The sequence below is a fragment of the Flavobacterium sp. C3NV genome (assembly GCF_046825355.2).
Taxonomy (GTDB): domain Bacteria; phylum Bacteroidota; class Bacteroidia; order Flavobacteriales; family Flavobacteriaceae; genus Flavobacterium.
The window spans coordinates 115,344-173,014 of record NZ_JBKQBJ020000002.1 but is presented as its reverse complement, the minus strand read 5'-3'; the positions used below and the strand labels follow the sequence as shown (position 1 = coordinate 173,014).

Here is a 57,671-nt window from a genome sequence, read left to right as displayed (position 1 = left end):
TCGCCAAATACACACAACCCGGAAAAGCGAAGGCACATCCGGCACCTTGAAACAATCGCCCCGTTACGCCGCTAAACTGACTAGAAATCATAAACAGTAAACATCCAATTCCTAAAATAAGTGCTCCGGCAAAGAGCGAATATTTGGCTCCAAACCGATCCAGGGCAATTCCTGCGATTAAACTGCAAGTCGAATAAGTGTAATAATAAGTTCCTATAATAGTAACCAATCGAATCTCATTTACGGAAAAACTCTGTGCAAGTTCCGGAAGCATTACAGCCGGGGATGAGCGTATAACATAATCTAAAAAATAGAAAAGCAAACCAAATACCCATGCAATAATGTAATATTTAGTATATGATTTATTTGTATTGATGTCCATAAAAATGTATTTCTTTTATTTTGAAGGAACACGAATTGCACGAATTTGCACAAATTTTTGATGAGTACTTTAAGTTTGCGAAATTAATTTCACAAATAGAATTGGTGCAAATTCGTGTAAGTAGTGTTTATATTTTGAGTCTAAAAATCAGTTTTAGATGCCTTCTTTTAAATGCTTATAATTAGATTTAATAGTATCTAAAACTTCATCCATTTTACCGCCCAGCATTAGTCTTGTCATCGATTTTGCCATACCCACAACTTGTTCCCATTCTACTTTTGGCGGCATTGCCAATGCATTTGGGTTCGTGAAGATGTTTAGTAAAACAGGACCATTATGTCTCAACGCATTTTCGATTGCAGTTTCAACTTCTTCGGGTTTGTGCACATTTACACCCTGAAAACCCATTGCCTGAGCAATTAGTCCAAAGTCCGGATTGACCATATCGGTTTCATTATCTGGTAAACCAGTCACTTCCATTTCGAGTTTTACCATTCCTAAAGCACGATTATTAAAAACAATAATTTTTATGGGAATTTCATATTGTTTAATGGTTGCCAAATCACCCAATAGCATTGAGATACCACCATCACCACACATGGCAATTACTTGTCTTTCAGGATGTGCGAGAGCTGCTCCTATAGCCATTGGCATTGCATTGGCCATAGATCCGTGATTGAAAGAACCCAGCATTTTTCTTTCTCCTGTTCCCTTTATGAAACGAGCTCCCCAAACGCAGGTCATCCCGGTATCGACTGTGAAAATGGCATCTTTAGTGGCCAGTTTATCAATGATATGCGCCACATATTCCGGCTGAATAGTATCTTCTCCGCCATTATCATTAATATAAGTGTTCATGTTTTCTTTTACGCTGGCATATAATTTAAGCTGTGCCTGTAAAAAACTATCATCGGTTTTGGTTTCTAATAATGGTAATAAAGCTTCTATAGTATCGGCGACATCACCGCATAATCCCATGTACAGATTGGCTCTTCGGCCTAAACGTTCCGTGCTGGTATCGATTTGAATAATTTTATTATCACCAGGCATGAATTTATCGTAAGGAAAATCAGTTCCTAACAATAAAACCAAATGCGATTCGTGCATGCTATGATAAGCAGAAGGCTGACCAAGTAAACCTGTCATTCCTATTTCGTTAGGATTATTGGGCTGAATACTCATTTTTCCTCGGAAAGAATATCCTACGGGAGCTTTGATATGCTGCGATAATTGCACCACCTGATCGTGAGCTTTTTCGGCACCAATTCCGCAGAATAAAGTGATTTTGGAACTCTCATTGATCGCTTTTGCTAAATGCTGTAATTCAGTATCAGAAGGTCTGATAACCGGATTACAATGAAAAAACTGAGTTGAAATATTGCTTTCAACCGCTTTTAATTCTGATACATCACCCGGTAAACCAATTACGGCAACACCTTTTTTGCCCAAAGCATGTTGTATGGCAGTTTGTATGATTCGGGGAGCTTGCTCAGCCGTCATAATCATCTGATTATAATAACTGCAATCGTCGAAAAGTTTAATGGTATTAGTTTCCTGGAAATAATCCATTCCCATTTCGCTTGTATTTATGGTGGAAGCAATGGCTAATAAAGGAACGTGCGAACGATGCGCATCATACAAACCATTTATTAAGTGTACATGTCCCGGGCCGCAACTTCCGGCACAAACCGCAAAACCGTCTAATTCGGCCTCGGCAGCAGCTGCATAAGCGCCCACTTCTTCATGGCGAACATGAATCCATTTTATTTTTCCGTTTCTGCGTATCGCATCATTAAAATGATTTAAACTATCACCGGTAACCGCATAAACGCGTTTTACTCCGGCTTCTACCAACATGTCAACTAATTGTTCTGCAACTATTTTACTCATGGATTATATTTTTAAAATTAATATTCAGATAGTACAAACATTGGTTATGGTTTACTTTCTTAATGATTATATTTTAAGATACACTTGGTTATGATGTAAAAACGGTTTTTGGTATGGGTTTATAAATTTAGGGATTTTTTTTGAGTTAGTAAGGTTCTAAGCTGCTAAGGTTCTAAGTTTTTTTTGAAGGTTCTGAGGTTCTAAGCTGCTATTCCAAGGCTTCGGGCAATGCCATTAAGTTAATATATTTTAGATTGTGTTCCATCGGAACACCTCATTGGTAGAAAAAAGAATGCATTGTGAGAAACATCGTCCCATTGGGACGTTTGATGAATTGTATAGGTAATCTGTATAAATTATTATTTATAAAATCAAACGTTCCTACGGAACGTGAAAAAACGCCGTATTTATTGAACTACCAATGAAATGTTCCGATGGAACAAAAAAAAGTGATGAGATATTATCCTTAACAAATTGTTCCAGTGGATTTTTCTTTAACTTGATGAGATTGGACTTTGGGACTAAGTTTTTCTTTTGGGGAAATACAAAAAAGGTTCAAAGGAACAAGTTTTGATCTTGTTTACCTTTGAGCCTTCGTTTTTAAGAATCGAAGATTCTAGTTTTTTAAAACTTAGAATCTTAGCAACTCAGAATCTAAGAACCTTTAGAAAGGATCCGCAGTTACTCTAAACTTCATATTTGCTTTTACGGTTACATCTTTGGTAAGAGTTTCTTTTAAGGTAACCTGAGTTCTTATTTTATATTTATCGGCTTTAATGTATTGATCTAGTCTGGCATCGGTACAAATTAAATCTAGTGTATTGCTTGTCGAGTTGATATTGTCCAGATAGGCCAATTCGATTTCGTCAGCATCATTTGTGGATATGTAGAGATGAATTGATTTTAAAAATGTAAAAGTTTTATCTGAAGGATCAGAAATCGTTAATGTAAGAGACCTTATTTTTACATCTTTTACCAAACTCGCTTTGGTTTTGTTGTTGCTAAATTCAGCCGAAGAATTTGTAGTAACATCAGGGGTAATAATTTCTGATGGCAGATTGATGGGTAAATTGCTTTTTATCTTAATAGAAGCTTCATTAGAAATAGTAAAAGTCAATAAGTCGTCTACCGCATCGCAAGAGGTTACAAAGACAGCTAAAAAAAGAAAAAGGGCAATAAGTCTTGATTTCATGTTTATGGTTTTTCGTTTAAATACGATGTTTCTTGAATGTTGGTTTTTTTTTAAGATACTAAGTTTCTAAGGTGCTAAGTAACTAAGTTTTTTTGACGATCCAACACCTTAGAAACTTAGTAACTCAGAAACTTAGAATCTATATAGAAAAAAAATCAAAATTCCATTTTTCAAATTCGAATATAAAAAGTATTTTTGCGCATGCAACACAACGTACTTATTTTAGATTTCGGATCGCAATATACACAGCTTATTGCGCGTAGAGTTCGCGAATTAAATATATTCTGCGAAATTTTCCCTTACAATCACTTTCCTAGTGATTTATCACCTTATAAAGCCGTAATTTTAGGAGGAAGCCCTTTTTCTGTTCGTGCAGAAGATGCTCCACATCCTGATTTATCTCAAATTCGAGGCAAACTACCTATGTTGGCAGTTTGTTACGGAGCACAATATTTAGCCCATTTTAGTGGAGGTGAAGTAGCCGCTTCGAACACCAGAGAATATGGTAGAGCGAATTTATCTTATATTAAAGAAGGGGAAACTTTCTTTAACGGAGTTTCAGAAAACAGTCAGGTTTGGATGAGTCATAGTGATAGTATCAAGGCTTTACCAACAAATGCTGTAAAATTGGCAAGCACGCATGATGTAGAATATGCTGCTTACAAAATTGACGGCGAAACAACTTATGCAATTCAGTATCACCCTGAAGTTTTCCATTCTACAGATGGATCAAAAATGTTGAAAAACTTTTTAGTAGACATTGCCGAAGTTCCTCAAAACTTTACACCAAATGCTTTCGTAGAAGAAATGGTGGGAGAATTAAAAGAGAAATTAGGAAACGATAAAGTAGTTTTAGGATTGTCAGGCGGAGTAGATTCTACTGTAGCTGCAGTTTTATTACACCAGGCAATTGGTAAAAACTTATATTGTATTTTCGTAAATAACGGTTTACTTCGTAAAAACGAATTCCAAAATGTATTAGATCAATACAAAGGAATGGGATTGAATGTAAAAGGAGTAGACGCCGGAGATCGTTTCTTAAGCGAATTGGCCGGAATCAGTGATCCTGAAACCAAACGTAAAACTATTGGTCGTGTATTTATCGAAGTTTTTGATGATGAATCACATTTGATCGAAGACGTAAAATGGCTGGCACAAGGAACTATCTATCCTGACGTAATTGAATCGGTATCTGTAAAAGGACCATCGGCAACGATTAAATCACACCATAATGTAGGTGGATTGCCGGATTATATGAAATTAAAAATTGTAGAACCACTTAGAATGTTGTTTAAAGACGAAGTTCGTAGAGTTGGAGCTACTTTAGGAATAGATCCTGAATTATTAGGAAGACACCCTTTTCCGGGACCAGGATTATCAATCAGAATTTTAGGAGATATTACTCCGGAGAAAGTTCAAATCCTGCAAGATGTTGATGCTGTTTTTATCGACGGATTAAAATCTTGGGGATTGTATGACAAAGTTTGGCAGGCTGGAGCAATTTTGCTTCCGGTAAATAGTGTTGGGGTGATGGGCGATGAGCGTACTTACGAAAAAGTAGTAGCGCTTAGAGCTGTAGAATCAACAGATGGTATGACTGCTGACTGGGTTCATTTACCTTACGATTTCTTGATGAAAGTGTCGAATGACATTATAAATAAAGTAAAAGGCGTGAACCGCGTGGTTTACGATATTAGCTCAAAACCACCAGCAACAATTGAGTGGGAATAGTATTGTTTTTCAAATTAAGGCGTTACATTTGTAACGCCTTAATTTTTTAAACCTACTATTTATGAGAGAATTTTTAACGATTTCTCTTGTCTTTATTTTGTCTTTTAACAAAATAACTGCGCAAGATTCAATTATTGAACACAAAATTCAAAAAGGAGAAACTGCCTATTTTATTGCCCAAAAATACAAGGTTTCTGTAGATGAAATTTACAAACTCAACCCCGAGTCGCAGAGCGGAATCAAAGACAATCAAATTATTAAGATTCCGGTTCACTCCGCAGAAAAAGAAAATTCAAACCAGCAAATTACTCATGTTGTTGGTCCCAAAGAAACCCTTTTTGGTTTATCAAAACAATATAATATTACTGTAGAAGCGCTTCAAAATGCAAACCCCATTTTGGCCAATGGATTACAGATTGGTCAGGAATTAATTATTCCGAATCCTTCGAGTTTTCTTAAAACAGAAAGTACAACTTCTTCAAAAGTAACGCATCAGGTTGTAGCCAAAGAATCCTTGTTTAGTATCGCGAGAGCTTATAATGTATCTGTTAATGATTTAGAAAATCTAAACAAAGACCTTCTTATTAACGGATTACAGATTGGTCAGACGATTTCAATTCCGAACAAACGAAAAACCTTAGACGGACGAGTTCGCGTAATCAATCAGGAAACGGTTTTTCATGTGGTTGAACCAAAGGAAACTAAATTTTCGATTGCGAAAAAATACAATATTTCTATCGATCAGTTAGAATCTCAAAATCCTGAAATCGTTAACGGGTTAATTGTTGGAAATAAATTAGCTATTAATACTGCAGCAATAAAACCAACAAACGAAAGCGAAGAATTGATGTTGGCTTTAGCCGAAAAACAAGTTGTAGTCGAAAAAGGAAAAGCCAAAACGGTTGAACTGGAAGATTTGAAAGACAGATTGGTGGTTCAGAAAGAAATGAATCAAAAGATTATTAAGATTAATGATTTGAAAGTGAATCTGAATGACATGAACGGTTCTAAAGAAAATTCGGTTGAAAAATTACGTTTGGTTCTGGAAGCCAATAAAAATGTACAGGATATTTTAATGGCAAAATTAGATTCGTTGGTGAACACGATGAATAATGATTTGGTCGATTTAAAAAGAATGGATATTCTGAATGTCGATGAGTCAAAAAGATTAGAAAAGCGATCGTATGAAAGTATTGGCAAAACCAGTGAATTATCTTCTCAACTAAAAAAAGAATTAGCCGAAAACCGAAAAGCTTATGCCGGTTTAATGAATAAAGTAGAAAAAATTGCTGTTGAAGAAAATCAGGAATACAAGAAGAAAATCCGCGAAAGCGAAAAAAATACAAACGTTACTTCTTTGCAGCAACGACTTTCATTAGAAGAAATAAAAAGATATAAAATAGAACAGGAGCAGGGCGATGCGCAAAATCAGCTTTTAATTGCTAAGATTGATTCGCTTGATACGCAGAAAAAAATCGAAGTAAAACGACATATCAGCAAAGCGACTTATTATAGTATGGAAGCCCGAAAGTTTGATGATAAACTGGCTTTGATAAAATTGAAAAAGTATCAGGATGAAGCCATTAAAAAACAAGATAAATCAACTTCTGCTGAATCTGCAAAAACAATTTCGCTTGAAGAAATGAAGCGTGAACTTAAGGAAAATCCGCTTAGAGCAGACAAAACAGTAAAAGTTGAAGTTTATGATAATCTTAAAGAAGTTTCAAACGGCTATTACTTAGTTTTAGGTATATTTACAGACTCGTCGCTGAGAGATAAGCTCATTATGAAACTCATTGATTCTGGCGATTTTAACGCTAGTTTCTTCTTTAATATCAACAGTCTTTCGTACTATGTTTACTCAGATATGTACCAAAATATGGAAGAAGTGCTTTATAAATGCAAGAAAAACGAAGAAGATGAGTTATATAAAGAGGTTGTTATTGCTAAGGTAGAAATTGATCTTAGATAATAATTGGCGATAAAATAACAAGTGGCAAGAATCTTGCTTTAAAGAGATTTTAGTAACTTGTTTTGAATTAAAAATTAAATTGTTTTAAGTCTATTATGAAGTATTATTCAACATTATTGTTTCTCGTTTTTTTTGTAACATTTTCTGCTTTTTCACAAGAAAAGGTTATTAAATATACCGTTGCGAATGGAGAAACTATTAACCAGATTGCCGTAAAATTTAAGGTTACGCCTTATGATATTTATGCATTAAACCCCGATGCCAGAAGTGGTATAAAACCCAATACAGTTTTACTGATCCCTACCAATAATGCAAAATCTGCAGCGGTTAAAACAGAAACAGCTGTGGCAAAAACGGGCGGTAATACCAAAGAAATAATTCATGAAGTACAGCCAAAAGAAACTTTTTATAGTATCGAGAAAAAGTATGGTATCTCTGATGAAGCTTTGAAAGCGGCAAACCCTACTTTAGAAAAAACCGGAGTTCAGATTGGACAAAAACTGGTGATTCCTGCAAAAGGATCAGCGGTAAAATCGGCTGTAAAATCTTCGGTAGCGGCTGAAAAACCAGCGAAAGAAAAAGCTCAGGAAAAATATGTATATCATGATGTTGTAGCAAAAGAAACTAAGTTTTCGATCGCTAAACAATACGGAATAACCATTGAAGAATTAGAAAAACGCAATCCTGAAATTGTTTCTAATTTACCCGTAGGATACCGACTAACCATAAAAGGAAAAGCACCTAAAACAGATGCTGCAAGTCCTGCTGTAACAACTACTGCCAAACCAGTTGAAACTGCTAAAAAAGCGACAACTTATATGGAGTATCAGGTAAAACCAAAAGAGACTTTTTATAGTTTAGGAAGAACTTTTCACATTTCTCAGGAAGAATTAACGGCATTGAATCCGTCACTTTCTGAAGGAGTAAAAGAAGGAATGGTTTTAAAAGTTCCTGCAGGATATTTAGCTCCGGCTCCAATTATTCCGCAACAGCAGCCTGTTGAAAAAGCAATAGAAAATTCAAATACAGGAGGTTCTATACAAATTGTAGATAAAGTAAAATCTGAAACTGTATCGGTTAATCCGGAAGTGGTGGAACTAACGAAGAAAAGAGGACAAAACGATCGTAAAAAATTAGTTTTATTGTTGCCATTTAATTTGAATAAAATGCAGAATGATACAACAAGTCCTGCTAATCGTATCAAAAACGATAAATTCTTAAACATGACTCTTGATTTTTATGCAGGAGCAATGATGGCGATCGACTCGGCTAAAACCTTGAAATTGCCAATTGATGTGGCGATTTATGATTCTCAGGAAACAAAGACGAGTTCAAATGTTTCTACTTTAATGGCTCAGAATAAATTGCAGGATGCCCATGCAGTAATTGGACCATTTTATCAAAATAATGCTGAAGCTACAGCAAATACATTGCGTTTGTTTAATGTTCCGGTGATTTCTCCATTATCAAAAGATAAAGCAAACCCAATTGATAATTTATACCAGACAATTCCGTCTAGTGATGTGGTGAGAAATGCGATGTTTGATTATATGCGTGCGAAAAACGGAAACATTGTAGCTGTTGTTGATAAAAAGAAAGAATCGGTGATTAGTTATATCAAACAAAACCAAAAAGGAGTTGTTTTTGCAGCTTTGACAGAAACAGGTGGTTTGGATGTAGCGAGCTTAAAAAGTTTGTTATTGCCAAACAGAATGAATTATGTGGTAATGGAAACCGGAAACACGGCTATGGTAAAAACTACCATTAAAGCTTTGCTGGATGCGCAAAAAACATGTCAGGTTCAATTGGTTATTTTAGAACCAAACAGCACATTGGATACTGACGAAATTAGTTTTGATAACTTAGTAAAACTGAAATTAATGTATCCGTCTGTAACTCGTGAAAGCGATGAACCGGGAGTTTTAATCTTCGATAAAGAATACAGATTGAAGAATAAGATAAACCCAAATACTTATGCAACACGCGGATTTGATGTTACTTTTGATACGATGATGCGTTTGGTACAAGGAAAAACATATCAGGAAACTGCAGATTTAATGACAACGGAACAAGTTGACAATAAATTTCAATTTTATAAAAAAGAAGATGGTGGACACGCCAATAAAGGAGTGTACATTTTATATTACGATTCAGACTTAACTTTAAAAGTAGCCAATTAATGACATCAAAAGTAACCTATTTAGGAGATTTAAGAACAAAATCAATTCACGTGCAATCAGGAAGCGAAATCATTTCTGATGCACCTTTAGACAATAACGGAAAAGGAGAAGCATTTTCTCCAACAGATACAGTTGCCAATGCTTTAGCAAGCTGCATGATGACCATTATGGGAATCAAAGCACGTGATTTAGGCGTAGATTTTATAGGTTCAACTGCCGAAGTAACTAAGATAATGAACGCTGAACCAAGAAGAATTGGAGCGATCGAAATTGCTTTTGAAATGCAGGGTGTTACAGATGAGAAAAACAAAACAATTCTGGAACGCTCAGCCATGACGTGTCCGGTGTTTTTAAGTTTAAGCAGTGAAATAGAAAAGAAAATTACTTTTAACTGGAAGTAATATTCAAATCAAAATAGTAAAAAGCCATTCAATCGAATGGCTTTTTATTTATAAACCTTTTTCTGGTTTTAAATCTTCCAGAATTGGGGTTAAAATAGTCTTTATATCTTTTTGAATAGTTTCATTTTTTTGTTCGAAAACGACAATGCTATTTTTACCTTTTTTAAGCCAGCATCCAGGCAAATAAAGAGTTTGTTGCGGACCAACGCTCCAATAACGTCCAATATTAATTCCGTTTACGAATACAATTCCTTTGCCCCAATCGCGCATGTCCAGAAAGGTATCTCCGGTTTTAGTGAGATTAAAAGTTCCCTGATATAAAGTAGGACGATTTATTTTACCTGAGTTTTTATACGCTGTTAAATCTGGTGCCGTGGTCATTGGTAATTTATACATTTCCCAATCACCGGTAATGGTTTCTCCGTTAATGACAACAGGAATTATAATACCTTTATTGTTGGCATTAATTTGAGAACCATAATTAATGCGTCCCATGTTTTCGACCAAAATGTCTAAAGTGGCATTAAAGGGAACTTCGATTTCGCAATCGTATTTTTTATAATATCGGTTCAGTTCTGCTACTTTTTTCCCGTTAACATAAATAATGGCATAATCACGTAATCCTTTCAATTCTAATTTCCCACTAATAGGTTGTGTAAATTTTTTGCTGTACCAAACATAACCATCGCCTTGATTTAGTTGTTCAAATGTTTGCGGATTATCTTCAATAACGGGTGTGATTTTCGATTTAAAATCGGCTAAATCAACCACTTTGGTCAATGCAATTTTTGGAAGAGTAATTACAGGCATTTTTTCCGGAACTGCAGGAGTTTCACTTGTTTTTAATAATTCTCTTAACGCATTGTATTTTGGAGTTGCCCAACCCGCTTCGCTAATAGGAGCGTCATAATCATAAGAAGTCATGTCTGGCTGAATATCGTGTTCTTTATCATAATTGGCACCCGAGGTAAAGCCAAAATTGGTTCCGCCATGTACCATATAATAATTGAAAGAGACTTGATTGTCCAGATATTTTTTGGTCTGACGAACGGTTTGTTCCGGTTTTTGTGTCGGGAAAGGTTCTGCCCAATGATCCAGCCAGCCCGGATAAAATTCGGCAACCATATAAGGTCCCTGATTATTATTAAACTGATTGACAACGGCTTTTAACTTTGGAATGTCGCTTTCGCCATTGGCAGTTGGTAAAGCGCCCGGCAAAGCTCCGCCTTCAAACAACCAGCTTCCGTCTGATGTAAAAAATGGCACTTCAAAACCAACATCTTTTAATTGCTGAAAAACGGCGGCGCTGTATTTTTTGTGCTCTTCTAGCGGGATATCTTTACGTTGGGCGACATAAGAACCAAATTCATTTTCGCCCTGAACCATAATAATTGGTCCGCCTTTGGTAATTTGTAAATCTTTGACTTGATTGTACAATTCGGTAAAATAGGCTTTGGTTGCAGTTAGATATTCTTTGTTATTTCCACGAATCACCATATTAGGAACATTTTGTAAAAACCAAGGATAACCGCCAAATTCCCATTCGGCACATACATACGGACCTGGTCGAAGAATAACAAATAAACCTTCTTCCTGTGCTGTTTTAATGTATTCGGCTAAGTTTTTATTTCCGGTTTTAAAATCCCAAACTCCGGGAGTAATTTCATGATAGTTCCAGAAAACGTAGGTTGCCACAGCATTTAAACCCATTGCTTTCATCATTTTTAAACGATGACGCCAATACGGTTGTGGAATTCTGGAATAATGCATTTCGCCTGAATGAATCTGAATTGGTTTTCCATTCAACAAAAAATTCCCATCGCTTATAGCAAAAGTTTGTCTTTCTTGTGCTGTTAATAATGAAGCTATAAAGAAATTAAACAAGAGAATTAAATAAACTTTTTTCATTTTATTTGAAATTGATGATGTTTATAAAAAGCAAGAGAGCACTATGAATTGCGCTCTCTTGCTAACCTAACTAACCAATAAATTTATTACTCTGAAAACTCTAATTTTTGTAATTTTTTCCATCCGCCACGAGTGAAATCAGGAATTTCTACAGGAGACGAGTTATTATCAAGTGAGATCTCTGTTAAAGGACCTAAACAAGACCATTCTGCAAGATCGTAAACATCCATATCTAACGGAAGACCTTTTTGAAGACAGTGAATCAATCGGTAATCCATCACGAAATCCATTCCGCCGTGACCGCCCACTTTTTTAGCTTTTTCTTCAATATCTTTTACAATTGGATGTTTGTATTTTGCCATCAATGCTTTTTTAACATCTTCAGGAACAAATGAATGTGCACTTAATTTTTCGTGATTTGGTTTTACATCATCTCCTAATGCTGCACCGTCTAAAGCATAACCTTCTAACGGATATTTGTTGGCAAAACCTTTAGTTCCGCTCAATTGGTACATTCTGCTGTACGGACGAGGAGAAGTAACGTCGTGCTGAATCTGGATTGTTTTTCCGTTTTCAGTACGAATCATAGTCATGGTATGATCTCCGTTTCTAAAATCTTTAATTTCCTGACCTGATTTTTCTTTGATGTAAGCAGGATTTCCTACTGCTTTGGTATCCATAGAAACTAAAAAGTTCATTTTATCACCACGGTGAATATTCAAAGCCTGACAAGCTGGTCCCATACCGTGAGTTGCGTAAATATCACCTCGGTGTTTGATGTTGTAATCCATTCTCCAGTTGTTCCAGTATTCACCCCAAAATGGTTGAAGACCGTGAATGTAAGAACCTTCGGCATGAAGAATTTCTCCAAACACACCTTGCTGTGCCATGTTTAATGTCGTTAATTCGAAGAAATCGTAAACACAATTTTCAAGTTGCATACAATGTTTACGGGTTTTTTCGGAAGTATCAATAAGATCCCATATTTCTTTCATGGTCATAGCACCCGGAACTTCGATTGCTACGTGTTTTCCGTCTTTCATTGCCTGAACACCTATTAAAGCGTGATGTTTCCAGTCGGTTGCGATGTAAACTAAATCAACATTTGGCAAGGCGGTAACTTTTCTCCAGGCATTTTCATCTCCAAAAAATTCCTGTGCTTTAGGAAGACCAGCTTTTGTTAAAATTTCATTAGCCGATTGTGTGTTTTTCTCTGTCATATCGCAAAGCGCTACGATTTCTACTCCGGGAATATGCGTCATACGCTCAACAGCTCCCGGGCCACGCATTCCTAAACCAATAAAAGCAACACGAACTGTTGGAATTGGAGCAGTAGCCAAACGCAAAACATCTTGCTGACCTTTTGGACGGGTTGGTGTTTTGGTTTTGATCATTTGTGCCGATGCGATTGCTCCTCCAAACAACAGACAGGCCACTAACATGAATTTTAAAATACTAGTTTTCATAATTGAATTAATTTGATTTGAAATGATGATAATCTAAATGCTGATTATCGGGAATTATTGTTTTTGTAAATTGTTTATTTTTAAAACGTCTTTTTAAGGTAATGTGTCAAAATTTATTTCTGGTTTTTTATTGTTTAAAGGTCGTGTAAAGATCGTTTTTGGTGTTGTATAATTGTTAAAAAAACCACCGTCTTTTAGATAAAAAGAAGTATTGTCGAGTCCGCTTGCAAAATCCATTCGGTATTCTTTTGCTCCGGTATTATCTGTTGTAAAACGAGCTGAATTGATCTCTGACCAAACTCCCTTATCGTCACAAACCCATTGATTGTTGAAGAGTACTTTACGTGACAAATCGCCTTGTTCCGGAATAAAATTTTCTAAGAACGAATGAAATCTTTTTAAATACGTATTCGTTTCAGGACGATTAAAACTAGCGATTAATAGCCATTTTTGCAATTCAGGTGCGTAAAAATAGGCAGTATACGTGGTTGTATTATTGTTTTGAGGGAATCCTTGTAATAAAAATTTATAAGTGGTTCCTGCTTTCCAGTTGTATTTAAGATAGCTTTGACCGCCAGAACCTTCATTTCCAAATTCGCCTGTGTGAACATTTTCGCCTTTTTTAAGCATTTTAATTTTATGAGATTCAGGAATACTGGCCGGATCATCAGTATTAAACGGACTCCATACAGAAAATAAAACCCTTCTTTCTGAAGCCGAATTGACCTGAATACCAAAGTAACCTTCTCCAAAACCATTTGCCATAAAATAAGAACCAATTTTATCTTCGTTTTCCGGAACGGTAACTTCGTTATAATACCATTTTGCATTGATGTTTTCTGGAACCTCATAATTTAAATGTACCGATGGCCCGCGACGTCCCCAATGATAAAAATTGCCTTCATTATTTGGAACATATGATATTTTAGCATCGTAATCATCACTCGAAATCGTTAAACGATTTATAGCAGGAAAACGATCTCCTGTTTTACTGATTCCTTTTATCTTAACGGCAACATAACCTTCCTGATTAATTTTCCAGGTACCAATTGTGACCGCTTTTTTTGAAGTATCAAATTTTACTTTTTTGGCTTCATTATTAATCGAAAATTCTAATTCTGATTTTCCAACTACTTCTACCGATTCTTCAACAGTTAACTGAAAACTTCCGGCTTTCGAAATTCTGAAATAAATAGTGAAAAATTCTTCGGCACTGGTCCAGTTTTCAATTCCGTTATCCGTAATAGTATTGCTTTCTAAATGTTTGGAGCTGTAAGCGTTTCCTGCCAACGGAAGCGAAATACTGGTTTTTGGATTTTGTAAAGGATCTTTCTCAGTGGTTTCGCTATTCTCTGTACAGGAAAAAGATACGAGCAATGAAGCAAAAAATAAGTAAAATAAGTTTTTCATAGTATCGATAGTTCGTTTATTTCTTTTTTAAAATTACCTCTCTAATCTACCAAATTAGAGAGGCTTCAAAAACAAAACAATTCTAAATAATTATGGATTCTGTGTTAAAGTTCCAGGATACGCATTAATTTCTGATTGCGGAATATATTGAACCACTCTCAAGCTTGAAGCCGGCCAGTCTGTCATTGGCAAGTGAGGACCAGGATAATGACGCGTCATAGTTTGACCATTTCTGTAAACATCATAACCTCTATGTGCTTCAAACGCTAACTCTAACTGACGTTCTTCATCTACTCGCTGTACGGCATTTGTACTGTTTAATGATGTATAACCACCACCAACAATCGATCTTTCTCGAATTATGTTTAAGTTGGTTAAAGCACTATTATAATCACCTTTTTTAACATATGCTTCTGCGATGTTCAAATACATCTCGGCCAATCTTGAAATAGTAGGCGAGTGCAGGTGCGAATCATTATTCTGAAGAGAACATTTCGTGATATAATACATTGGATAAACACGGTTCAGCAACATCATAAAATCTTTTTCGCCTGTATACGTTTTACCTTCGTATTCAATCGAATATTGATTTTCGGCTGCATTTACTGCGGTTAAGTTATAATCAGCATTTCCTATTGTGATATAAAATGTACCATTAGGATTTGTTTTTAATGGTTGTTGCATATAGTTGTAACCCGTTTGTGTACCGGTAGCATTTTTAACGTCATAAATAAAACGGAATGCCTGAGTTTTGTTTCCTGCATCATCTGTGGTATATTGAGGATCGATAAAAGCCCAACGCGCATCTTTCTTTAAACCGGATTTTCTTAGCAAATCAAGATATTTGGCACTGGCATACATTTCGCCCCAGCCTTGTCCCTGAATATTAGCATACATTCCGCCAATTCCATAAAAATGATCGTAACCTGAAAATTCTGATGCCACTTGTTTTACAGCAAAAATCGTTTCGGTTTGCTCATCAGAATCTGGAGCGTAGGTATTAAATTTCATGAAGCTGTCTCTGCTTAATAAATGATATCTTCCGCTTGCTATTACTTTATTTGCGTAGTCTATCGAAAGCGTTGCATATTCCTGATTAGGGGTTTCATATGTTCCGCTCATATACAAATAAACTCTTGAAAGCATTGCCTGAGCAGCTTCTTTTGTTGCATAAGCCGCTTTTCTTTCAGTTGTCATTAAAGCTTCAGCTTTTTTCAAATCACTGATGGCTTGTGCATAAGTATCTTTTACTGTTGACCTGTCCGGAAGGTTAAGATTATTTAAATCTGCCGGTAAACCATTTACGATCGGCACTCCTAAATTAGTTTCTGGTGATTGCGAATAAGGTCTTCCGTAAGTACGACACAAATAAAAGTAAATCATACCTCTTAAATAGTAAGCTTCACCTAATTGCTGATCCATAGCGGCGCTTTCTCCTTCGGCAATCATTTTCATTAAATCACTTGATTGCGAAATAATTTTGTAACTATTGTTCCAAAAAACAGATAAACGACCGTTGTCCGGTATGTGCTGATAGGAGATAAAAGAATAAAAAGCATCTGTAGAGGTACCTCTAATCATGATATTGTCACCCGGATATTCTCCAACCCTGTGCATAACATCAGACCATCCTTTTAATTGTGCGTAACATCCGTTTAGTAAAACTTCGATCGAAGCTTCTTTATCTTGTTCAATTTTGTCTTTTGTATAGGAATCAAATGGTTCTCTGTCTAAATCACATGAGGACAGGAAACTAATTGCCATACATAATATAAATATCTTTTTCATGATTTTGTTTTTATAGAGTTAAGTTAAGTCCTAATACAATTTTGCGCGTTTGAGGATATACCTGTGTCGCAACACCAGTAATAGCGCCATTTGCAGGAGGAATTTCAGGATCAACTCCGGAATAATGAGTAATCGTAAATAAGTTTTCACCGGCGATATACAATCTAAGATTTGCGATATGCAAACGTTCGATAGGTACATTATAACCTAAAGTGATGCTTCTCATTTTTAAGTAAGTTCCGGTTTCCAGGAAACGTGATGATGCTTTGTTAGAGTTACTGGGATTATTGTAAAGTGCTTGCGGATGCGTTGCAATATCCCCCGGTTTTTCCCAACGGCTCCATCCGCTGTGAAGGTTCATTTGGTTTCTATCGGTATACGCACCATCAGAATCGAATTCTGCTCTGGCATAATTATAAATTTCACCTCCTACAGAATAACTGAAAATGGCAGCAAAATCAAAGTTCTTATAATTTACACTGGTAGAAAATCCTCCAAAAAAGTCCGGAGTATAAGAACCAATTACTTTTTGGTGTTTAGAAGCATCACCATAGTTAGAAGTTTTTACACGTTCTCCTGCAGCATTTGTCGTAAACCATTGTGGTTTTCCGTTTTCAGGATCTACACCAGCCCATTCTGTCAAATACCAGCTATCAACATCTTTTCCGGGAGTTAATAGTTTTGATGCAGATCCTGCAATACCACTACCATCTCCAACAATAATTTCCTGCTTGCTTCCGTAAAGACTCGTTACTTTATTTTTATTAGTACCAATGTTAGCATCTACAGACCAGTGTAAATTTTCATTTTTAATGATATCAACATTCAAAGATGCCTCGAAACCTCTGTTATTTACAGCTCCAACGTTTCTCCAGATACTTGTAACACCAATTACTCCTGGTAATGGTACTCTGTATAATAAATCTGAAGTGTTTTTATTATAATAATCTAATGTAATATTTACTCGGTTAAAGAAACTAACATCAACACCTACGCCGCCAGTATATGTTTTTTCCCAGCTTAAATCCGGATTGGCCAATTGCGAAACCAATGCTCCGGGATTTTCATTATAACTTTGAGAGAAAGAATACAAAGGAAGGTGAGGGTACAAACTGTTAGGACGATTTCCTACCGAACCATAACTTGCTCTTAGCTTAAGATTATTGATATAATCGGCATGAAAAAAGGCTTCGTTATGAATGTTCCAACCACCACTTACAGAGAAAAAGTTACCATATTGTGCATTTGCTCCAAAGTTAGAAGCTCCGTCACGACGAAACGAAACTTGCGCTAAATAACGATTGTCATACGAATAATTCACATTCGATAACAAAGACTGCACAGCCCATTGCGATCTGTTACCACCCACTTTTTCAGGTACCGCAGCAGCATCTGTAACTATAATTCCCGGAGGAATTCCTGTTGCTACGCCAGTACTTGTTTTAGAGTTGTATTCGTTCCATTCATAACCTGCAAGAGCATTAAAGTCATGTTTTCCGAATGATTTATTGAATTTTAATAATTGGTTCGTGTAGATTCTGTTATAAGTAGAAAAGTAATCTTCGATTCGGCCTTTTACCGCTTCTCCTGCAGAAGATCTTGGATCTGAATAATAAGTTGAATTATAATTACCAAAAATGTAATTGTTTACAGAAGAATATGTTAGCCAGCTATTAAATTTAATATCAAAATCAAGATTTGCCCTAACCGTATAAGATTCAGATTCACCATAATTCCATTGTAAATCATATAAATAGTTAGATCCGGTTGTATTTACCCAGGTTGGGTTTGGCGCGTTTCCTGCCAAAGATCCATCTTCCAGATACGGACTATCCCAAGGCATGTTTCCGTAAAGTGCACCCACAGAATGTTGTTGATCATCTGTTGTTTCTCTGGTTTACTTGCGGTCTTAGCGTAAACCAACTATTTGGTTTGTACTCAAATTTCATCAAACCATTGTATTTTTTGTACTCATAGCCTCTTATAGCACCCGTTTCGTCATAAAGACCAATAGAAACGTAGCTTTTAAAGTTATCTCCGCCACCACTTATGGATAGATTGTAATCCTCTGCAAGTCCGGTTTGTGTACCATTATTCCACCAGTCAAAATTTTGGTTTCTCAATTCCGGTTTCCACCACCAAACATTTTCAAAATCTTGTTTGTTGGCAAACGAATCATACAAATCGTATAATTGCGACCCGTTCATGATTTTAAAATTTCCATTATTGATAGTAGTTAAAGCTGTTTTAGCAGAAAAACTAATTTTAGATTTCCCCGCTTTTCCACTTTTTGTAGTAACCACAATAACACCATTGGCACCCTGTGAACCGTAAACTGCTGTAGACGCGGCATCTTTAAGAACCGTTAACGTTTCGATATCAGATGGATTCATGTTTGCCGAACTATTCCCCACAATAACTCCGTCAATTACCCATAAAGGATCTGTACTTCCGTTAACGGTTGTTCTGCCTCGAATGATTATTTTTCCTACGGCTCCCGGCTGTCCGCCACCAGTATTTACATAAACTCCCGTAGCTTTTCCTGCCAGCATATTTTCTACAGAAGGAGTAGTTACATCTACAATTTTTTTATTGTCTAAAGTTTGCAGCGATCCGGTTAAACTCTCTTTTTTCACTTTAGCATATCCTACCACTACCACCTCGTCCATTTGTTCACCGGCTTCTTTCATCACGACGTTGATAGAACCGTTTCCTGCCGCAACTTCCTGATCCTGCATTCCTAAAAATGAAAAAACTAAAATCGTATTGGCATTGGGTACATCTATGGCAAAGCTTCCATCCATATCCGTTTGCACTCCTTTTGATGTTCCTTTTATGATCACATTTACTCCGGGAATCGGAATTCCTTTTTCATCGACAACCTTACCCTTCGTTAGTTTTTGAAATGCCAGTAAATTGGTTTTGTTTACCGGAATTTCTTTTGAAGGTGCTGCATTGGTAACTTGAAAACTTAAAGACAACAACGAAAGTAATGTTGCTTTTAAACTTTTTTCAAGTACAGTATGCAACCTTAAGTTTCCAGGTTTTTTTGAGAATACTTTTTTCATACTCTTTGTTTGGTTTTGGTTAATGAATGTGTTTTTGTTTAGTTATTTTTTTTTCTATTTTTTAAAATTTCACCACTCATTTTTTCGCTTTTTTGGTGTAATAAAAAAGGCCTCAAAAGCGGTGAAAAAGGGTAAAAAAAGCCATGTTATTTTTTTATTCTTCGACGAAACTATAGATTATATTTTTATTAACCAAGAAAAAACACAAAAAATGTGCTCGAACACACAAAAAAAGTGTTCTCGAGCACATAAAATTGTGCGATACGTTTTTTTTAATATAAAATGATGCGATTATTCTAAAAAAAAGCACAAAAAGCACATCGCTTTATTTTAGGCGTATTCGCAACTATGATATTTTATTTTTAAGGAATAAAAACAAGTTGTTTGTATTTCTAAGAATATCGCAATCATCAATTAATTTGTTTAATAATAAATCAAACTTTTAAAGGTTTTAATTTGATCCGTTTTTTCTTATTTTTTACTTTTTAAATAAAAAAGCAATAAAAAACAGCAATTAGGTTTTAAATAAAAGTTTGACTTATATTAGCATTTTTATAAGAAGTTTTTTTAAGTAGATTTTCTACCTTTTAAAATGATTAAAATGCTTCAGGATTTCATTTTCATTAAATTAAATTTTTCCAAAAAATATGCACGAAATTTTAAAAGAATATCAGGTAGTTTTAATCGAAAAAAAACAAATAAATAACGACCTAATTTTGAATTCTTCTGCATGGGAAAAAGCAAATTGTTTAACTGATTTTTGTTCTCCGTGGAAAAATGATTCATTTTCGAAAATTGAATTTAGGGCGCTTCATGATCTCGAAAATTTCTATTTTAATTTTAGGGTTTTTGATACTGATATTTATATCGATCAAAAAGACAATAGTTTCCTGAGTATAGGAAACTCAGATCGGGTAGAACTGTTTTTTAGGACCAATGAATCCTTAAATCCTTATTATTGCCTTGAAATGGATACATCAGGCCGAATAATGGATTTTAAAGCGCTTCCTGAAAAGAATTTTGATTTTAACTGGAAATGGCCTAAAAAGGATATAGAAGTGAAAACGGCAAAGGATGAAATTTCCTTTATTGTTGAAGGACAAATTAGTATTCAATCCCTAAAAGATTTAAATTTAATTCAGAACAATACAATTGAAGCTGGAGTTTTCAGGGCAAAATTCGCTCTGGTCGAAAATCTGCAATACGACGCCACCTGGATTTCGTGGGTAAACCCAACTACCGAAACGCCTAATTTTCATATCGCTTCTTCGTTTGGGAAGTTTGTTTTAATGAAATAGGTTTAGAAAAAGAGGCAAAGGTTCAAAGGTTCAAAGGGACAAAGGTTAAGAGGTTTCGCCCACGAATTAAACGGATTCAAACTGGTTTTTGCTGGTTTTTTAGTACAAGGTTGATAAAAAGAATCTGCTAAATCTGCTAATTCAGCATGCCGTTTTTTTAGATACAAAGTTTGATAAAAAAAAATCTGCTAAATCTGCGAGCAAACTTTGCCGCACAGATAAAAAAATCCGTGTAAACCAGTTTGAATCCGTTACATCCGTGGGCACATAATTTACGATACGTAAAACGAAGCATTCTCTACATTAATAATATCAATAGGCAACAAGATCGTTTCCGGGATATCTTTGCGGAATAAAAAATGCTCTACCAAGGTACTAACACCTAAATAAGCCTGTCTTTTTTGATTTTGATGAATTAAAAAATGAACCAATCCCTGATTCAGAAAGTTGACATTTTTCTCAACTAAGTCGTAACCAATAATGGCAATTTTTTTATTTTTTAAAGGAGCTAAAATCGAAGCAATCTGATATGCTTTAGAAGTTGTGATAAAAATTCCCTTCAGGTTTGGATTTTCTTCCAAAAAGGCCGAAAATTTACTTTCGACATTAGGATGTTTCAATTTTAAAGTAGTTAAAGAAAAATCGGCAATTTTCTTCTCGTCGAAATAATTTCTAAAACCCTTTTCCTTTTCCTGCATGTGAACCGCATTTTTTACGCTTTCATCTATATGTACAATCGCAATCTGACCATCGCTTAAAATCAAATTCATTAAACTGGCGGCGACACGACCACTTTTATGCAAATCCTGCCCCACAAAACTTTTGATAGATTCGCTTTCAATTTGGTTATTAAAAGTGTTTACGATTATTTCGAGTTCGTCATATTGTTTTACGATTTCAAGCGTTTCCTTATGAAATAAAGGAGCAATTAAAACAGCGTCTGGAGATTGTTTAAGAATCGTTTCGTGTGCATTTAAAAACGATTTTTTACTTTCAGGATTAAAGTAATGGGTTTCTATAACAACACCGTACGCTTTAAACTCAGTTTTGGCTTCCTGAATTCCGTTTACGCACGGCAGCCAATACGGATCTATTTCCGGATCCGGAAGCAAAACGCAAATACGGTAAACTTTGGTGTTTTTTAAATTACGGGCAATTAAGTTAGGCTCATAATTAATGACGTTCAAGACTTCATTAATTTTATCCAGCGCCGTAGGAGAAACTTTTCCTCTGTTATGCAAAACACGATCTACAGTTCCTTTAGAAACTCCGGCCATTTTTGCTATATCCTTAATAGTGTACTTTTTATCCATATAAGCAAATATAGAAACTTTGGTTTAATTATTTAAAAAAATATTGTTCGAATTAATAAGTGTGCTCGAGAACATTTATTTAGTGTGTTCGAGCACATTTTTAGTTTTTTTCTTGGTTTATAAAAATATAATCTATAGTTTCGTAGAATCAAAACCAAAAAAACAGTGTAAATTCTTAACCTATTAATGTTGTAATTATTTGTATTGCAATGTTTTATTATAAAATTTATAAGTGAAAAAAATTACTTCATTAGCTCCCGGCCGAACGTGCCTCTTTGGAGATCATCAGGATTATTTAGGATTGCCGGTTATAGCCTGTGCAATCGATCGAAATATAAAACTAACCGCTGAACAAAATAACACCAATACGTTTGTGCTGAACATGATCGATATTGGCGAAATCAGGGTCATAGATATCGATGCTACTTTCGATACATTAGAACCTCGCGATTATTTTGCCTCTTCGTTACGCGTTTTGCGGCGATATGGTTGTGTACCCAATGTAGGTTACACCATTACCATTACAGGAGATATTCCTATAAATTCAGGAACATCGAGTTCATCGGCTTTATTGATGGCCTGGATTCGGTTTTTGATTGATGCTTTTGGAGTCGATCACGAAGTTACTCCTGAATTTATAGCCAAAGCTGGATATGAATCTGAGGTTTTAGAACACGGAGAACCAGGCGGAATGATGGATCATTTTAGTATTGGGGTAGGGAATGTGGTGTACATTAATACCAAAGAACCTTTCTCGTTTAAAGTAATAAGAACAGATCTTAAAGGTTTAATAACAGGAGTTTCTGGTGTTCCCAAAGAAACCATTGGCTTAATTGGCGAAATAAAAGGCAACGCTTTAATGTCGATTGGCATTGTAAAACAAAACTTCCCTGATTTTGATTTGAATACTTCTGAAATAGAAGATATAGATCGCTACAGAAATTGTTTACCGGATCGATTGATTCCGTTTTTCGAAGCCGCGCTAAAAAACTTCCATTATACCAAAGAAGCTTTAAAAGAATTCGAAAAGCCGGTTTTAGATCTCAAAAAAATTGGCGCATTAATGAATCAGCATCATGAAGTTTTGCGCGATTTATTGAAAATTACAGTACCAAGAATCGACGATATGATCAATGCAGCTTTGCGTGCGGGAGCATACGGAGCTAAAATTGTAGGTTCTGGCGGTGGCGGAAGCATTGTGGTAATTGCCAATCCTGAAAAAGAAGCCGCGGTAATCGAAGCTATTTTAAAAGCCGGCGCAGAAGAAGCTTACGCGGTTGCTGTAGATCCGGGTGTGAGAATTATAGAAAATATTGAAATTTAAAAAATAAATATGCACAACAATTTAGTTATTCTGGCAGGTGGAGCATCATCCAGAATGAAAAAAGAAGCTGTTCTTGATAATTTATCAGCAGAAGAAATTGCTCAGGCAAACGAAAGAAGTAAAGGTTTAATTGGTGTTGGCGCAAGCGGAAGACCTTTATTAGATTATCTTTTATTGAATGCCAAAAAAGCGGGATATAAAAATATCTACATTATTATAGGAGAACAAGGCGAGTTGTTTAAGGAATTTTACGGAAGCCAAAATCTTAATAATGATTTTCACGGGCTCAACATTTCCTTTGCAGTACAATATATTCCTGAGGGAAGAGTAAAACCTTTTGGCACGGCCGATGCTTTGTTTCAGGCTGTTGAGCAGTTCCCTGAACTAAACTCACAGCAATATTCTGTTTGTAACAGTGATAATTTATATTCGGCGAAAGCCTTATTAGCACTTAGAGAAACAACTAGTCCTAATGCTTTTATTGCCTACGATCGTGATGCATTAGAATTTCCGTCTGAAAGGATTTCGCGTTTCGCCATTGCAAAATTAGATCAGAACAATCAATTATTAGACATTCTCGAAAAACCTTCTGCCGATGTTTTAGCGGATTATAAAGATGTCGAAGGAAAAATAAGAGTGAGTATGAATGCTTTTAAATTCAACGGAAGTACATTATATACGCATCTTAAAAATTGTCCCGTTCATCCGGAAAGAGACGAAAAAGAATTGCCAACCGTACTTTTAAATTCGGTAAACGAACATCCAAATACTACTTTGGGAATTCCGTTTTCAGAGCACGTTCCGGACTTAACCGCCAAAGAAGATATTGCCGATGTCAAAGCATATTTAAAACAATATTATCCTGTTTTAGACTGGCAAGCCTAGAAAAAATTAACAAAAAATTGATATCTAATTTACGAATAAGTACAACTTATTAGAGTACTTTTGTTTTAAATTTGCAAAAAAAATGCATTAAATTGTGTTTTAATTGCAATATATTTGCAAAAGTGTTGATGCTATTTTAGATAGAAAAAAGAACTAATCTATTAATAATCAACCAAAAAAATATGTCAAACATTGAAAGTGCATTACAAATAGAAAAAAGGAGTACCATTATTCCGATGGTCATTTTAACCGCTTTATTTTTTATTCTCGGTTTTGTTACCTGGCTCAACGGTCCTTTAATACCATTTTTTCAATTGGCTTGTGAGTTAACCTCTTCTCAGGCTTATTTTGTAACTTTTGCTTTTTACATCGCTTATTTTGTAATGGCAATTCCGTCATCATGGGTAATCGAAAAAGTAGGGTATAAAAATGGTATTTCGTTAGGATTATTGATCATTGCTGCGGGCGCATTTATGTTTTATCCCGCTGCCGAAAGCCGAACTTTTGTATTGTTTTTAATTGCATTATTTGTAATGGGAACCGGTTTGGCAATTTTGCAGACAGCATCAAATCCATATGTGGTCGTTATTGGTCCAAGAGAAAGTGCCGCGGCGAGAATTAGTGTATTGGGAATTGCAAATAAAATGGCAGGATTCGTAGCTCCGCTGATATTAACAGCTTTGGTTTTGTCTAATATGCAGGAGTTTACAGCAGATAAAATAGCATTGCTGGATTCGGTTTCAAAATCAAACGCATTAAATTCTCTTGCATTGCAATTGCAAAGACCTTACCTTTATATGGGATTGATTATAATGGTTTTGGCGGTTTTGGTAAAGTTGTCGCCGCTTCCTGAAATTGATTTGGATGAAGAAGGAAATGTGACCCATTTGAGTATTTTTAAACAAATGAGAAACGCATTCAAACGCCCTCAATTGGTTTTAGGAGTAATCACTTTAATGCTGTATTTGTCTGCCGAAGTTTTAGCCGGAGATTCTATTGGAGGTTTCGGAAAAGAATTAGGAGTTTACGGAACAGAAGGAAATTTTTATTTAAAGTTAACTTCTTTCACAATGTCGGCAATGGTTGTGGGGTATATTTTAGGAATCACATTAATACCTAAATATCTTTCGCAAGTCACGGCGCTAAAGGCATCCGGAGTTTTAGGCGTAATTTTAGTTTTGGCAATTGTTTTTATTTCGCCAAAAATAATGTTTCAGTTACCCGGAATTCCAAATTTACCGGTCGTAATACTTTTAGTAGCATTACTTGGCCTGGCAAATGCGTTGTGCTGGCCTGCAATCTGGCCAATGGCGCTGGAAGATTTGGGAGGCTATACTAAAATTGGAAGTGCAATTTTGATCATGGGTATTATAGGAGGAGCCATTTTTCCTTTATTATACGGATTGATCACAGAAAATATAAACGCATCAAATATTGCAAACGGAACCGTTGAAATTTCGAAAAGCGGAAATCAGATTGCCTATTTAATGTTGTTACCATCTTATTTAATGATTCTTTTTTACGCTATAAAGGGACATAAATATCGAAGTTGGAAAATGTAACGAGAGGAATTAAAAAAAACTATATCATGTTAAAAAGTAAAACAGACAAAGCGACAGGATTCGAGAAACGATTTGAAAACATCAATACAATTGTTTTCGAAAATTCTGGCGAAGCATCAAAAGCAGTAGCGCAGGAAATTGCAGCTTTAATTCAATCCAGGCAACAAGAAAATAAGCCTTGCATTTTAGGACTTGCAACAGGATCTTCTCCAAAAGGATTGTACGCTGAATTGGTTCGCTTGCATAAAGAGGAAGGTTTGAGTTTTAAAAACGTAATCAGTTTTAACTTGGATGAATATTATCCAATGGAACCAAACTCCATCAACAGTTACGTTCGTTTTATGAAGGAATTACTGTTTGATCATGTTGATATTTTACCTGAAAACGCTCATGTTCCAGACGGACTTTTAACAAAAGAACAAATCGCAGATTATTGCCACGAATACGAAGCTAAAATTGAAGCTCTTGGCGGAATTGACCTTCAGATTCTGGGAATTGGTGGTAACGGACATATAGGTTTTAATGAATCAGGTTCACTACAAAACTCTAAAACGCGTTTGGTCGCTTTAGATCATATTACGAGAGTTGCTGCAAGTAAAGATTTCTTCGGTTTGAGCAATACGCCAAGAACTGCTATTACTCTTGGAGTTAAAAAAATCATGGAAGCGAAAAGAGTCATCTTGTTGGCTTGGGGAGAAGGAAAAGCAAATGTGGTAAAAAGATCTGTAGAGGATGAAGTTACGAATAGAGTTCCCGCTTCATTTTTGCAGGAGCACAACAATGCCGTTTTTATTTTAGATAAAGAAGCTTCTTCAAAACTTACCAGAATCAACAAACCTTGGTTGGTAGAAAAAGTAGAATGGACCGATAAACTGACTCGTAAAGCGGTTTTAGGATTGGCACTTCAGCTTAAAAAACCAATTTTAATGTTGACAGATGCTGATTATATCGAACACGGAATGAGTGATTTATTGGCTGATTCTGGTCCGGCATACGACATCAATATTAAGATTTTCAATAAATTACAAAATACAATTACAGGCTGGCCAGGCGGAAAACCAAATGCAGACGATTCTAACCGTCCTGAAAGAGCAGAACCAGCCAGAAAACGTGTATTGATTTTTAGTCCGCATCCTGATGATGATATCATTAGTATGGGAGGAACTTTTATGCGTTTGCAAGATCAGGGACATGAAGTGCACGTTGCGTATCAAACTTCGGGAAATATCGCTGTAGCGGATGATGAAGCGTTACGTTTTGCAAGATTCGTAATTGATTACAATGAAAAATTCGGAATCAAAAGTCCTGAAGCAGATGATATTTACAAAAAAGCCCAAACTTTTCTTGAGAATAAAAAGAACAGTGAAATAGATATTCCGGAAGTTCGTTACATCAAAGGATTAATTAGAAAAGGTGAGGCGAGAGCAACAAGTCATTTTGTTGGTTTAACAGATGATCAGATTCATTTTATGGAATTGCCTTTCTACGAAACCGGAACAATCGAGAAAAAACCAATCGGACAAGAAGATATTCAACTGACGATGGATTTAATCGAAAAAATTAAACCACATCAAATATATGCTGCAGGAGATTTAGCAGATCCGCACGGAACACATAAAGTTTGTCTGGATGCTATTTTTGAAGCTGTAAAAGCACTTAAACCAAAATCGTTTATGGATGATTGCTGGTTATGGTTGTACCGTGGAGCCTGGCAGGAATGGGGAATTGACGAAGTCGAAATGGCTGTACCAATGAGCCCTGATCAGGTTTTGGCAAAACGTCACGGAATCTTCAAACACCAATCGCAAAAAGACGGTGTTGTTTTTCAGGGAACTGATGCCCGCGAATTCTGGCAAAGAGCCGAAGACAGAAATGCCGAAACTGCTGCTTTGTACCAGGAATTAGGTTTAGCAACGTACGCAGCGATGGAAGCTTTCGTGAGATGGCACTATTAAGTTGCTAAGGTTCTGAGGGGCTAAGATTCTAAGTTTTTTTAGGGTTTAAAAAATATTCGCCACGCATTCACGTATTATATTTAAAGCTAATTCGTGAATTCGTGGCGATTTTTTTATCTGTAATTTTTTGAATACAGACTTCAGGTATTTTATTTATGGTGAAAATCATTTTAATTCTTTTAATCTGTGGCAAAAAATAATAGCTTTGCGTTAATTAGAAGCAAGAAGAAAGAATCAGTCTATATTCTTTTCTCTTGCTTCTTTCTTCTTAAAAAAAATATGGAACCAGACAAAAAACTTCTCATAAAATTAGCCCATACCAAAATGCCTTTCGGGAAATACGAAGGACGATTTTTAATCGATTTACCGGAGTATTATGTCGTTTGGTATCATAATAAAGGTTTCCCTAATGGTGAATTAGGGCAGCAACTGGCTCTTGTTTACGAATTAAAATTGAATGGTCTGGAGGAACTGATTCGGAACATTAAAAAGCAGTATCCTAAGCCTTTAAAATAAAATAGTAAGAAAAACCTTTTGCTATTTCGATTTTTTTATTTAAGTTTGATATATAAAAATATTACAATTTTTAAAAACTAATTGATACCACAGAATTCAAGACTGAATTTGCGAATGTGTACAAGTCAATATTTTGAAATTATAATATTTGAATACATAAAAAATATTATAATTTTTAAAAACAAATTGACACCACAAAATTCAAGACTGAATTTGTAAATGTGTACAAGTCGATGTTTTAAAATTATAATATTTTTTTTTATGTCAAAAAAATACTTCAATTACAATTATAACAGGAAGTTTTTATAGCCAGTTTTTATACGTAATGTTCCAAATCTTTTTAAATAACTGGAAATCCCTTTTGATTTTTTTGTTAGTAACTTTCAAGTATTCTCTATTGCTCCCCTGAGTGTTTTTCTATTTTTGTAAAAAATAACATGAAGAACTAAATGGAAAACAGTTTTAAAACCTCAAACTCAGGTGAAAATTTTAGTATTGCAGCTTTAGTTTTAGGAATAATTTCTATTATAGTAGCTTTCATTCCTTGCATAAATGTGGTGGCGCTAGTTACTTCTCTTCTAACTGTAATTTTTGCAGCAGTTGGTTTGTTTAGGGCAACAAATGCAAATTGTCCAACTTTGCTAGCTAAAATAAGTTTGATTTTAGGAATAGTTGCACTGTTGTTCTCAGTAATTCTCGTATTAGTTTATGGTCTTATTATTGGAGCCTTGTCATTTTGGGATTAGTAAACAGACTATGATTATTAAAAATAATAAGAAATCCCTTTTTAATTTATTTGTTAATAACTTTGAAGTATTGTTCGTTGTTCACATAAGTGTTTTTCTATTTTTGTAACAATTAACATAAAACACTATATGGAAGATTATAAACAACCGTCAAATGCAGGTCAGGGCATGGGTATTGCAGCCTTAGTGCTGGGAATCGTAGGTCTTATTGCAGCATTTATTCCTTGCTTTGGTTTTATTGCCGTAATTTTTGGAGTACTTGCCATAGTTTTTGGAGCAATTGGTCTGTCTCAGGCAAAAAGAGAACAAGCTTCAACTACAATGCCACTAGCAGGTTTGATTTTAGGCTGTGCAGCAACAGTTTTTGTTGTTATATGGGTGCTAGTTGTAGTAGGTTCTATAGGATCTGCTGTAATGTCTCATAAAGATGAAATTACTAATGCCATAGATTCTGCCACTATAGAGTCTGTAAAAATACAAGATTCACTAAATGATGTAGAAATAGCAACTGATACTATAAAAGTAGAAGAAACAAAATAATAAATCTCTTTTGTGGAAATAAAATCTTCTTACGAAATTGATTCTTATAAAAAGATAAACACGATTTTTATTGTAATCATCATGTTTATCTTTTTTTATTGTTTTATAATGCCATTTTTAAACTTTGGTTTCCGCTCGACTTGCGAAGGAATGCCTTTGGCTTATTGTAAAAGTCGCGGTTTAACAAGGGCTTTTGCTCAGATTTTAAGATTAAACTTTAGTGAGGCAATTGTTTATAATCCATACAGTATAAAGATCTTTTTGTTTTTTCTAATTCAATTATTTATACGCTTATTTATCAATAAGATAGTACGCCTTTCTAATTTTAAAAAAATAATGATTTTTGATGTTTTGTTGAGCGTTATATTATTTGTTTTTTCATTTTATAATCTTGTCATAATCTAAAAACTTAAAATTAGCAGGGTAATATTCAAAAAAACATCCAATTCAAAGTTAAAATTATCGATTACGAAATCATCTAATCGTTCTAATTAAAATTTTGCAAATTATCTCATTCTCTAATTGGCAAAATATCTAATTAAATTTGTACTTTTGCCAAGTTTTTTACACAACTACATACAAACAACAACAGAATGAATCAAACAAAATATATTTTTGTTACAGGCGGTGTGACTTCTTCATTAGGAAAAGGGATTATCGCAGCATCTTTAGCAAAATTGTTACAAGGAAGAGGATATCGTACAACTATTCAAAAATTCGATCCATATATCAATGTGGATCCGGGTACGTTGAATCCATACGAACATGGAGAATGTTATGTAACAGATGATGGTGCAGAAACAGATTTAGATTTAGGTCACTACGAGCGTTTCCTGAATGTTCCTACTTCTCAGGCAAATAACGTTACTACAGGAAGAGTATATCTTTCGGTTATTGAAAAAGAAAGAAGAGGAGAATTTTTAGGAAAAACGGTTCAGGTTGTACCTCATATTACAAACGAAATCAAAGACAGAATGCAATTGTTGGGTAAATCCGGCGATTATGATATTGTAATTACTGAAATTGGAGGAACTGTAGGTGATATTGAATCTCTACCTTATATAGAGTCTGTTCGTCAGTTGGTTTGGGAATTAGGAGAAAATAACGGAATTGTTATTCATTTAACTTTAGTTCCTTATTTGGCTGCTGCAGGTGAGTTGAAAACAAAACCTACGCAACACTCTGTAAAAACATTGATGGAAAGCGGAATCAAGGCTGATATCCTGGTTTGTAGAACCGAGCATGAGCTTTCTGATGAATTGCGTAATAAATTAGCGTTGTTTTGCAACGTAAAAAGAGAAGCCGTAATTCAGTCTATTGATGCTTCGACGATATATGAAGTTCCAAATTTAATGCTTGAAGAAGGATTAGATGTTGTGGCTTTAAAGAAATTAGATTTACCTAAAAAAGCAGCTCCGGATTTAAAAAACTGGAATACTTTTTTACGCAGATTAAAAAATCCAAAACATACCGTAAATATTGGTTTGATTGGGAAATATGTAGAAATGCAGGATTGTTACAAATCTATTTTAGAGGCGTTTATTCATGCAGGAGCTTCAAACGAAACCAAAGTAAACGTAATTTCTATTCATTCAGAGCACATTAATAGTGATAATGTTGAAGAGAAATTAGGACCTCTTGACGGAGTTTTAGTAGCACCTGGTTTTGGAGAAAGAGGTATCGAAGGAAAAATCGAAGCAGTTCGTTTTGCGCGTGAAAATAATATTCCGTTTTTCGGAATTTGTTTAGGAATGCAAATGTCAGTTATCGAATATTCACGAAATATTTTAGGTTATGCTGATGCCAATTCTACTGAGATGAATGAAAAAACCAAACATCCGGTGGTGAATTTAATGGAAGAGCAAAAAACAATTACAGATAAAGGTGGAACAATGCGTCTTGGTGCCTGGAAATGTGATATTAAGCCAAATACTTTAGCACACAAAATATACGGACAAACGACTATTTCAGAACGTCACCGTCACCGTTATGAGTACAATAATAAATATGCCGATGAATTGCAAAAAGCTGGATTAAAAGCTTCAGGAGTGAATCCGGATACAGGTTTGGTAGAAATTGTAGAGCTTGAAAATCACCCGTTTTTTATTGGTGTACAATATCATCCTGAATACAAAAGTACAGTGGCAAACCCACATCCAATTTTTGTGAATTTTGTGGCTGCTGCGGTAAATGCGCATAAAAAATAATAATTAATATTCTAAAGAGTGTAACTTTTGAGGTCAACTCATTACTAATACGCTGTAACGAATAACCTTTTTTAAATTATAATGGAAGAAAAAAAATTTGATCTTAATTCAATCATTGGTTTTGTATTGATATTTGGAATTTTGGTTTGGATTATGTACCAAAACCAACCTTCTGATAAGGAAATTGCTGCTGAAAAAGCCAAGAAAGAATTAGTTGCCAAACAAGAAGCACAAGCAAAAACTGATAAAACTAAAACAGCTGTTTTACCAGTTGCTGCAACAACTCCCGGAGACACAGTTCAGTTAGCGCAATTGCAAAAAACATTAGGTGGTTTTGCTTATTCAGCTACACTTCCTTCTGCAAAAGAACGTTTTACCACTATCGAAAACGATAAGATAAAACTAAAAATTGCTAACAAAGGTGGTTACATCGTTGAGGCAACCTTGAAAGAATTCAAAAGATTTGAGAAAAATTCAGGACAATTAGTAGAATTAATCAAAGACAATAATTCTAATTTAAATATCCAGTTACAAACGACGGATAATAGAACTTTAAATTCTAAAGATTTATATTTTGAGCCAACACTGACTAAAAACGGTACTGATCAAATATTGACTATGCGTTTGAAAGCGGGTGCTAACGAATTTTTAGAATATAAATATGTATTAAAATCAAATGAATATTTAGTTGGTTTTGATATTCGTTCTCAAGGATTGAATAAAGTTTTAAATTCTTCTAAACCATTAGATTTACAATGGAATTTAAGAACTTTTAGAAACGAAAAAAGTATTTCTTATGAAAACCGTTATGCTGAAATTTATTACAGCTATCAGGATGGAAAAGAAAGTTATGTAGGTCAGGGTTCTCTAAAAGAGGAAACTCCTGAAAAAGTAGATTACGTGGCTTTTAAGCAACACTTTTTTACTACAATTCTGCAAACAAATACTTCTTTTGAGAAAGCACATTTGGTTTCTGAGAACTTGGTAAAAGACGAAAAAATTGATACTATTTTCACTAAACAATTCAAAGCAAATGTTCCTTTAGCATTTACTAATGGGGAAGTGGATTATAAAATGAGTTGGTATTTTGGACCAGCTGATTACAAAGTTTTAAAATCATACGATAAAAATTTCGAAAAAATTATTCCATTAGGTTGGGGGATTTTCGGTTGGATCAACAAATGGATCTTTATTCCTTTGTTCGGGTTTTTAGCTTCATTTATTCCGTACGGAATTGCAATTATCATCTTTACGATTATCATCAAAATTGCGATGTCGCCAATTACGTATAAGTCTTTCTTGTCTCAGGCTAAGATGAAAGTTTTACGTCCGGAGATTACAGAATTGGGAGAAAAATTCAAAAAAGACCCAATGAAGAAACAACAGGAAACGATGAAGTTGTACAACAAAGCAGGGGTAAACCCAATGGCAGGATGTATCCCGGCATTGATTCAGCTTCCGTTTATGTATGCGTCATTCCAGTTCTTCCCGTCGGCTTTTGAGTTAAGACAAAAAAGTTTCCTTTGGGCAGACGATTTATCATCATTTGATGCTGTTGTAAAACTACCATTTCACATTCCTTTATACGGAGATCATATCAGTTTGTTCCCAATTTTGGCAGCAATCGCGATTTTCTTCTATATGAAAATGACTTCTGGAGATCAACAAATGGCAGCGCCTCAGCAGGAAGGTATGCCGGATATGGCAAAAATGATGAAAATCATGATTTATGTTTCACCATTGATGATGTTAATTTTCTTCAATAGTTACGGTGCAGGTTTGAGTTTGTATAACTTTATTTCGAACTTAATTACAATCGGAATTATGTTTGTAATCAAAAATTATATTGTTGATACAGATAAAATTCATGCTCAGATTCAGGAGAACAAATTAAAAGAGCCTAAAAAGCAAAGCAAGTTTCAACAACGTCTTCAGGAAGTGATGGAGCAACAGGAAGCTGCAAAAAAACAGAATAAAAAATAATAAGTTATTTATAAAAAAAAATCTCGATTCGTCGGGATTTTTTTATTTTTGAAACATACTTTATTAAAGTGAATTTCGTTAAAGTTTAAAATAAAATACAATGATTTATAAAAAAATAATAATTGCATTACTTTTCTTAAATGCTGTTTTAGTATCGGCGCAGGACTTTAATAAAACAGATGCTAACGGAAAAAAAGACGGTGTTTGGAAAGGTACATACGAAGTTTCTAAACGTCCGCGTTATGAAGGAACTTTCGATCACGGAAAAGAAACCGGTATTTTTAAATTTTTTGATGATACTAAAAAAGGTGATGTTATTGCAACTCGTGACTTTACGGCTAATAACGGAAGTTCGTATACTATTTTTTATGATCAGAATAAAAATAAAGTAAGCGAAGGAAAAGAAGTTGGTAAAGCACGTGAGGGAGAATGGAAATATTATCACAAAGCTTCTAAAGTATTGATGACGCTTGAAAATTATAAGAACGGCAAATTAGAAGGTTTGAGAAGTGTTTATTATCCCAATTCAAAAATTGCCGAAGAAATGAATTATGTAAATGGTTCTAAAGAAGGAGTGTATAAAAAATACGGACAAAACGGAACTCTTTTAGAGCAAAGTACCTATAAAAATAATGAATACAACGGCGAGGCTGTTTTTTATGACGCAGATGGAGTTGTAGCATCAAAAGGAAAATTTGTAAACGGAAAGAAAGCAAATATGTGGCAGTTTTACTTAAAAGGTAAATTAACCAAAGAAGTCAATATGAGCGATCCGAAAAGTAGTTATCAGGTAGATTCGAAACCTAAAACGCAATAATTTTACAAGTCCGCTAAGCGGACTTTTTTTTTGCCACGAATTGCACAAATTTTCACGAATTTTTGTTTGCCGTTAATTATTAGAATAAAAGTTCGTGAAAATTCGTGAAATTCGTGGCAAACTATTTTTTAAATTTGATTCACTAATAATTTGATTCAATGGAATTAAACGAACTTATAGGGCGGTTTTTATTGTTGTTTTTCTCAATTTTGATTTTGTATTTTTTCTCTAACCGAAAAGATAACGAAACTATAAATCCATTGATGGTTATTGTTGGTCTTTGTACTTTTTCGCTTTGTTATTTGTTTACGAAAATCGAAATAGGAGTGGGGATAGGATTCGGGTTATTTGCGATTTTCTCCATATTAAGATTTAGAACCCAATCTTTTACTGTAAATGCCATCATTTTTCTTTTTGCCACGATAACACTCTCGATTTTAGATATCATGTATCCGTACGAAAAGATCGAAGTGTTGTTGTTTTTTCAATTAATTATTATTGGATTTTACATTGCCGCTTCCATTTTGGTTAGTAAAAAAATCTCTAAGTATTTGAATGTAGTCGATGTGAAAATTCCTTTGGAAGGAGATTTTTCATTAAACAATCAAAACATTCGAAAATCGATTCAGCAAAAGATAAATGTTGAGGATTTTGATTTTAAAATTGTACTGATCAATACCGTTTCTAACGAAATTGATCTTTTAGTTTATTATTGATTATTCATTAAAAGGTCTGACTTGTTTGATGTATAAATCCCTGTTTTCGCCCACAATTTTAAATTCGATATCAACCGGATGATATCTGTTTTTTCTCCAGTAACGATACATTTTAGCTTCAATTTTTTGACTTACAAGAAAAAGGCGGCTCATTTCTTTACGGCTCAGTAAGGGCTCATTATTATTTAAATTAGAATTTGAAGTATAATCGACATCAAAATCGTCATCATCAGTTCCCATATTAAAATGATAGGCAACAAATTGTTCGCAGACTTCTCCTTTTTCTGGTTTTACAACTGAGTTTTCTCCTTTTTGAATGTTCACCGTAATGCCTGGAAAGTTTTTACGGAAAATATTTTTCGTAATTATTACGCCATTTGCGAGTTCATCCGGAAAAGAGCGATGTACTAAAACTCCCATAGCAATATTTCTTTGGTCAATACCAAAAAGTTCTCTTTCTCCATAAGAGCCTTCATTCCATACACTGGCCCAGACTTGTTTAATCGCTTTTTCGAAGGTTTTTGTGCTGTCGCCTACAATTCCGGTTTTTGAGTCGTATAAACCTGCGCCATTAAAATCATCTAAATCTTCGGCATTGGTTGACGAACGGAATCTGAAGTTTTTGAAGGAAGCATTTTTAAAAGTCTCATTTAGCTTTGCAATTAATTGAGGGTTAATTGGTTCTTTTTTTATCGCATCTCTAATTTTTTTTAATTGTTGCTTTACCCAAACTGCCGAATCTTTACGGGTATTTGCTAAAAGCTCATTGATCAAAGGGGAAATAGATTTACTTTGAACGTGCTTTACATAAAAATAAAAGGGAATTGCATGCGCGTTTTCCGGTGTTTTGAATTGAACATCTTTAGAAATTGCAATTAAATACGCTAAGTTTTGTGCTTTTGAACCAATATAATTAATTCCGTTTTTAGGTATTTTACTGAGATCTACTATCGAAGTTACAGTGGTGTCAATAATGAGTTTTTTCTTTTTTGTATTGGCTTTTTGGACTATTTTTTTATTGGTTTCTTTAACGTAAAAAGTATCGATTTCAATCTTTAGTTCTACTTTTCTACCCAATAATCTTTTAAGGTTATTGTCTTTTAATGCATTGGTATAAGCCATAATCGGGATCTTTCTGTTTTTGCCCAAAAGTACCAAATGGCTTAAGGGTGTCTGAAGTTCATTAACAATTATACCTCTTACATTAGGCAAAATATCCGGTGTTCCGTCTACAATTATAATCTCGTCAGAATTTGGTTTTGTACTTTCGAGATCCTTTAGTTTATATTGTTTCAGGATTCCGATATTGGTTCCGGAAACTACTTCCTGATAGGTTATTTCATTAAAAATAAAATCTGATTTCACGCAAGGAATTTTAAATTTATTCTGTTGAAACCATTCCATTTTTTCTGGATTGTTCAAATAGAATTTCAAATTAGAACCTATAAAAGTCGATTGTACGATTAAATTATAAAAGCGCTCAATCAGGGCAATTGGCATATGATCTGAAGCTGCTAATTCGAAAACCCATTTATCAGTTCCTTTAATATGATTTAGATTTCCTAGCAAATAATTTCTGTTTTTATCGGTATCACTGTAATTTTCATTATTAAAAATTTCAAGATCCTGACTGTAACTTAAATAGTTGGTGACAAAATCATAATGTAGCGGAATCAATGTACTATCGAAGTAATACATTTTTTGTTTTTTTAGATCGTAAACAATTTTTACCGATTCGATATTCGAAAATTTGTCTGATAACGGTTTGCCTCTAAAAGCCTTATAAGCTTCGTAATTAGACAAAGTAGCGCTGTATCTTTGTGCATTTAAAGAAGTTATGATAAGCAGAAAAATAAAACTACAAATGTATTTGTGCATGACATTTTTATTGATCATTAAAAGTAATTAAAAAAAGCAATCAATTTTATCTACCACGCCATTATATAAACTAATGAAAACTACCGCTATTATCAAAAATAGGACTTATCTTTGCACCCTTGTAAAAATATAAACGATTTAGAATGAAACGTGTAGTTGTTGGACTTTCCGGTGGAGTAGATTCGAGTGTTGCTGCTTATTTATTGCAACAGCAGGGATACGAAGTTATTGGCCTTTTTATGAAAAACTGGCATGATGATTCGGTTACTATTTCTAATGAATGTCCTTGGTTAGAGGATAGTAATGACGCTTTATTAGTAGCTGAAAAACTCGGAATACCGTTTCAAACTGTCGATTTGAGCGAAGAATACAAAGAAAAAATCGTTGACTATATGTTCAATGAATATGAAAAAGGAAGAACTCCAAATCCTGACGTACTTTGTAATCGTGAAATCAAATTTGATGTATTCATGAAAATTGCTTTAAGTCTTGGTGCTGATTACGTAGCAACAGGCCATTATTGTCAAAAAAATGAAATCGAAGTAGATGGAAAACCAGTTTATCAATTGATTGCCGGTGCTGATAACAACAAAGATCAATCGTATTTTTTATGTCAGTTGTCACAAGATCAGCTGGCAAAATCTTTATTCCCAATTGGTGCTTTAACAAAACCTGAAGTACGCGAAATCGCTGCCGAAATGGATTTGGTAACAGCCGAAAAGAAAGATTCACAAGGATTATGTTTTATTGGAAAAGTTCGTTTACCGGAATTCCTGCAACAAAAATTGCAGCCTAAAGACGGTAAAATTGTTCAGATCGATAAAAACGATCCAATTTATGCTATCGAAAAACCTGCTGGATTATCATTGCAGGAAGAACTGAAATTAGAAGCTAAAAAACGTGATTATCTGCCAACAATGGGTAAAGTAGTTGGTAAGCATCAAGGTGCGCATTATTTTACAGTGGGACAACGTAAAGGTTTGAATGTAGGCGGAACAACAGATCCGTTATTTATAATCGCTACAGACGTTGAAACCAATACCATTTATACTGGTTTAACAAGTCAGCATCCTGGATTGTTTAAAAAAGCTTTGTTTATAGAAAAATCTGAAGTACACTGGATTCGTACTGATTTGGCTTTGCAAGTTGGTGAAACTATGGAAGTAATGGCGAGAATTCGTTACCGCCAGCCTTTGCAGAAAGCAACTTTACACCAATTTGAAGACGGAATGTATGTTGAGTTTGAAGAGCCACAATCAGCTATTACTGAAGGTCAGTTTGCGGCTTGGTATTTCGATAATGAATTAGTTGGTTCGGGAGTAATTTCATAGCTTTATACTTTTTTACAAAGGTTTTGCCTTTTAAAAAAGTAAATTATGAAATACTATTTTACGTTTCTTTTATTGGTAGTTTATTGTGTGATGTTTTCGCAAGAAGATGCGTGGGTCTATTTTAAGGGCAAGCCAAGCGCACAAACGTATTTAGATAATCCATTAACGATGCTTACGCAACGTGCGCTGGATCGAAGAACCAACCAGAATATTTCCTTAAATCTTACCGATGTTCCTTTAGAAGCTGCCTATATCAATCAGGTAAAACTAAATTCAGGAATAACCGTAATGGCACAATCGAAATGGTTGAATGCGCTTCATATTCGCGGAACTCAAACTAATATTTTATCTTTAAAATTATTATCATTTGTAGATAAAGTAGTTTTTGCGAATAAAAACCTGAATACAACTTCTAGAAAAGTTTCAGAAAATCAGGTCTTTCAATCAAAAGATAAACTCAAAACAACAATCAATTATAGTTACGGATCTTCTGCCAATCAGATTCAAATGCTTAACGGTCAGGTTTTGCATCAACAAAATTATACTGGTTCAGGAAAAATAATAGCCGTTTTGGATGCTGGTTTTCCGGGAGTAAATACGGCTCAGCCTTTCAGGAAACTTATCGATAACAATCAAATATTAGGCGGTTACGATTTTGTGAATAGAAACAATGATTTCTATACTGGCGATGACCACGGTACAATGGTACTTTCTACAATGGGCGGCTACAAAGAAAATGCTTTAGTTGGTACTGCTCCAGATGCATCGTATTACTTATTTATTACCGAATACGATCCTACAGAAAACCCTGTAGAAGAGTCCTATTGGGTCGAAGCGGCAGAGGAAGCAGATCGTTTGGGAGTTGATATTATTACGACTTCTTTAGGGTATTTTGGTTTTGATAATGCCAATTATAGTCATACTTATAGTGATATGAATGGTACGACGAATTTTATTTCGCGTGGTGCCGAAATTGCTTTTAGTAAAGGAATTGTAGTAGTGGCTTCGGCTGGAAATGAAGGAAATACAGCAGAACCTCATGTAGGTGCTCCGGCAGATGCTGTTTCTGTGATTACAGTTGGTGCTGTTACGGCTTCAAAAACAAAATCGCCCTTTAGTTCTATTGGACCAAGTTATGACTTACGAATTAAACCCGATGTTATGGCGCAGGGAACTGCTGCTGTAATCTCTAATACATCAGGAAATATTACAACGGTGAACGGAACTTCGTTTTCTTGCCCAATTATGGCGGGAATGATTGCTTGTTTGTGGCAGGCTTTCCCATCAAAAACGAATAAAGAAATCAGGCAAATGGTGCTGCAATCTTCAGACCGATATGCTAATCCTGATAATAATTATGGTTACGGAATTCCCAATTTTGGGTTGACTTTAGGAGTAGAAGACTATAAAACCTCAGTTTCTGTTTTTTCTGTATATCCTAATCCGGCTCAAACCACGGTTTCTTTTTTGTTTGAAAACAGTAAAGCTTCTGTTTCAGTTTACTCAGTTTTGGGGCAAAAAATAATCGAAAAACAAATAACCAGTCAAAACCCAATTCTTTCTGTTGAAGCTTTAAAAAGTGGACTCTATTTTTATACTTTTGATGCTGATGGTTTGCACAAAACAGGAAAGATTATCAAACAATAATTACATTTTTGAATGAATAAAATTACACAGCTTTTCAATATAAAATATCCCATTATTCAAGGCGGAATGATCTGGAATAGTGGTTATAAATTAGCTTCGGCAGTTAGTAATGCAGGAGGTTTAGGTTTAATTGGCGCTGGTTCGATGTATCCTGAAGTTTTAAGGCAACATATCCAGAAATGCAAAAAAGCAACTGATAAACCGTTTGGGGTTAATATTCCGATGTTATATCCTAACATCGAAGAAATCATGAATATCGTGATCGAAGAAGGTGTGAAAATCGTTTTTACTTCGGCTGGAAATCCTAAAACCTGGACTTCTTTTTTAAAGGAAAAAGGAATTACAGTTGTACATGTGGTGAGTAGTAGTGTTTTTGCCCTAAAAGCACAAGAAGCCGGAGTTGATGCCATTGTTGCCGAAGGTTTTGAAGCTGGCGGACACAATGGCCGTGATGAAACTACAACATTGACTTTGATTCCGATGGTGAAAGAAAAAATCCAGATACCAATTATTGCGGCCGGCGGAATCGCAACCGGACGCGGAATGCTTGCTACAATGATTCTTGGTGCAGATGGTGTTCAGGTTGGGAGTCGTTTTGCGGCATCGATAGAATCGTCTTCGCACAATAATTTCAAAGAAACAATAGTTAAGGTTAAAGAAGGTGATACACAATTGACATTGAAAGAATTAGCTCCTGTTCGTTTGATTAAGAATAAGTTTTATAATGATGTTCAGGAATTGTATGAAAAATGTCCATCTAAAGAAGATTTAGTGCAGCTTTTAGGAAGAGCACGAGCCAAAAAAGGAATGTTTGAAGGCGATCTTGAAGAAGGCGAACTCGAAATTGGACAAATTGCAGGATTGATTCATGAAATATTACCTGTAGAAAAAATTATTCAAGAAATGATCACCGAATTCGAAATTGCTCGTCAGGAAAACGCTAAATTTGAGTTTTAATTATCTGCATCAAATACAATATGAATTCTATCCGCACCTATATAGTACTATTTTTTTTAGGGCTTTGTTCGCAACAAGCTTACAGCCAAACGTATCAGTTTAAGACTTCGGGATTTAGTGTTTTAGAAAAGAATGAAAGAGGAATATGGGCCGAATGGTCGGATCTTGATTTGGTCAACTTATCAGTTGTTCTGGATACCAATAAACATAGAATTGTAGTCTACTCGCAGGAAATACAGCTTTTTAAGATACTTGATTATATCGAACGTGAAGAAAATGATACTGATATCGTTTACTCTTTTATGTGTAAAGATAATGATGGGCGAGATTGTAAACTATCAATTATTACCCGCAAAAAACAAGATTACAGAAAGCAACTGTATATTAACTACGACGATCATATTATTGTTTATAATATTTTTAGTGTTTAGGTTTTAAAAATAAATTGATATTACCCGTTTTTAGGGTATGACAAATTTCTACAATGCTATAAATTTGATGCTAATAACTTTATTTATACAAAGATTCAATAGAATAATCTTTAAAAACATAAATAAAATATTGGAGAAAAGAAGCAACATTAAAAAAAAACTAATATTATGATTTGGAGTAATTTATTAATTGGAATTTATGTTTTGATTTTAATAGCGAATGGTTATTTCTGGTATAAATACAATAAAAAGGCTTCTGCGGATCAGAAAAAAAAAGAAGGCTGGAATAATTATTACTTAATAGGAACGATTTTTATTCTCACGTTATTATTTCAAAAAATGGGTTGGTAAATAATAGTCTTAACTATTTAAAAACAATAAACCCGACAGATTTCAAACCTATCGGGTTAATATAAAACTTAGCGACTTAGCATCTCAGCATCTTAGAAACTTTAAGAATCAATATCCTTGATAAAGTCATCATACTCCAGGTAAAACATTTCGAGAGCATTCATTTTTTCGAAAAAGAAATCAAAAATAGTGTCCCAATTATTGCGGTTGCTGAAACCTACACCTTGTATTTCAGTCCAGATTCTGCTGATGGTTTTTCCGCTTTCCAGAGTATAATTTTTTTCGAAAACCAGATCTTTAATAAATTCCTCTTCCAGAATATTTTTTAGAGCTTCTAATTTTTCAAAATAAGCATTTCTTTTTTCATCGCTTCTTTGTTCGATGTCAATTAAAACCTGAGCTTTTTTATTGTCTACATAAAACTTAAAAGAGAAATCTTTAATCTTGGTATCATACAATACCCATTTACGAGGATATTTTTCGGCGAAAGCCACCCAAAATTCTCTTTTTATTCTTTGTGATTCTTCTTTACTGTACATTTTTATGGCTTTGATTTTAGAAAGCTTGTAGAAACGCGTTTTCTAAACTATATTTATATTTTATTTGAAAATACAAAAATAAACTTTGAATATGGATTTTCAAGATTTTTTACAATATGTTCCTAATTTAATTCCAGTTGAACTACCGGCAGTCGCCTCACATATAAAAATGGCTCCAAAAGAGCGCATAGAAGCCTTAAAGAATTTAGATTTAAAAATAGAAAATCCGCGTATTGCTGCTGTAATGATGTTGTTTTATCCAAAAAATGAAAAAACTCATTTAGTGCTAATTGTTCGTAATGCTTATAACGGAGTTCATTCTTCGCAAATTGCTTTCCCTGGAGGAAAATACGAAACAACGGATTCAGATTATCAGGAAACAGCACTGAGGGAAACTCACGAAGAAGTGGGTGTTGCTCCCGAGAAAATAGAGGTAGTAAAGCATTTTACCCCAATGTATATTCCGCCAAGCAATTTTTTGGTGCATCCGTTTTTAGGCATTGCCAAAGAAGAGCTTTTGTTTTATCCTGATATTAGGGAAGTTGCTGATATTATAGAATTACCTTTGTCTGTATTTTTAAACGATGAAATTATTGTCGAAGCCACATTGTCAACTTCTTATGCCAATAACATTTTAGTTCCTGCATTTAATATTCAAAATCATATTGTTTGGGGGGCAACGGCTATGATTTTAAGCGAATTGAGAGATGTCCTGAAAAGTGTTTTTGAAGAAAATTTGTTAAAGTAGAAATTTAACAATTTGATATTCATTATAATAACAATTTATTTCCGAAATTGCTTTATAGTTCTGCTAAAAGAATAATTTTTGTATGTTTGCGTTCTAACATAAAAAATACAATAAACAGCTATGGGATTGTTTAAACGAAATCCTTTTGGACATATATTATTCATCAAGAAATGGTTAATCCGTATTTTGGGCACCATGACTCATAGAAGATATAGGGGTTTTAATGACTTACAGATTGAAGGGTCTGAAATCATTAAAACGCTTCCGGATACAAATGTTTTGTTTATATCAAATCACCAAACTTATTTTGCCGATGTTGTTGCGATGTTTCATGTCTTTAACGCAAGTTTAAGCGGACGTCAGGATACTATTAAGAATATTGGTTATCTGTGGCAACCTAAGATGAATATTTATTATGTGGCGGCCAAAGAAACGATGCAAGCAGGTTTATTGCCAAGAATTTTAGCTTACGTTGGAGCTATTACGGTCGAAAGAACCTGGCGTTCGAAAGGTGTTGATGTTACAGAAAAACGCGAGGTTAACCCAAATGATACTGAAAACATAAGGATTGCACTTGAAGATGGCTGGGTAATTACGTTTCCGCAAGGAACTACAAAATCGTTTAAACCGGTTCGTAAAGGAACTGCACATATTATAAAACAACATAAACCTATTGTAATTCCTATTGTTATTGACGGTTTCCGTCGTTCGTTTGATAAAAAAGGATTACGAATGAAGAAAAAAGGAATTCTGCAATCTTTCATCATCAAAGAACCTCTCGATATTGATTATGAAAACGATACAATTGATGAAATTGTTGAAAAAGTAGAATACGCTATCGAACAGCATCCATCATTTTTGAAAGTTATTCCAGCCGAAGAAATCAAAGTAGAGGAAGAACTTAACGAAATGAGAAGATGGAGTTATAAAGCTTCTGAAAGCGAACATTAATAAAACTTTCAGTAAAGTTTCAAAAAAAACCTTAGAGCCTTAGTGTCTTAAAATCTTAGCAACTTTAAAAAAGCTTTATACCCTTTACTTAAAAATCAATTTTCTTCAACTCTTTATAATTAGCATATAATCTTCGCAGTAAGGTTCCGTAAAGTAATCTGTAAATACACCAGAATATACCTAGTAAACCTAATATTATTAGAATTAAAATTCCCAAAGTAAAGAACATTGCTTTCCCGTCTGCGGCTAATTTTTCCCTTAAAAACGCCATGTCCGGATTATAAACAAAAGTGATGAAATAGCTAAATATACAGATGATAACAAGCATTCCTAAGTTGTACCATACATAATACTGAACTATTTTTCGGGTTCTTAAAATAGCACTCATTAGCATTTTTGTAGCGACGGTTGTTGAAATTGTTTTATAGTTTTTATAGAAATTAATCACAAAAAACAGCACAACTACGTAATTGAAATAAGTTAAAATGTCAAGGGCTAAGACAATTTCCGGATGATTCATTTTTCGCAATAAATCATCAGTATTGATAAATAAGTTAGAGAAGGTCCAAAATATGAATTCCAAAATGCTGATAACCAGAATCCACTTCACGGTTGAAGAAGATTGTTTATGAATCATTTTGTAGATTTCTGTTTCAGAAATTTGTTGAAAAGAATCCGAGTTCTTTTTCCAGTCTTTTTTTAATAAATCCAGTTCTTTCATAATAATTTTTAAGGATTTAATATTTTTTTAAGTTTCCCTTTAATTCTGTTCATTTTCACACGTGCATTCACTTCGCTGATTCCCAGGGTTTCGGCTATTTCTTGATAATCTTTGTCTTCTAAATACATAAAAACTAATGCTTTTTCGATGTCGTTAAGCTGATAAACGGCTTTGTACATCAATTTAATCTGTTCTTCTTCTTCATAATTGTAATCGACATCTTTTATAAAATGCTGATGACTCTCGTACTCTACAGTCGATACGGTTCGTTTGGTTTTTCGATATAAGGTAATGGCGGTATTCAAGGCAACGCGATACGTCCAGGTCGAAAATTTACTATCGCCTCTAAATTTAGGATAAGCTTTCCATAACTGAATGGTGATTTCCTGAAACAAGTCTTTATGAGCATCTTCGCCGGCAGTATATAACCTACAAATCTTGTGGATTATATTCTGATTTGCCTGCAATTGCGCAACAAATGACTGTTCTAGATTTTCGCTCATAAAGTATTAGTAGTGTTAAAATCACTTTTGTTACAAACTCTTTTGCTTTTTTGCCACGAATTGCGCAAATTTCCCGAATTACGGCAAGCTTATTAATTAGTAGAATATTTAAAATTTGTTTTTAAATTATAAAAATCCGTTTAATCCGTATCCGTGAGCTAATTTTTATAATTCGCGCGTTTTGTAATAATTCACCATTAGGTCTACAAATTTGCTATATCCTTCCATTCCGTCCTTTTGATTATTTGTTTTTAAGAAATTATCATAAAAAACATGAAAACCTTTATCTATAAAAGTATCATATTGTTTCCAGAAATCCTGACTTTCCTGATAGTTTTTTAAAATACCAACATGAACGGTTTTCTTTAATTGTTTGAATATTTTTTCATCTTTCGCTTGCCAGATGCCTAAACAATAACGCAAAGCAAAACTATATCCTGAATATTGATAATATAAATTGTCATTTTTAACAGATGATAAAACGCCAATAAAGTTGCATTCACTTTCACTGGCAAATCCCATTTGGTGTGCCATTTCATGACAGCTAGTAAGTGGGAAATTATACATTGGTAATAAATCATTTACCTGAGCTTCATTCGTAAAGGGATTCAAATATCCGCCAAATCCCATATAAGTTAAAGGCAGGCTGAAAAGAGATTTCTTAACGCTTAAAATTTCATATTTAAAATAAGAATGTTCTTTTGCTAGATTTTCATATCCTTTAAGATTCATCTGAAAAGCTTGTTCCTGTGAATAGGGGAAAACGATTTTGGTGCTGTCATTTTTAGTAATTTGAAACTGAATTTCATTTGTTTTTGCAATAAGCTTTTTGGTAAAAGCCAATAATTCAGCATCTGTATATTCTCTTTGAATTTTCATTTTTTCGAAAAGAGGTTTTCTGTAATAGTTGAATGCCCATAGCAAATGAAAGAAAAAGTAGAATATAGATAATACGCTCAAAGCTTTAAGAAGATTGTCTTTCCATTGTAATTTCCAGGTTTTGCGGGTTTTCCAAATCCATCGAATCAAAAGTATAATCAGTAAAGAATAAATGCAATCTCCCACAGAAAACGGAATTCTGCCTAAAACAATTCTTGAAAAATGAGAGATTTTTATATATAATCCGTTGCTGTAAAATCGTTCTATAAATTCAGGAAAAAAGCGCAGAATTTTTAAGAGGATAATTTGAATTATTAGAAATAAAGGAAGAAGATATTTTGATTTCACAGTTTAAATTTTGGATACGTAAATATAAATACAATATTGATTGATAAAAAAAGTTAGCAACAAATTCCGGGAACTTTCAGTAATTATTAGTTTATAATTTTACAAAATAAGATAGTATTTGTGAAATTGTATTTTAATTTCAATAAGATTAGTGCTAATTCGTGAAATTCGTGGCGGAAAAAAATATAAACTTTGTAACTTTGGGACTCTTAATTGTTAAACTTCAAACAAAATATAATGAGTCAGGAAATAAGAAATCTGGAACCAAAAGCGCTATGGAATAAATTCGCTGATTTAAACGCCGTTCCGCGTCCGTCAAAGAAAGAAGAACGCGTAATCGAGTTTATGAAAAACTTTGGAAACAGCTTAGGTTTAGAAACTTTTGAAGACGAAATTCGAAATGTAATTATCAGAAAACCGGCAACTCCGGGAATGGAAAATCGCAAAGCAATCGTTATGCAAGGGCATCTTGATATGGTGCACCAAAAAAATGCAGATACTGTTTTTGATTTCGATACTCAAGGAATCGACATGTATGTAGACGGTGACTGGGTTCGTGCCCGTGGTACAACTCTTGGTGCTGATAATGGGTTAGGAGTAGCGACAATTATGGCTATTCTTGAAAGCAAAGATATTCCGCATCCTGCTATCGAAGCTTTGTTTACTATTGATGAAGAAACCGGAATGACGGGAGCTTTAAATTTAAAAGGAGGAATTCTTCAGGGGCAAATTCTTTTGAATTTAGATACAGAAGAAGATGATGAAATTGATATAGGTTGTGCTGGTGGAATCGATGTAACGGCTACAAGAAGCTATAACGAAGAAGAAGTTCCGGAAGGATCAGTTGGACATATTATTACCGTAAAAGGTCTTAATGGAGGTCATTCAGGAATGGATATTCATAAAGGTTTGGGTAATGCCAATAAAATCATGAACCGCTTGTTATTTGATGCTTTTGAAAACTTTGGTTTGCAAGTGGCTGAAATTAACGGAGGAAGTTTAAGAAATGCAATTCCGAGAGAAAGTGTTGCAAAAGTAATTATTTCTGAAATGTTTGATGAAGCGTATATTTTTGATATGCAGGAAATCATCAATGATATCAAAGCGGAATATAAAACGACTGAGCCTAATTTATCGATCGAAATCGTAAAATGCGATTTACCTGAAAAAGTAATGGATTTAGGTGTTCAGGAAGGAATCATCCGCGCTGTTTATGCTGCTCATAATGGAGTTTACAGAATGAGTGCTGATATGGAAGATTTAGTTGAAACCTCAAATAATATTGCCCGTGTTATCGTAAAAGACGGAGAAATATCTATTGGATGTTTAACACGTTCTTCTGTAGAAACTTCAAAATTTGATTTGGCAAATGCATTGCGTTCTGCTTTTGAATTGGTAGGTTGCGAAGTAGAATTATCTGGTTCTTATCCAGGATGGACACCAAATGTAAATTCTGAAATATTAGATACTTTGGTTGGAATCTACGAAAAACAAAACGGTGAAAAACCAAAAGTGGTAGCTTGTCACGCAGGTTTAGAATGTGGAATCTTAGGAACAAATTATCCGAATATGGATATGATTTCTTTTGGGCCGACCATTCACGGTGCGCATTCACCAGATGAAAGAGCTAGTATTTCTTCGGCTCAAAAATATTGGAAATTTGTATTAGAAATTCTTTCGAATATTCCGGTTAAATAAAGTAATCAGTTTTCAGTCACAGTTTTCAGTTTCTCATTGAGACTGAAAACTGCGACTGCGACTGAAAACTAATCTCTCTTAGGACTATTTTTCTTTTCTCTTTTTTCTTCTTTCTTTTCTTTAGCCGTTTTTAACGGTTCTTTTTTTGCTGTTTTTTTAGCATCCTGACTCTTAGCCATAATATCTTGATTTAGTTTGTATTATTTATTTTAATAGTAAATGTAAGGTTTTTTATAATCCTAAAGGCATAAAAAAATCCCCAATTTTTTTAATTGAGGATTTGAGTTTGAGAAAGTATTGATTATTATGTTTTGGTTTTATCGCAGGTTGGTATAAAATTAAGTCTGGTTTTCGGATTTGTCATGCGAGTGATATCGAAAAGGTAAAGCAAATTTTCTAAATATAAAACCATCCTTAAATTCAGTTTAATCCAAATCTTGCCAAACGGCTGTTATACCATGTTTTTCTTAATTTCTCTTTCATATTCTGTTTCAAAACCAAGATAACTAATATCATTTAGTTTTATAATTTCGTTTTCACTCCAATTGGAATCTTCATCAATTAAATGTAATTCAACTGAATCATTTGTTACCCATAATATTTTACCAACAAAAAATGAATCTTCATTATCATAGGTAAAAATTGAAACTATTTCGGATACTAAGCTTTTCAATGATTTCTCTAAATCTTTAAAGTCCTTCAAATTAATGTTAGCCAGCAAACTTTCTGAATTGTCATTTTTCAATTCTGTATAATCTTCTGCTTGCCAAGTTCTATATTTTTCAACGTCACTGTTTTTCACAATAGTATATCCGTCAAACTTTTCGTTTTCTTCGTCAAAATTAAGAAGCATAACTATTTCAGAGTTTGCTACAATACACTTTCCGGTGTAAACAGCGTCTACATTTGGCGCAAGGTCAATATCAATTATTAATCTTTGTTCTGCTATTTCTTCCATTTGCAGTTACGTGTTTAAAATGTGCTATAACGTTCTGGTATTATAGTGGGTTTGAACCTAAATTAAGTCTATTCTGTGGATTTGTCAAATCATCCCAAATGATTTTTTATTAATCCAATTGCCTAAATCCGTTGATTGCTGTTATCAAACGTTTTTTATTTTATCTCATCTATTGGAATGTTCAATAATTCTCCATCATAATGAGCTTTATTATTTTTATAATCCTCTTTTGTAAATGCTCTTAGCTTTTTTTCAGGTTTTAAAAAATCTCCAAAAAATTCTATATTTAATAATTCATTAAACGTCAACGATGTTCTGGAAATCTCAAATTCTGTATTCGGGAATTTTCGAGAATATTGTAGTTCGTCAAAATATTGTCCTTGAAGATATAATGTTTCATTTTCGGATATTTTTATGTAATAACCGGAACCTAAATCATATGTTTCTCTTCTCTTGAATACCTTATCAGTTTTAATCTTTAAAACTTCAACTTTACCATATTTTATTTCGTTTTCGACTTTGGTATTCCAATCGATTTCTCCTTTTTTTATCATCCAATATGTTACAAGTAAAATTGAAATTATTAGTACAGGAATTAAAATTATAAGTTGTGTTTCAGAAGATACTTTTTGAATGAACTTTTCATAAATTAATAATGGTATTAATAATACCAAAATAACTACAATATATTTCTTTCCAAAATTCTCTAAATGTTTCCAAAGTGAATATTTTTTGCTTCGAAGCAGTTTGATTTCTTCGGGATTATATGTGCGTTCTGTTTTTTTCAAAATGTGTGGTGACGTTCTGGTAAGTGGCGATTTTACGAACTTTATAATCGAGTTCTTTCGAATAAGATAAAATTTACTACGAAACTCAAACTTGAATTGATCTCAAAATTCGCAATCTTGCCAAATGGCTGTTATGTGTAGTTTATTATAGGTTTGGAAAAGGAAGTCTGTATGTTAACGAATATTTTTCTCCATTTATTTCGACAGCTTGTTTTTCTTTCATGTTTTTTAAAAGCTCTATAAATTCTTTATAGTATTTCTTGTCTAAATAGATACTATATAAATCTTCATTGCGTTTTACGGTTGATTTACTTTTAATATCATTCCATTCACTATTCCATTTCAACGATTTTTCAGTTGCATAACTATACTTTGTAGCCATAACTTCAAAAGTGTTTGGTAGCCATTCTATCGCTTTTTTGTCTTCGAATTTGATAATCTTGTCATAAACATCAAGAAAGTCTTTTGGTGTTTCTTTTCTTGCTTGATTTTTTAAATTGCGTAATTCTCCATAAACACTTAATTGCCTTACATTATCAAAGTTTAACAGCAAAATATTTGTTGGTTGATCAGTGGCAGTTGATGCTTCTATAAAATCCTTTTGCTTTATCAAATTGTCTGTAATTCCAAACGATTTAATTAATTTTTGAGTTGTTTCTTTGTTATTTGTTACTTCAAAATATTTTGTTTCTTTATCGACAATTTTCTTATAAATGATTTGACCATTTTCGTACAAAGCAAAAGTCGGAACATCAGAGCCAATAACCATAAGCCAAGGATCTGTTTCAATAAGTGCAATTAAAGGACGCCCATATTTTTCCTTATCAGTTTGTCCGGAACAACTTGTCAATACTAAAGCAAATGATAATAATGTTAAAAAATAACTTTTCATAAATAATTTTGGTTAAAGTTGAATATAACGTTTTGATACTATAGCTACTTCAGTACTAAATTAAGCGCATTTTACCGATTTGCCCAATCATACAAATACAAAAACTATTTTCCCATTAAGTCTATTGCTAAAATCAGTTGTAGTGGCTGTTAGCTAAAGTTAATTCTTTGTTTCATAGTATTCCAACCAATTCCTTATTCTTCCAACAAACATTTTTAAATAATTTTCAGTCAAAAATATATTCGACCAATCAAATCTTTGCGCTTGTACTCCAAGATAAAATAAGAAAATTGACGCACCAGCTTCTGGAATTAACTTTATTTCATTTTCTGATAAATGTCTTATTTTTTGGTATCCGTTTAGAAAACTTTTAGCCTTTACTTCATATTCATTTTTGTCGGATTCTATAAAGAATAATTGTTTGCAAAAATAGCCAACATCCAAAATTAATAAACCATTTCCGCAATTATCAAAGTCAAAAATAGTGATTTCATTTTCATTATTAACGCTCAAATTATCATACCAAATATCCAAATGAACTATTCCATTTTGATTTTCTAAAAAACTACATTCTTTTATTCTTTTTGGTATTTTACTACCAATTTCTTTTAAGAATTTCATTTCATCTAAATCTTCTGTAAAAAATGTTTTTAAATAATTATATGAACTATTTAAAAACATTTCAAAATCATAGTTTACTCTGTTAATTTTTTTATTTTCGGTTATATTATGAATTTTAGCCATTAATGAACCAATAGAATAACAAGTTTCATTAGACATAAAGCGAATTTTTTCTCCTTTAGCGTACGAAAATAACACAACATATCTAATTCCTTCTGGGGCATTAATTTCTTGAATAAAATTTCCGTTTTTGTCGACAATTGGATGAGAAACAGATAAAGAATTATTTTTGAGTAAAATTAATAATTCTAATTCTTGTTCAATTTCTTTTTTTGTTCTCCATTTGTAACAATAAACTCTTATAACAAATTTAGTTTCATTATCCGAAATAAAATAAGTATGATTTAAACCTGTTCTAAATAATTTACAAATAAAATTTTCGTTTAGTTGGTATTTTTCAGTTATAAAGAGTCCCAATTCCTTTTCAGATAATGTTGATGCTAATACTGGAAATGTTGTCATTATATTCGAATTTTGTTTAATAGAGGATAGCCACTAAATAGGATGCCTTTGTCTGACAATATCTGTTTTAGTAAAAATCAAATATAACATATTTGTCTTACAGATAATTAAACAGAACCTTAATATTGTTGATTACTTTTCGCAATAACGTGTGGGAGCTATAAGGTCCGCTTTTTTGGAATTAGTAAAAATAAAAAACAGTTTAAAATTAAAATCCCTGACCACTTAGAGTAATCAGGGATTAATTTATTAGAGAACGCTGAACTTTAATTTCGTTTCAGCACTTTATATTGTTCGTAACAACCATTAATGGCGTCCATAATTTGTAAATCATTTGCTGATTGTATAAAGGCTTCAGAATAATTACATCGCTGTAAAATTTCAGGAATTTCGTCTTTGCTAATACCTAATAATACAGAGACGGTTTCGCGATCGTATTTAGATTCTAACAGATTTCGAACCGTATCGTCTTTTCTCATTTCCTTTAATTTCTTGAGTTCTTTCGCATTTTTCCCAAAAAAACCATAGAGCACATCGGCAGGATTAAAAATAGATCCCAATACTTTTCCAAAAGCATTTGGAGAATATTCACCCGCTTCATAACCTTGTGTAAGGCCTGAAATACTATAACGATAGTTTTCTTTAGTCGGAATCAATTTTGAATCGACTTCAAGATATCCTGTTAAACTAAAAGGAGCAATAATAACTTCTTCCAGGGCAATTGCTTTTTCTGTAAGCTGAATTCTGGTCACTTTATTTTTTATCCAGTCATTCGTTACCCTGATTCTAAGGGATTGAAAACCTAAAATCGAAAAGTGAATGGTATCGTTTAGCTGAACATCTATCTCAAAATATCCTTTGGCATCAGATTTTGCACCACGAACTTTGTTGGTGTTGATGATGTTTACATTAGCAAGAGGTTGTTTACTATTATCGTTGATAATGTAACCAGATACTCTTTGAGGTACTGTAGACTCACTGTCTTGCGCAAAACCAATTGTAGATAGTAGTGTAAAAAAGAAAACTGCGAAATATTTCATATCCTGATTTAAAGCACTAAAAGTACTAAATAGGGATTAATTATTTCGCAGTCTTCGAATATAATTATCAGAAAATTAACAAAGCAAGAAGTGTTACTTTGGTATTCAACTAAAAAAGCCTAAGGAGATTTAATCTAAATTGTTTTGAATTAGAAGGCACATCAATTCAGAAGAAGATTCTGAATATAAAAAAATCCCAAATTCCAATTATGTCTGGAATTTGGGATTTTATATTTTAAGATATTGACTTATTAGTCTCTTCTTGGTCTTCTTGGTCTTGGTGAATCACCAAAGCTTTCAGAACGTCTTGGAGCTCTGTCTGAACTACCTTCACTTCTTGGAGCTGAACTTCTAAAACCACCTTCTCTTTTAGGAGCAGATGAGTTTCTGTCGCTTCTGAAACCACCTTCTCTAGGAGCAGAGCTTCTGTCGCTTCTGAAACCTCCACCACCAGAACCTTCACGTCTTGGTCCGAAACTTCCTCCGCCAGAACCTTCTCTTCTTGGTCCTCCAGAGCTTCTTCCGCCACCTGAACGTCCGTTATGGTCACGTCTTCCGCCACCGTCATTTTTAGAAATTTCAACATTAATACGACGTCCTTCTAATTGTACGTTGTTTAATACTTCCATTACTTTTTCAGTGTGCTCAGGATCAGTGTTAAAGAAAGAGAAACCTTCTTTTACATCTACTTTGAAAACGTCATCACGACCTAAGTCTAATGTTTCTTTCAAATAATCTTTAAGTGACATCCAGTCGAAGTTGTCTCTTGAACCGATGTTTACAAAGTAACGAACTGCTCCGTTATTATTGAATTCTCTTGGCTCAGAATCACTTCTTTCACGTCTTTCTCCAGATTGAGTAGAGATATCTCTGTTCTTTTTGTAGTAAGCAATAAAACGGTTAAATTCTACAGATACCATTTTCTTAATCAATTCCTCTTTAGATAAATCTTCAAGAACATTGTTGATTGCTGGTAAGTAGTTGTCAATTTCGTGATCAACTTCAGTATCTTTAATTTTGTTTGCTAAGTGCAACAATTGAATTTCGCAAATCTCAATTCCTGATGGAATTGCTTTTTCTTCAAATTTTTGTTTGATGATTCTTTCGATAGAAGAAATTTTACGCAACTCACTTTTTGTAACAATTACAATAGAAGTTCCTAATTTTCCAGCTCTACCAGTACGTCCGGAACGGTGATTGTAAGTTTCAATCTCGTCAGGAAGTTGGTAATTTACTACGTGAGTAATATTATCAACGTCAATACCACGTGCAGCAACGTCAGTAGCAACAAGCATCTGAATTTGTCTTCCACGGAAAGATTTCATTACACCATCACGTTGCGCCTGAGATAAATCTCCGTGCAATGCAGCAGCGCTGTATCCATCTTCGATTAATTTTTCAGCTACAGCTTGTGTATCTCTTTTAGTACGACAGAAAACCACAGAGAAAATGTCTGGATTTGCATCGGCTAAACGTTTTAAAGCTTCGTAACGATCACGAGCATTTACTAAGTAAAATTCGTGAGAAACTGTTGCAGAACCTGAGTTCTTAGCTCCAACAGTAATTTCTACCGGGTCGCTCATAAATTGTTTTGCAATTCTGGCAACCTCTTGTGGCATAGTTGCAGAGAACAACCATGTACTTTTTTGATCCGGAGTATCTGATAAAATAGATACGATATCCTCATAAAATCCCATGTTCAGCATTTCGTCAGCCTCATCAAGAATACAGTAATCTATATTTTTAATGTTAACCAAACCTCTGTTGATCATGTCTTGCATTCTCCCCGGAGTAGCCACAATAATTTGTGCTCCTCTTTTAATGTCTCTAGCTTGCTCTGTAATACTAGCCCCGCCGTAAACTGCTACCACATTAATACCTTTCTCGTATTTTGCGTAGTTTTTAAGTTCGTTGGTAATCTGTAAACAAAGTTCTCGTGTTGGCGATAAAACTAATGCTTGTGTATTTTTGTTGTCAGCATCAATTTTTTGAATTAGCGGAAAACCGAAAGCTGCCGTTTTCCCTGTCCCTGTCTGAGCCAACGCAACCATATCCGTGTCTTTTTCCAATAATAGGGGAATCGCTTTTTCCTGTACTTCTGACGGATTCTCAAATCCTAGATCTAAAATCGCCTTCAGTAACGATTCATTCAATCCTAATTGTTCAAATTTATTCATATATGTATTTAAAATAGGGTGCAAAATTACTGTTAATTATTCAGATAAACTAATGCTATTTTAAGAATTATGTATTTGTTATGATTTGATTATCAAAAAGTTATGTTTACTGTAGCATGATTTTTGTCTGACAATCCAGAAAATTCGGGAAAAATACGTCGTGAAATATAAATTTTGGACTGTAAAATGTTGTATTCTAAACAATTATTTTGCTGCATTCAGAAAATCAATTAGTTGGTGAGTTGCTTTTGCACGATGACTGATTTTATTTTTAACGTCTGAGGCCAGTTCAGCAAAAGTCTCAGTATAATTTTCCGGTTGAAAAATAGGGTCGTAACCAAAGCCATGATTTCCGGTTTTATCAAGAATAATACTTCCTTTTGCAATTCCGGTAAATAAATGCTGTTTCCCTTTTAAATTTAATGCGATAACAGTTTTAAATTGAGCGCTGCGATCTTCTTTATCAGCTAAAGCTTCCAGAAGTTTACTCATATTATCATCGGCATTACGTTGTTCTCCCGCATATCGTGCAGAATAAACGCCGGGTTCTCCGTTTAAAGCAGTAACTTCTAATCCGGTATCATCTGCAAAACAATCATAACCATACTTTTCAGTTACATAATTGGCTTTCAAAATCGCATTTCCTTCAATTGTATCCGCAGTTTCAGGAATTTCTTCGTGACAGCCAATATCTTCTAAACTTAATAATTGTATCGATCCGTTTAGGATACTTTGAATTTCCTTGATTTTATTAAGATTGTTTGACGCGAAAACCAATTGCATGATGATATGTTTTAAGAGATTATTATTTGGAGTATTTTAAAACACAAATTTAGAATTCTTATATTTGATAGACGACATGAAATAAAAATAAATGCAGATATCATTATTATATAAAAAAATAACTCCTTTTGTTAAGCCATACAGGAAAATGGTGATTGCCACTTTATTGCTTACTTTTTTAGGGTCATTTGCTGCTCAGGTAAACGCATTAATATTAAAGTATACCGTTGATTCTATCAGTAAATTAATGGTAGCGCATGAACCTTTATCAAAAGGATTTCATTTATTAGAAATTATTAGTATTGTATTACTTTCAAAAGAGTTGGTTTATTCATTAGTGCAGTTTGGGCAGAAATTTTACGGAGAAAAGCTGCGAATCTTTATCACCCGGGACATTTCTCAGTCTATAGTCGAAAAAATTCTGACTTACAGAATGGAGTTTTATACTTCTAATGAAAATGAAAGCGGAAAGCTTCAAACAAGAATCGATCTCGGTATTAGTAGTCTTACACGATTGGTTCAGAATTTCTTTATTGATATTCTGCCTTTGTTTGCAAATGCTTTTGTGGCGCTGGCAATTATGTTTTATGCCAATGTTTATGTGGGTTTAGTAAGTTTATGTATTATTCCTATTTATTTTTATATAAGTCAATTGCAAGCTAAAAAGTTGAGTGGTTTTAGACGAAGAATGCGTCATTATCGTGAAACTAAAAATAACGGAATCATAAGTTTAATCGAATCTATAACGGTTATAAAATCGTTTGTTCGGGAACCTATGGAAGCGGATCGACATAAAGATATTCAGTTCGAAATGACCGAAAATCAATTGGAAACCAGAAAGACCAGTTTTATTTTTGAAAGTGTAAAAGGCTTCGTAGAACAAATAGGCGTAGTAATTATCATTATTCTAACCGCTTATTTTGTGCTTAATAATACCATGACAATTGGCGCAATTATGTTTCATATTATGTTGTTCAACAATGTATCTGCGCCCATCAGGCAATTACATCGTATTTATGATGAAGTAAATGATGCCTTGATTTATTCTGAAGGATTCTTCGATATTTTAGAATCAGAAAACGAAAAAGAAACCAGCGGCGATTATATTCCGGAGAAAATAAAAGGACTTATAGAAGTTAAAAACGTCGATTTTATTTATCCAAACGGAACAAAAGCGCTTTGGGATATCAATTTTACTATAAAACCCAATGAAACAACAGCTTTGGTAGGACTCAGCGGTGCCGGAAAAAGCACTATTATCAATTTACTGGATAAGTTTTATTTACCGTCAAGCGGAAAAATTTATCTGGACGGAGTAGATTTAAATGATTACAATACTGATTTTCTTCGTAAAAACATTGGATTGGTATTACAGAAGAACCACATTTTTAAAGGTACAATAGCCGAAAATATTTTATACGGAAAACCTGATGCTACACAATCAGAAATTATTGAAGCCGCCCAACAAGCCTATATTCATGATCAGGTTATGCAATTGCCAAAAGGTTATGATTCAGATGCACATTTACTTTCGGGAGGGCAGCAACAGCGAATTGCTATCGCGAGATTGTTTCTAAAAAATCCGCCAATTATTTTTCTCGATGAACCAACAGCAAGTTTGGATGCAATTGCCACAGAGCAAATAAAAAAATCCCTCG

At 34.0% G+C, this 57,671-nt stretch carries 48 protein-coding genes (2 of these 48 cut by a window edge); 26 read left to right on the top strand and 22 right to left on the bottom strand.

Annotation, left to right across the window (positions count from 1 at the left end; genetic code table 11):
- The 3 genes from ACIDC4_RS03610 to ACIDC4_RS03600 form a co-directional block, all read right to left on the bottom strand.
- Positions 1–382 carry the start of an MFS transporter gene (locus ACIDC4_RS03610; RefSeq protein WP_412041785.1) on the bottom strand. The gene continues 884 nt to the left of window position 1, outside the view, so 382 of the gene's 1,266 nt are visible here — the first part of the coding sequence; the start codon lies at positions 380–382; its stop codon lies beyond the left edge, outside the window.
- Between the two features lie 153 nt (positions 383–535).
- Positions 536–2,272 carry a thiamine pyrophosphate-dependent enzyme gene (locus tag ACIDC4_RS03605; protein ID WP_412041784.1) on the bottom strand — a complete coding sequence of 579 codons (1,737 nt, stop codon included), beginning with the start codon at positions 2,270–2,272 and terminating at the stop codon, positions 536–538.
- A 664-nt stretch (positions 2,273–2,936) separates the two neighbouring features.
- Positions 2,937–3,464 carry a hypothetical protein gene (locus ACIDC4_RS03600; RefSeq protein WP_412041783.1) on the bottom strand — a complete coding sequence of 176 codons (528 nt, stop codon included), beginning with the start codon at positions 3,462–3,464 and terminating at the stop codon, positions 2,937–2,939.
- Between the two features lie 201 nt (positions 3,465–3,665).
- Here ACIDC4_RS03600 and guaA point away from each other — a divergent pair, with 201 nt between their 5' ends.
- The 4 genes from guaA to ACIDC4_RS03580 all read left to right on the top strand — a co-directional run bounded on the left by guaA (position 3,666) and on the right by ACIDC4_RS03580 (position 9,748).
- Positions 3,666–5,195: a glutamine-hydrolyzing GMP synthase gene (gene guaA, locus ACIDC4_RS03595; protein WP_412041782.1), complete on the top strand. Its 1,530-nt coding sequence runs from the start codon at positions 3,666–3,668 to the stop codon at positions 5,193–5,195.
- A gap of 61 nt (positions 5,196–5,256) precedes the next feature.
- Positions 5,257–7,167 (top strand): lytic transglycosylase, encoded by a 1,911-nt coding sequence (locus ACIDC4_RS03590; RefSeq protein WP_412041781.1) that lies wholly within the window; start codon positions 5,257–5,259, stop codon positions 7,165–7,167.
- A 95-nt stretch (positions 7,168–7,262) separates the two neighbouring features.
- Complete coding sequence (locus tag ACIDC4_RS03585; protein ID WP_412041780.1) at positions 7,263–9,347, top strand: LysM peptidoglycan-binding domain-containing protein; 2,085 nt, start codon at positions 7,263–7,265, stop codon at positions 9,345–9,347.
- Positions 9,347–9,748, top strand: a complete 402-nt coding sequence (locus ACIDC4_RS03580) for an OsmC family protein (protein WP_412041779.1) — start codon at positions 9,347–9,349, stop codon at positions 9,746–9,748. The genes ACIDC4_RS03585 and ACIDC4_RS03580 overlap by 1 nt, the downstream gene beginning before the upstream one ends.
- A gap of 48 nt (positions 9,749–9,796) precedes the next feature.
- On the opposite strand, the gene ACIDC4_RS03575 is transcribed toward ACIDC4_RS03580, so the two are convergent.
- The 6 genes from ACIDC4_RS03575 to ACIDC4_RS03550 form a co-directional block, all read right to left on the bottom strand.
- The gene (locus ACIDC4_RS03575) at positions 9,797–11,656 is read right to left on the bottom strand and encodes a glycoside hydrolase family 35 protein (protein WP_412041778.1); all 1,860 of its coding nucleotides are present in this window, start codon (positions 11,654–11,656) and stop codon (positions 9,797–9,799) included.
- An 86-nt stretch (positions 11,657–11,742) separates the two neighbouring features.
- Entirely contained in the window at positions 11,743–13,098 is a 1,356-nt protein-coding gene (locus ACIDC4_RS03570; RefSeq protein WP_230040914.1) for a Gfo/Idh/MocA family protein, read from the bottom strand.
- Positions 13,099–13,215: 117 nt separating this feature from the next.
- The gene (locus tag ACIDC4_RS03565; protein ID WP_412041777.1) at positions 13,216–14,532 is read right to left on the bottom strand and encodes a DUF3472 domain-containing protein; all 1,317 of its coding nucleotides are present in this window, start codon (positions 14,530–14,532) and stop codon (positions 13,216–13,218) included.
- A 90-nt stretch (positions 14,533–14,622) separates the two neighbouring features.
- Entirely contained in the window at positions 14,623–16,320 is a 1,698-nt protein-coding gene (locus tag ACIDC4_RS03560; protein ID WP_412041776.1) for a RagB/SusD family nutrient uptake outer membrane protein, read from the bottom strand.
- 10 nt (positions 16,321–16,330) lie between these two features.
- Positions 16,331–18,184, bottom strand: coding sequence for a SusC/RagA family TonB-linked outer membrane protein (locus tag ACIDC4_RS03555; RefSeq protein ID WP_412041775.1), 1,854 nt, complete (start codon positions 18,182–18,184; stop codon positions 16,331–16,333).
- A gap of 13 nt (positions 18,185–18,197) precedes the next feature.
- Positions 18,198–19,388 carry a carboxypeptidase-like regulatory domain-containing protein gene (locus tag ACIDC4_RS03550; protein WP_412041774.1) on the bottom strand — a complete coding sequence of 397 codons (1,191 nt, stop codon included), beginning with the start codon at positions 19,386–19,388 and terminating at the stop codon, positions 18,198–18,200.
- Between the two features lie 647 nt (positions 19,389–20,035).
- Here ACIDC4_RS03550 and ACIDC4_RS03545 point away from each other — a divergent pair.
- Positions 20,036–20,686 (top strand): sugar-binding protein, encoded by a 651-nt coding sequence (locus ACIDC4_RS03545; RefSeq protein WP_412041773.1) that lies wholly within the window; start codon positions 20,036–20,038, stop codon positions 20,684–20,686.
- Positions 20,687–20,958: 272 nt separating this feature from the next.
- Here the strand turns inward: ACIDC4_RS03545 and ACIDC4_RS03540 are convergent, their stop codons facing one another.
- Positions 20,959–21,999: a LacI family DNA-binding transcriptional regulator gene (locus tag ACIDC4_RS03540; RefSeq protein ID WP_412041772.1), complete on the bottom strand. Its 1,041-nt coding sequence runs from the start codon at positions 21,997–21,999 to the stop codon at positions 20,959–20,961.
- Positions 22,000–22,231: 232 nt separating this feature from the next.
- Between ACIDC4_RS03540 and ACIDC4_RS03535 the strand changes: the two genes are divergently transcribed.
- The 12 genes from ACIDC4_RS03535 (at position 22,232) to ACIDC4_RS03480 (ending at position 35,250) form a co-directional block, all read left to right on the top strand.
- On the top strand, positions 22,232–23,323 hold the full coding sequence (locus tag ACIDC4_RS03535) for a mevalonate kinase family protein (protein WP_412041771.1): 1,092 nt from the start codon (positions 22,232–22,234) through the stop codon (positions 23,321–23,323).
- 9 nt (positions 23,324–23,332) lie between these two features.
- Entirely contained in the window at positions 23,333–24,208 is an 876-nt protein-coding gene (locus tag ACIDC4_RS03530; protein WP_412041770.1) for a sugar phosphate nucleotidyltransferase, read from the top strand.
- Between the two features lie 182 nt (positions 24,209–24,390).
- Positions 24,391–25,770, top strand: coding sequence for a sugar MFS transporter (locus tag ACIDC4_RS03525; protein ID WP_412041769.1), 1,380 nt, complete (start codon positions 24,391–24,393; stop codon positions 25,768–25,770).
- A 26-nt stretch (positions 25,771–25,796) separates the two neighbouring features.
- The gene (gene nagB / locus ACIDC4_RS03520; protein ID WP_412041768.1) at positions 25,797–27,725 is read left to right on the top strand and encodes a glucosamine-6-phosphate deaminase; all 1,929 of its coding nucleotides are present in this window, start codon (positions 25,797–25,799) and stop codon (positions 27,723–27,725) included.
- Between the two features lie 279 nt (positions 27,726–28,004).
- A complete protein-coding gene (locus ACIDC4_RS03515; protein ID WP_039117105.1) occupies positions 28,005–28,241 on the top strand; it encodes a DUF3820 family protein in 237 nt (78 codons plus the stop codon).
- A gap of 449 nt (positions 28,242–28,690) precedes the next feature.
- Complete coding sequence (locus ACIDC4_RS03510) at positions 28,691–28,987, top strand: hypothetical protein (RefSeq protein ID WP_072956148.1); 297 nt, start codon at positions 28,691–28,693, stop codon at positions 28,985–28,987.
- A 168-nt stretch (positions 28,988–29,155) separates the two neighbouring features.
- Positions 29,156–29,527 (top strand): DUF4190 domain-containing protein, encoded by a 372-nt coding sequence (locus tag ACIDC4_RS03505; RefSeq protein ID WP_412041767.1) that lies wholly within the window; start codon positions 29,156–29,158, stop codon positions 29,525–29,527.
- Between the two features lie 81 nt (positions 29,528–29,608).
- Complete coding sequence (locus tag ACIDC4_RS03500) at positions 29,609–29,932, top strand: DUF2752 domain-containing protein (protein ID WP_412042018.1); 324 nt, start codon at positions 29,609–29,611, stop codon at positions 29,930–29,932.
- A gap of 188 nt (positions 29,933–30,120) precedes the next feature.
- Positions 30,121–31,734: a CTP synthase gene (pyrG, locus tag ACIDC4_RS03495; protein ID WP_412041766.1), complete on the top strand. Its 1,614-nt coding sequence runs from the start codon at positions 30,121–30,123 to the stop codon at positions 31,732–31,734.
- 81 nt (positions 31,735–31,815) lie between these two features.
- A complete protein-coding gene (gene yidC, locus ACIDC4_RS03490; RefSeq protein ID WP_412041765.1) occupies positions 31,816–33,717 on the top strand; it encodes a membrane protein insertase YidC in 1,902 nt (633 codons plus the stop codon).
- A gap of 100 nt (positions 33,718–33,817) precedes the next feature.
- A complete protein-coding gene (locus tag ACIDC4_RS03485) occupies positions 33,818–34,534 on the top strand; it encodes a toxin-antitoxin system YwqK family antitoxin (RefSeq protein WP_412041764.1) in 717 nt (238 codons plus the stop codon).
- A 158-nt stretch (positions 34,535–34,692) separates the two neighbouring features.
- Positions 34,693–35,250 (top strand): DUF4956 domain-containing protein, encoded by a 558-nt coding sequence (locus ACIDC4_RS03480; protein ID WP_230036701.1) that lies wholly within the window; start codon positions 34,693–34,695, stop codon positions 35,248–35,250.
- Here ACIDC4_RS03480 and ACIDC4_RS03475 read toward each other — a convergent pair whose 3' ends face one another.
- On the bottom strand, positions 35,251–37,128 hold the full coding sequence (locus ACIDC4_RS03475; RefSeq protein WP_412041763.1) for a PEP/pyruvate-binding domain-containing protein: 1,878 nt from the start codon (positions 37,126–37,128) through the stop codon (positions 35,251–35,253).
- 143 nt (positions 37,129–37,271) lie between these two features.
- Here ACIDC4_RS03475 and mnmA point away from each other — a divergent pair, with 143 nt between their 5' ends.
- From mnmA to ACIDC4_RS03450, 5 genes are all read left to right on the top strand, one after another.
- Entirely contained in the window at positions 37,272–38,459 is a 1,188-nt protein-coding gene (mnmA, locus tag ACIDC4_RS03470; protein WP_412041762.1) for a tRNA 2-thiouridine(34) synthase MnmA, read from the top strand.
- 45 nt (positions 38,460–38,504) lie between these two features.
- The gene (locus tag ACIDC4_RS03465; protein WP_412041761.1) at positions 38,505–40,106 is read left to right on the top strand and encodes a S8 family serine peptidase; all 1,602 of its coding nucleotides are present in this window, start codon (positions 38,505–38,507) and stop codon (positions 40,104–40,106) included.
- A gap of 12 nt (positions 40,107–40,118) precedes the next feature.
- Positions 40,119–41,063 (top strand): NAD(P)H-dependent flavin oxidoreductase, encoded by a 945-nt coding sequence (locus ACIDC4_RS03460; RefSeq protein WP_412041760.1) that lies wholly within the window; start codon positions 40,119–40,121, stop codon positions 41,061–41,063.
- A 20-nt stretch (positions 41,064–41,083) separates the two neighbouring features.
- Positions 41,084–41,494, top strand: a complete 411-nt coding sequence (locus ACIDC4_RS03455) for a hypothetical protein (protein ID WP_412041759.1) — start codon at positions 41,084–41,086, stop codon at positions 41,492–41,494.
- A gap of 168 nt (positions 41,495–41,662) precedes the next feature.
- The gene (locus tag ACIDC4_RS03450) at positions 41,663–41,845 is read left to right on the top strand and encodes a hypothetical protein (protein ID WP_230036714.1); all 183 of its coding nucleotides are present in this window, start codon (positions 41,663–41,665) and stop codon (positions 41,843–41,845) included.
- Positions 41,846–41,946: 101 nt separating this feature from the next.
- On the opposite strand, the gene ACIDC4_RS03445 is transcribed toward ACIDC4_RS03450, so the two are convergent.
- Complete coding sequence (locus tag ACIDC4_RS03445) at positions 41,947–42,384, bottom strand: DUF4268 domain-containing protein (protein ID WP_230036717.1); 438 nt, start codon at positions 42,382–42,384, stop codon at positions 41,947–41,949.
- 91 nt (positions 42,385–42,475) lie between these two features.
- Here ACIDC4_RS03445 and ACIDC4_RS03440 point away from each other — a divergent pair, with 91 nt between their 5' ends.
- Together ACIDC4_RS03440 and ACIDC4_RS03435 are read left to right on the top strand one after the other, a co-directional pair.
- Positions 42,476–43,132 carry an NUDIX hydrolase gene (locus ACIDC4_RS03440; protein WP_412041758.1) on the top strand — a complete coding sequence of 219 codons (657 nt, stop codon included), beginning with the start codon at positions 42,476–42,478 and terminating at the stop codon, positions 43,130–43,132.
- Positions 43,133–43,252: 120 nt separating this feature from the next.
- Positions 43,253–44,083, top strand: coding sequence for a lysophospholipid acyltransferase family protein (locus ACIDC4_RS03435; protein WP_194615385.1), 831 nt, complete (start codon positions 43,253–43,255; stop codon positions 44,081–44,083).
- Positions 44,084–44,171: 88 nt separating this feature from the next.
- On the opposite strand, the gene ACIDC4_RS03430 is transcribed toward ACIDC4_RS03435, so the two are convergent.
- The 3 genes from ACIDC4_RS03430 to ACIDC4_RS03420 form a co-directional block, all read right to left on the bottom strand.
- Entirely contained in the window at positions 44,172–44,804 is a 633-nt protein-coding gene (locus ACIDC4_RS03430) for a hypothetical protein (protein ID WP_412041757.1), read from the bottom strand.
- 8 nt (positions 44,805–44,812) lie between these two features.
- A complete protein-coding gene (locus ACIDC4_RS03425; protein ID WP_089481356.1) occupies positions 44,813–45,307 on the bottom strand; it encodes an RNA polymerase sigma factor in 495 nt (164 codons plus the stop codon).
- 165 nt (positions 45,308–45,472) lie between these two features.
- On the bottom strand, positions 45,473–46,534 hold the full coding sequence (locus ACIDC4_RS03420) for a DUF3810 domain-containing protein (RefSeq protein ID WP_412041756.1): 1,062 nt from the start codon (positions 46,532–46,534) through the stop codon (positions 45,473–45,475).
- 237 nt (positions 46,535–46,771) lie between these two features.
- On the opposite strand from ACIDC4_RS03420, the gene ACIDC4_RS03415 reads away from it, so the two are divergent.
- Entirely contained in the window at positions 46,772–48,232 is a 1,461-nt protein-coding gene (locus ACIDC4_RS03415) for an aminoacyl-histidine dipeptidase (RefSeq protein ID WP_412041755.1), read from the top strand.
- A gap of 451 nt (positions 48,233–48,683) precedes the next feature.
- Here the strand turns inward: ACIDC4_RS03415 and ACIDC4_RS03410 are convergent, their stop codons facing one another.
- The 7 genes from ACIDC4_RS03410 to ACIDC4_RS03380 form a co-directional block, all read right to left on the bottom strand.
- Positions 48,684–49,190, bottom strand: coding sequence for a hypothetical protein (locus tag ACIDC4_RS03410; protein ID WP_412041754.1), 507 nt, complete (start codon positions 49,188–49,190; stop codon positions 48,684–48,686).
- A 155-nt stretch (positions 49,191–49,345) separates the two neighbouring features.
- Positions 49,346–49,978, bottom strand: a complete 633-nt coding sequence (locus ACIDC4_RS03405) for a hypothetical protein (RefSeq protein WP_412041753.1) — start codon at positions 49,976–49,978, stop codon at positions 49,346–49,348.
- Positions 49,979–50,123: 145 nt separating this feature from the next.
- A complete protein-coding gene (locus tag ACIDC4_RS03400) occupies positions 50,124–50,870 on the bottom strand; it encodes a hypothetical protein (RefSeq protein WP_412041752.1) in 747 nt (248 codons plus the stop codon).
- A gap of 159 nt (positions 50,871–51,029) precedes the next feature.
- Complete coding sequence (locus ACIDC4_RS03395) at positions 51,030–52,013, bottom strand: phosphotransferase (RefSeq protein ID WP_412041751.1); 984 nt, start codon at positions 52,011–52,013, stop codon at positions 51,030–51,032.
- Positions 52,014–52,279: 266 nt separating this feature from the next.
- On the bottom strand, positions 52,280–53,053 hold the full coding sequence (locus ACIDC4_RS03390) for a carboxypeptidase-like regulatory domain-containing protein (RefSeq protein WP_412041750.1): 774 nt from the start codon (positions 53,051–53,053) through the stop codon (positions 52,280–52,282).
- A gap of 251 nt (positions 53,054–53,304) precedes the next feature.
- Positions 53,305–55,230: a DEAD/DEAH box helicase gene (locus ACIDC4_RS03385; RefSeq protein WP_412041749.1), complete on the bottom strand. Its 1,926-nt coding sequence runs from the start codon at positions 55,228–55,230 to the stop codon at positions 53,305–53,307.
- A 204-nt stretch (positions 55,231–55,434) separates the two neighbouring features.
- On the bottom strand, positions 55,435–56,013 hold the full coding sequence (locus ACIDC4_RS03380; protein WP_412041748.1) for a non-canonical purine NTP diphosphatase: 579 nt from the start codon (positions 56,011–56,013) through the stop codon (positions 55,435–55,437).
- A gap of 91 nt (positions 56,014–56,104) precedes the next feature.
- On the opposite strand from ACIDC4_RS03380, the gene ACIDC4_RS03375 reads away from it, so the two are divergent.
- On the top strand, positions 56,105–57,671 hold the 5' portion of the coding sequence (locus ACIDC4_RS03375; RefSeq protein WP_412041747.1) for an ABC transporter ATP-binding protein. Its footprint extends 212 nt past the window's final position; the window shows 1,567 of its 1,779 coding nt (coding positions 1–1,567); its start codon is at positions 56,105–56,107; its stop codon lies off the right edge, out of view.

Bases quoted from the DNA above. Each gene is read 5' to 3' on its own strand.
- ACIDC4_RS03385 (WP_412041749.1), bottom strand. From the start codon at position 55,230: ATGAATAAATTTGAACAATTAGGATTGAATGAATCGTTACTGAAGGCG.
- ACIDC4_RS03530 (WP_412041770.1), top strand. From the start codon at position 23,333: ATGCACAACAATTTAGTTATTCTGGCAGGTGGAGCATCATCCAGAATG.
- ACIDC4_RS03570 (WP_230040914.1), bottom strand. From the start codon at position 13,098: ATGTTAGTGGCCTGTCTGTTGTTTGGAGGAGCAATCGCATCGGCACAA.
- ACIDC4_RS03565 (WP_412041777.1), bottom strand. From the start codon at position 14,532: ATGAAAAACTTATTTTACTTATTTTTTGCTTCATTGCTCGTATCTTTT.
- ACIDC4_RS03480 (WP_230036701.1), top strand. From the start codon at position 34,693: ATGGAATTAAACGAACTTATAGGGCGGTTTTTATTGTTGTTTTTCTCA.
- ACIDC4_RS03440 (WP_412041758.1), top strand. From the start codon at position 42,476: ATGGATTTTCAAGATTTTTTACAATATGTTCCTAATTTAATTCCAGTT.
- ACIDC4_RS03415 (WP_412041755.1), top strand. From the start codon at position 46,772: ATGAGTCAGGAAATAAGAAATCTGGAACCAAAAGCGCTATGGAATAAA.
- ACIDC4_RS03380 (WP_412041748.1), bottom strand. From the start codon at position 56,013: ATGCAATTGGTTTTCGCGTCAAACAATCTTAATAAAATCAAGGAAATT.
- ACIDC4_RS03445 (WP_230036717.1), bottom strand. From the start codon at position 42,384: ATGTACAGTAAAGAAGAATCACAAAGAATAAAAAGAGAATTTTGGGTG.
- ACIDC4_RS03505 (WP_412041767.1), top strand. From the start codon at position 29,156: ATGGGTATTGCAGCCTTAGTGCTGGGAATCGTAGGTCTTATTGCAGCA.
- ACIDC4_RS03605 (WP_412041784.1), bottom strand. From the start codon at position 2,272: ATGAGTAAAATAGTTGCAGAACAATTAGTTGACATGTTGGTAGAAGCC.
- ACIDC4_RS03395 (WP_412041751.1), bottom strand. From the start codon at position 52,013: ATGACAACATTTCCAGTATTAGCATCAACATTATCTGAAAAGGAATTG.
- ACIDC4_RS03580 (WP_412041779.1), top strand. From the start codon at position 9,347: ATGACATCAAAAGTAACCTATTTAGGAGATTTAAGAACAAAATCAATT.
- ACIDC4_RS03515 (WP_039117105.1), top strand. From the start codon at position 28,005: ATGGAACCAGACAAAAAACTTCTCATAAAATTAGCCCATACCAAAATG.
- mnmA (WP_412041762.1), top strand. From the start codon at position 37,272: ATGAAACGTGTAGTTGTTGGACTTTCCGGTGGAGTAGATTCGAGTGTT.
- ACIDC4_RS03500 (WP_412042018.1), top strand. From the start codon at position 29,609: ATGTTTATCTTTTTTTATTGTTTTATAATGCCATTTTTAAACTTTGGT.
- ACIDC4_RS03410 (WP_412041754.1), bottom strand. From the start codon at position 49,190: ATGGAAGAAATAGCAGAACAAAGATTAATAATTGATATTGACCTTGCG.
- ACIDC4_RS03485 (WP_412041764.1), top strand. From the start codon at position 33,818: ATGATTTATAAAAAAATAATAATTGCATTACTTTTCTTAAATGCTGTT.
- ACIDC4_RS03435 (WP_194615385.1), top strand. From the start codon at position 43,253: ATGGGATTGTTTAAACGAAATCCTTTTGGACATATATTATTCATCAAG.
- ACIDC4_RS03540 (WP_412041772.1), bottom strand. From the start codon at position 21,999: ATGGATAAAAAGTACACTATTAAGGATATAGCAAAAATGGCCGGAGTT.
- ACIDC4_RS03575 (WP_412041778.1), bottom strand. From the start codon at position 11,656: ATGAAAAAAGTTTATTTAATTCTCTTGTTTAATTTCTTTATAGCTTCA.
- ACIDC4_RS03465 (WP_412041761.1), top strand. From the start codon at position 38,505: ATGAAATACTATTTTACGTTTCTTTTATTGGTAGTTTATTGTGTGATG.
- ACIDC4_RS03450 (WP_230036714.1), top strand. From the start codon at position 41,663: ATGATTTGGAGTAATTTATTAATTGGAATTTATGTTTTGATTTTAATA.
- ACIDC4_RS03460 (WP_412041760.1), top strand. From the start codon at position 40,119: ATGAATAAAATTACACAGCTTTTCAATATAAAATATCCCATTATTCAA.
- ACIDC4_RS03390 (WP_412041750.1), bottom strand. From the start codon at position 53,053: ATGAAATATTTCGCAGTTTTCTTTTTTACACTACTATCTACAATTGGT.
- ACIDC4_RS03585 (WP_412041780.1), top strand. From the start codon at position 7,263: ATGAAGTATTATTCAACATTATTGTTTCTCGTTTTTTTTGTAACATTT.
- ACIDC4_RS03510 (WP_072956148.1), top strand. From the start codon at position 28,691: ATGGAAAACAGTTTTAAAACCTCAAACTCAGGTGAAAATTTTAGTATT.
- ACIDC4_RS03475 (WP_412041763.1), bottom strand. From the start codon at position 37,128: ATGCACAAATACATTTGTAGTTTTATTTTTCTGCTTATCATAACTTCT.
- ACIDC4_RS03545 (WP_412041773.1), top strand. From the start codon at position 20,036: ATGCACGAAATTTTAAAAGAATATCAGGTAGTTTTAATCGAAAAAAAA.
- nagB (WP_412041768.1), top strand. From the start codon at position 25,797: ATGTTAAAAAGTAAAACAGACAAAGCGACAGGATTCGAGAAACGATTT.
- ACIDC4_RS03430 (WP_412041757.1), bottom strand. From the start codon at position 44,804: ATGAAAGAACTGGATTTATTAAAAAAAGACTGGAAAAAGAACTCGGAT.
- ACIDC4_RS03455 (WP_412041759.1), top strand. From the start codon at position 41,084: ATGAATTCTATCCGCACCTATATAGTACTATTTTTTTTAGGGCTTTGT.
- ACIDC4_RS03425 (WP_089481356.1), bottom strand. From the start codon at position 45,307: ATGAGCGAAAATCTAGAACAGTCATTTGTTGCGCAATTGCAGGCAAAT.
- pyrG (WP_412041766.1), top strand. From the start codon at position 30,121: ATGAATCAAACAAAATATATTTTTGTTACAGGCGGTGTGACTTCTTCA.
- ACIDC4_RS03560 (WP_412041776.1), bottom strand. From the start codon at position 16,320: ATGAAAAAGATATTTATATTATGTATGGCAATTAGTTTCCTGTCCTCA.
- ACIDC4_RS03525 (WP_412041769.1), top strand. From the start codon at position 24,391: ATGTCAAACATTGAAAGTGCATTACAAATAGAAAAAAGGAGTACCATT.
- ACIDC4_RS03400 (WP_412041752.1), bottom strand. From the start codon at position 50,870: ATGAAAAGTTATTTTTTAACATTATTATCATTTGCTTTAGTATTGACA.
- ACIDC4_RS03590 (WP_412041781.1), top strand. From the start codon at position 5,257: ATGAGAGAATTTTTAACGATTTCTCTTGTCTTTATTTTGTCTTTTAAC.
- yidC (WP_412041765.1), top strand. From the start codon at position 31,816: ATGGAAGAAAAAAAATTTGATCTTAATTCAATCATTGGTTTTGTATTG.
- ACIDC4_RS03600 (WP_412041783.1), bottom strand. From the start codon at position 3,464: ATGAAATCAAGACTTATTGCCCTTTTTCTTTTTTTAGCTGTCTTTGTA.
- guaA (WP_412041782.1), top strand. From the start codon at position 3,666: ATGCAACACAACGTACTTATTTTAGATTTCGGATCGCAATATACACAG.
- ACIDC4_RS03550 (WP_412041774.1), bottom strand. From the start codon at position 19,388: ATGAAAAAAGTATTCTCAAAAAAACCTGGAAACTTAAGGTTGCATACT.